Here is a 44,943-nt window from a genome sequence, read left to right as displayed (position 1 = left end):
TGGATGTAAGTCATTAGAATAACGCAGGAGCAGTTATCGAGCCCACTAGGTTACAAACCTCGCGCCGCGATTTAATCGCCCCTAGATTGAACAAATTTCAATCCGCAAAGATCAACACGCCCTAATACTTTTATAAAACTAAGCGAGCCACATGTTTTCACTATTTAAATCAGACCCGACAAAAAAACTACGCAAAGAGTACGACGCAAAACTTGAGCAAGGCATGCAAGCACAGCGTAAAGGCGACATTAAAAGCTACGCCATGTTAAGCGCAGAAGCCGAAAAAATCTGGAGTGAAATAGAAGCGCTTGAAGCAAAAAAGCCAGATAATACCAATCGTGTTAAGTAATTAGACATTTATAGCGACGGATAAATAGAGTGATAACAAGGCATAAATTTCGACATGTAGTTGTTCTACATGAGAAATTTATAACGCAGTTAACGCTTTATTTAGCACGCGAGAGAGGCTAAATATTTAAGTCGATTGGTATAAATATCGTGTCTGTACTGTTTAAAAGCAGAAAGACGCGTTTAGTAAATAACTCATCACCTCGTTTTATAGCCCCCACCAGCCAAAAACCACCTTTTATAATAAGCTTGCATAAACAAATGTACTTAAAGGGTTACTTACGTTACCGCCACCGTGTTTTTAGTGAATAGTAAATGATTTAAAAAAGGAGTTTAGTTTTCATTTTAAATCTTTAGCTGCTGTATTTGCTTACTGCGCTGGCGTTTTTCCCCCTAAGCCAGAAAATGAGGACTCTTTCCTCTTTTCTGCATATTATTAAAAGAACAGCCTAACTTAAAGTTTAATACTCGCAATGTGTTACAGTATTTGTTATTAATATTAAAAATAATAAAGAGGACATACTTTGCTCATAAAAAGAGGAAAGTGTCCTCTGATAAAGTTGTTAGCTGTACAAGGAGTTGAATTTGAGTACGTCGGATGAAATCAAAAAAGAACTTCAGGATTTAGTTGATTCTAAAAGTGATCTAATAAATCTTGCAACGGACACTAGCAAAACAATGAACTTTGCTGAAAAGTATCAAGATTGGTACTCAAGAGCAATTAAACTTGTTGAGGCTCTGGCACCTGAAAGACTTAAAGAATTTTGTGATTACTACCTCATTGATCCTAAAAGAAAAATGAGTAACGCAAGCAATTACGTTATTCAAGATTATATTAAGGGCATTGGCGCAAGATCCGACTATCACAAAGGGGCTTTATGGGATGTGAATAACGTAATTCAAATTAGAGTTATGAACCAAATACATATAATTTCATCCTTAGCTAGTAGAATAGACTCTGTATTACAAGACGTCACAGGGCACTTATTTGCTGATCTCCAAGATAAAGAATTAACTGCCGCAGGGCAGTTAATCAAGATTAGCCCGAGAGCAGCAGGAGCATTATCAGGTGTTGTACTCGAACGGCATTTACAGCGAACAGCTGAAAATCATGGAATAACTATCCGCAAAAAATTTCCAACTATTTCTGATTTAAATGATCCTTTAAAACAAGCCAATGTATACGGCGTACCAACATGGAGAAAAATTCAATTACTCGGCGATCTTAGAAATTTATGTAGTCATCAAAAAAATGAAGAGCCAACAATAGATCAAGTTAAAGAGTTAATTGACGGTGTAAATAGCATTATTAAGTCTGTATTCTAAATAAAAAGTACAGCTAACAAGTCGTTTAAAAGGACAAAAAACAGTTGGCTTTTGCTCCTTCGTCGCTAATTTTAGCCAACAATTTTTTGCCTCTTAACGAGGCGTTAAGTTTTAAGGATGTAAATTTGAGTTTTTTCGTTAAATACAAAGACCATATAAGTTCTATTGGTGTGATAGTCGCCATTTTTTTTTCATCACTCGCGCTTTTGAGTAACCCTAAAGAACCTGATTTAGTTGTATCTTCAGAGAAAATTCAAAATAAAACTAGAGTTGTAATATACAACGGTGGGGACGGACCATGTGCAGGTTTTAAAATAAAATATCCAAACCATTTTGATTCTGTCGAGCAAATTGTTCAATATCAAGAGTCTGCATTGCCGAATAAAAAACTTTCTACTAATGATAAAGGCGAAACGGTTATTGTTTATCCTGCAAAGGTTCCAGATACACTTGAAAAATGTAAAAGTGATAGTTGTATTATAAATGGTGAATTTTTAAAACCGAATCAAGCTATCGCACTCGATTTTTATAAAAAGAAAGCTCATAAATCTAAAAGCAAAATAGCATTCGTTTGTTACGAGGATAGCGAAAAAATACGCATTTAAAACTTAACAAACGCTTTAAACGGAACAAAAACAGTTGGCTACGTTCCGCTTCGCTACACATTATAACCAACAATTTTTGTCCGCTTAAGCGGGCGTTAGCTGTATAAATATAGGTTTGTAAATGGAAATTTGTGAAGCAAAAATTGAAGATGCGGCTATTATTCTTCAGATTCAAAAGGAAGCGTATGTTTCAGAAGCTGAATTGCACAATGATTTTAATATCCCTCCGTTAACCCAAAGCTTAGCTGAACTTGAGTGTGAGTTTAATAATAAGTGTATTTTAAAAGTTGTTTTGAACGGTAAAATTGTTGGTAGTGGGCAAGTAAAATTAAATGGCTCAACTTCTCATATAGGTCGTATGGCTATAAAAGGTAACTATAAAGGTTTGGGTATAGGCTCTAAGCTACTTAGCGCTTTAGAGTTGGCATACCCTGAAGCAGACAGAGTTGAATTATTTACGGGTATTAATAGTAAAGCTAACCTAAACATGTATGAGCGCCGTGGATATAGGCGTATCAAAGAAGAAACTTTGGGCAAAACAACGGTTGTCTTCTTAGATAAGGTGCTAAATACAGCTAACAAGCAAATTAATCAGGACAAATAACAGTTGGTTTTTGCTCCTGCGTCACTTATTTTAACCAACTGATATTTGCCCATTATTTGGGCGTTATACACTTTGATGAAACCTAAACATTGGAAGTTAATGAGAAAGCTATCAATTGCTTATGTCGCAGCAGTTGCAGCTTTACTTTTAATTGAAATATTCGTATTCACCTTCGTGGACTACGGTCATAAACCGTCTAATTTTGTAGGTTGTTACGCCTATGACGCAATGCTTGTAGGGTTTAAATGTGTTGGGATACCAGCGTCTGAGTTCTTTTCTTTCGCTTTAAACTTTCCGCTTTATCACGTGTACATGCCGTTCTTCGTTTTATGGAATCCGCTTTTAGCTTTTGCGGCTATTGCAATGTATTCGCCAGTGGTTATGCTGCTTGTATCCAGTAACAAGGTTTAATCGGCACGTGTATAACAAAAAAATCAAGTTCGCCCGCTGCGCGGGCTGGGACGCAAACATGTGGGCTGCTCACTTCGTTCGAATTTTAGCCCACATGTCTGCGCCCCTTATTTAAAAGTTATGTTTTCAGGAGAGTTCAGAGTGAGCAATCAAGCAATAAACCTGCTGATAGAATATGAATTGCTTAGATCAAATGGCAGTCCTATCGATTTGAGTTCATTGCCAAGAGATGAGCTTTCGAGAAGATATTCATGTTACGTGGAAGCAAGAAAGACTCTTCTCTTTTCTGAAATAGATAGCTATGAATCATCACCTTGTTTGAATGCTCAATTCAGCACATGGTCGAGTAAAGTAACGAAGGAAAAAATACTATCATCACTTCTTGTATACAATAAAGTGGTTTTAAATGATCCATTGATTTCGTCAGATGATCATATTTCCTTAGAGAGACTTGTTGAGGGTGTTAGCTTTTATAGCTGGCTTCATCCATTAATTAGAGCGGGCTTTGTTTCATTATTTCCTATCAACTTCTACAACAAACCAAGTAAAGAAATTCCATTCTTTCAGTCTGATGACTCTTTTAGGTCAAGCATTCCTAAAGAGCTGCATGACTATGCGCACAACAATGCGATATTAAAATCTGTAATTCCTAATGATAAAGGTGAAATGCTTATTTTAAGCGAGGATGCTGCTATAAATCGCAGATCTGCTATTCATGTAGGATTTAAGAATGATTCATTATATTCAGGTGTAAGCCTATATTTATACCAGACAATTAATGGGTATCATGAAAATGATGATGGGTCGCTAAGTGTTAAGCCACGCTGGGATAAAGATCAAATACTATCAGAAAAAAAGTTTAATCAATGGTCATATCAAGCTATCAATCAAGCAATGCTCGCAAGATTGAAAGCTATTTACGATCAATCTTTTCTAGCTGAAAAACTGGGTAATACCTACATCACAGAATCAGATTTTGAATCGAAGATACTTTCTTATTCTGAATCAGATAATGCAAAAAATATATCCCCAGCAGTAAAATTTTTATCTATTAATGACTCATTCGTAGAGATTGAATCTACTAACACAATACTTGAACTAAGGAGTAAATATGGAATTGCATTTGAGCGGTTCAATGCTTCATTGTTAGCTGCATCTGATGAGCTGCAAAACATTAGCTCCAATGAATTCCAAGTAAAGTCACAAAGACTATTACATAGTGAAATCCTCCCTCAAGTAGATGAATATCGTGATTCTATTCGCCAAGTCCAGTCTGGTGCTGTAAAAGGTGCATTAGTCTCTATCGGTGGGGTTGCACTTGGAATTGCTTCAGGGTCAGTAGTACCATTAATTCCTGCTTTAATGTATTCGTCAGCTAGTGCTTTATCAGAATCTCTGCCAGCAATTAGCTCGCTCCAAAGTAACAAGAAGAAGCCTTCATATATTTGGCACAGAATCACAAAGAAAACATAACAAGAAAATCCAGGTGACGCCTACGGCGCACCTGATTTGGGCGTTATATTTTACGGAGAGTCTGGAGTCAAATGGATAGAGTTTTTACCGATAATCAAGAAGAAATTGTTGAGTACGGCCTTGAAAAAATAGATGCCAATGAAACCGTTGAAGTTAATTTAAAAGACTTAACTTACGTTTATCGTACACTGCAAGAATACATGCGCTTCTTTCATCAGCCTGCCCATTATCAAAACTTAAGTGATATTCATAATTTTCTTGGTACCGCGGATAAGCCTGCTGGTTTTCATATTCTTAATGAATCAGTTTATGAAAAAATGCGTGATATGTTTCCTGAGCACATTGACAATATGTTTGGTGAAGGCGACTTTGATTGTCCCAAATTACCAAGTTATTACAATGAGAATAGGTAAAATATAACAAGTCATTAAAGCAGGACAAAAAACAGTTGGCTTTTGTTCGTGCCTCACTATTTTAGCCAACAATTTTATTGCCTCTTGATGAGGCGTTAGCCGTTTCGTAACTTTGGAGTTTGATTATCTTAAATTTGTTAAAGGACCGTAGGGAAAGACCTTTATTAATCTTAACTTTTTTTTCATTTATATTATTATGTTTAGTTGAAATTAGATTTCCAGTATTTTCAATTTTTATCAATAGCCCAATGGAAAGCGTATTAACCGCTGATGGGACTCAAAGTATCTTCTCTGGTTTGTTGATTGGCCTTATTTCTGCTTATATATTTTATGTGTTTATAGATTTCTTACCTCGCACACGTAAAGAAAGAGAAACTATGGAGGTTCTCAATTCCTTAATTGCAGCCACACTTGATTCTTATAGTCGGTGTCGTATTTATGGACACGAAACAGCTTTACCTCATGTAGATAAATCTGTTCTTCAAAAAGATTGGCTTGAGGATGCTAGAGCTATATTTAAAAAAAACAATTCAAAGTACTTACCACTCTTATTTGCAATGCAAACTTCTTATACTCGACTAGAAGATTTTAGGCATGTGTTACCGCTAGCTGTCTCTTTGTCTCCTATGCATACGATGCAGTGGCTAGTCGTAATTGATAAAATTAGGCTGTTGGCTGAGAATTATGGCGAAAATCCTAAAGTAGAAATTGATAAGCAGCATTTAGTAGATAAAAACACTGAAGATAATCCAATCCTTGAATATAAGAGTACACTTAATCTTAGGATGCTCGAAGTTGTTGAAGAATCAATTAAGTGGCTATACCCGAATAAAAACGGCTAACAAGTTACTCAAAAGGACAAAAAACAGTTGGCTTTTTGCTCCTTCGTCGCTTATTTTAGCCAACAATTTTTCGCCTCTTAGTAAGGCGTTCGTAAAGGGTTGTCGTGTTACCGATCGAATATAAAGCACAAAATTATCACGAATGGAATCAGGAAAGATGGGATGAGTACTTTCTTCGTTTAGGTTTGCCTGATGATGAAGCTAAGCGGCAATTTTTCCGGCAAGTAGTCTATGACCACTTTGAGCACCATAATAATCATTATCCAGATTTCGAAATCGAAGATTATGAATATTCGTTAATTCAACTAAGCGTTTCCGAAGTTAGAGAAAAGGTTCGGTTTTTTCCCAGCCCTGATTTGTCTGAGATGTGGGGCCTTCAATACGATGATTTCGAGAAAAGGGACTATCCATATCCTATCTATCAGGAAATGTCTAAAAATAAGACGCCACCATTTCCTCCAATCATTCTCGATTCTTCTAACTTAAAGGTTAATGGTTGGCGAGTTTATGGAAGGCCTATTCATCTTATAGAAGGCACACATAGAACCTCCTATTTGCTGAGAATGGCGGAGAGAAATGTTATTGGCTGGGAGAGTAAGCATGATTTTGTGCTTCTTACACCAAAAAGCACCTAACAAGCCAGTGCAAAATGGAGTTGGCATTGAGTCTTAATATCCAATCCAAATTATTAATTAGTGCAGGTGTTATAGCTTCCGCTTCTGCGATCTGGCACCTACTCTGTATTTTGGGCGGTCCTAGTTGGTTTGCATTTGCTCGGGCACCTCAACAAATAATCGACTCTTCGATTCAAGGAACTTTACTTGCTCCAATTGGCACAATAATCGTTGCAAGCTTAATGTTTGCTTGTACTATTTTTGCTTTTTCAGCAGTTGGTTTAATTCGCAAAGTTCCTCTGCTCAAATCAGCTTTAATTACCATTGCAATGATCTGCTTATTGCGGGGATTAATTGCTGTTCCTACATTTGTAACGCCTTCAGGTTTAGATACTTGGCAAATTGTAGCGAGTACTGTTTGGCTTTATGTTGGTATTTGTTTTTCCGCTGGTAGTATAGAACAATATAGTCTTGGTAAATTAGGCACACAGAAAACTTCTTAAACTCTCCACCCCATTTATTAGATCTCACTATTATTTTTACTATACACATTTTCAGTATTAATTTGCATTAGCAGTGCTGGATTATCTATCGGTTTAAACCCATATTGCGCATACAGGCCATGGGCATCATAAGTGGCTAATAAAAAGCGCCTGAGCCCTTGCAGCTCAGGGTGCTCTACTATCGTTTTAACAAGTAACTTGCTCAGACCATTACCTTGCAAATTTGGAATAATAAATACATCAGCCAAATAGGCAAAAGTGGCGTTGTCGGTTACTACACGGGCAAAACCAACTTGCTCGTTATGTGCGCTGTAAACACCAAAACACATTGAGTTATCAATCGCTTTTTGCATCACGCTTTTGGGTATTCCTTTAGCCCAATAGCTATTAGCAATAAAGTTATAAATAACGCTCATGTTAAGCTTGCTTTTATCTGTGCTTATTGTGAAATTGCGGGTATTTACAGTCATAGCTTATTGTCTTTTTATCATAAAATTTGAATCAGTAATCTTTAACATTTTTTAACTGTTTATCGTGTACTTTTGAAAGCACTAACAGCGAGCAAATAGTCCCAAGTAACGCAATTCCCATATCAGATTGAGTATCCCATACGTACCCTTGCGTACCTAAAAATGCTTATGCGTTTTCACCGCTTAATACTGCAACCCACCACTCTATTAGTTCGTAAAAAGCACTAAACGCTAAACATATCGATACAACGAACACATTTAGCCAGCCTTTACCATTTACTACGTTTTTGCGTAGTAATATTTCACGCGCTAATAATGCAGGCACAAACCCTTGAAAAAAGTGCCCTACTTTGTCGTAGTTGTTACGCTCACTGCCAAATAAGTTATCAAACCAAGGGACTTCGGCGTAGGTGTAATGCCCGCCAACCATTAGCACAATGCAATGCGCTAATATAAAGCCATATAAAATGGGGGTGAGTTTAAAATGCTTATAGCTGCTTGCCATAAGTACTAAACCAATGATTGCGGGGATAACTTCAAGCAGCCAAGTAAACTGATCTTTTGGGTTAATTCCGGACCAAATTAATACAATAAAAAACAGGCCAAGCCATAAATACTTCATTTAGAATCCTTGTCTAAATTGATTGAATTTACAGCATTTTATATATCTAAATCGCCCGATGCTACCTATAGTTTGTTTTAGCGGTTAATCGATTAAATAAGCGAGGGAAAAACCGTTTAATGGTCGGGGCCCAGCCACTTAAGCCTTTACCAACAATTACTTCGTCTTTTTTATTACCAATTGCGAGGATCATTTTTTTAGCGGCTACGCTTACATCCATGCCATTTTCTATTGAGTGCTCTGGCTTGTTTTGCGCTATGCCTTGCTCGTTTAACGAATTATGTGCAATGGCGGTTTTAATAGAGCCAGGGCAAATAGTTAAGCAATGAATGTTATGCTCTGCAAGCTCTGCACGCAGGCAATCCATAAAGCCTACTACCGCGTATTTAGAGCCTGAATAGCCCGTTCTAAATTTAGAGCCTACTTTACCCGCAACGCTACTAATAGAAACAATAGAGCCGCTGCGCCTTGCTACCATACTAGGCGCTACCGCTTTGGTAAGTGCTATTAGGCCAAAGTAGTTAACCTCCATTAATTGGCGGTAAACATTAAAGTCGTTTTCTAAAAATAGGCTGCGCTGTGACACCCCGCCGTTATTAATTAAAATATCGATTGCAGGTAATATCTCGAGTAAATTAGTAACCTGATCCAAAACAGCCTCCGGTGCTGACAAATCAAGTGGCAGTACAATGTGGCCATCGCCGTGTAAGCTTTGCTTTAGTTTGTTAAGTTTATCAACGCTTCTGGCGGATAAAATAACATTAGCCCCAAGCTGGGCAAACTGAGTTGCGAGCTCTTTACCAATACCTGATGATGCACCTGTGATCCATACGGTTTTATTTATATAATCCATGCGTTATTTACCTTTATGTTCTCTGGTGCTAATACTTATCGTATTAGGTCGCTTATTATTATGCTTTAGTTGGGCCTGCTATGGCGTTAACTTCATCTTCTAAGGTTTTATAAAAACCCATTAAGAATAAAAGTTCAACGGTTACATATAAAGGGCCAATAATTAAACCGATTAAATCATCCACAAACGCGGGCTTTTTACCTTCATAATAATGGCCAATAAACTGTAATACCCAACCAAATACAAATACGCCAGCGCCAATACTTAACCAAGGCCAAAAAGTCATTGCCGCGATTGGCTGCGCCGCTAAAAGTAATAATGTAAACAGTACGCCCATTATTAAACCAAGCGACACGCTCAGCATTAAGTAATACACCACGCTTGCAAAAACAAAAAGCTGCGCGCCATCAATAAGTAAGCTGCCAATGGGTATTTGAATACGTGCTAACAAGCACAGCACGGCAAATACAATAAGCGGAATGCCAAAAAAATGAGTTAAGACGTTGCGTTTAGAGCGATGGTACAAACCATATGTACCAAGTTGTTGCTGTAGGGTTTTCATATGTGTGCCTTTTATTGTGTTTTTTTACACTATATCAGGCTTTTAAAATATGACTCTGTCGGGTTGCCGACATTTACTGGCTACAAAGTTGCTCTAAAGCTGATTGGTTTAAAATGGTTACTTTGTTATAGCCAAGTTCGATGAGTTGCTGCTTTGCTAATTTTTTGAGGATTTGATTGGCGGTTTGCCGTGTAAGGTATGTCATATCAGCCAATTGTTGCTGCGACAGAGTAAACGTATGGCCATTACTTTGCGCTAAGTGTGCACACAATATGAGTAAGCGTTTTGCTACACGTTGCTCGGCGCTTAATAGTGCGTGATCTTCCATGCTAGTAAACATAACCCGCAATTTTTGGGCAAGGAGTAACCCAAAGTCTTGCCAATAATGCGGATATTGTTTTAACAGTTGCTCAAGTGCACGATGAGGAACAAAACACAGTGTTACATCGGTTTGCGCATAAACATCGTGGGTGCGCATTCCGCGGTCAAATAAAGTGACTTCGCCAAACCACAGCGAGGCGTCAACAAAGCTTAAAACAGCTTCTTTACCATTATTACTTACCCCACTAATACGCACCACACCACTTAATACAGCATAAATACCGTCGTGTTTATCACCTCGTAAAAAAAGGGATTGGTGCGCGCTAAGGCTCAAACATTTTGCGTGGCTTAGTAAAAACTGCTTTAAGTGTGTATCTCGGCCAGAAAACCACTGCCCTTGTTCAATAATGTGACACTGTGCTTTGCTAATTTCTTTCATTGCATTGTGTTTATATGTGGTTTTAGCTCTTTAGCTAACGACTTTGGTAGGTCTAAATTGCTGGCAATAACAAAATCGTTATAGGCTTCATTACCGGAGAAAAACTCCCCTATAAGCGTTTTATTTTTATATACATTCACTGTAACACCACTGCCCATACCACCAGCATTAATAATGTAGTAATAGTAATTGCCTTTGTTAAAAAACAAAATGCTTTCGCCTATTTTTCCTATTTGGCGATAGTAGCTACCAAATGGCTGCGCTGCTGTGGCAGTGTACTCTAGGCCAATTTTTTGCTCCGTGCCATAACGATAAGTAATAGCCGAGTTATCATTAGCCACACACACAGACAAAATATTGTCAGTGGGTTTTAGTGTATAAGTCACTTTTGCGGTTGGGTTTCGTATCACCTTTTGCATTTTAGCATTTATATAGGCTGTTTCCCCGCGTTTACAATGACTTGGTACAACTCCCTCTATTAGGCCTTCTACAGCAAGTCGCTGTTTTTCTACAGCAGCCACCGGTAAATTAGCGTTTTCTTTTTTAGCCACTAACGGTGTTTTACTGCTACTAAATAAACCCACTTCCTCATCGCAACCATTTAAAAAGAGTACGGGAATACAATAGCAAAAAGAGATCAATTTGAAACTCATACTAATTCCATCTAATACAACTTAACCTTAAAATAGCGGCAAAATTAAGCACTAGCAACCATTAAAATTGGTAAGTTTTATAAAACATTTTTTTAGTCATGTTATGCAAATATTGCTTTACTATTTAGTGACTTATTTAATATTCATTTACACATAAACTGGTTTATTTACGTTCAATTCATAAACAAGCCGATATACGTATATCTATTTTTAATATTAGGATAATGCGCTTTTTTTATGCGCTAACGCAATTTAGTAGCGGCTAAGAGCTGAGCTTTTATTTATAGCCACAGGCTGTGGTAGGTAATTTATTTGAGATAGAAGGCGCTGCAGTGATCTTTCTTAATCAGAACACTTTAACGTAGCAAGGTTTATTTTGGGCTCCAGTCGTATTAGCGAGTAAGTTAGCGCATGCCTTTTAAAGGCATGCGCAGTAAATAATAACAACACGTAATCTTAAAGCTTAAGATAACCTAATCAGACGACGAGTCGTTTTCTTCACGCTTGTAGATGTAAGTTTGCTGTGTTTTGAAGCCAAAACCCAGTGTATCGCTGTCATTTACAAGTTTCACTTTACCATCAACAACAGTTAGCCCTGGGCCGTTAATTTCAGGCGGTTTGATTGGGTTTACGGCGCCTTCACCAGTTAGGCTTGGGCCAATTAAATAAAACTGGCTCACTTGGCTAACAGGTACTGTTTCTTCGTACTCGTAGCCATCACCTGGGATACCATCATCAGGTGTTGGCACATCACATAATCCATTATTGTTAGCATCTATACATGAGTCGCCTTCACCAAAATACAACTGAGCGGTATCGGGTACATCGTAGCTGGTAGTAAATTTAAGTTGGTCGTACACTTTTGTGCCATAGTGTAAATGAAAAGCGTACATTGCACCTCCGCCCCCCGTTAAAGAGCACTGATTTTTATCAGACTCCAGAGCAGGTGTAAACGATGTATAATAAGCTACGCCTCCTACCACGGTGGCTGCAGCCAATGATTTTTCGCCATTACTTAGCTCATATCGCCACCCTTTAAAGCCAGCTAAATCGGCTTCAAGTTCTACAAACTCATCAACATTATCTAGTGCATTACCAAATGGGTCGTCATTCATAAGCATTAAATCACCTGGCAGTATGGGCTCTGGTGTATTTTGTGAATCGAAGGTTTGAGTCACGGTATGCTCATCACGAATCATGTAAAGGTGATCTTGCTCATTGGTTGCAAGCGGGTTTGATCGATTACCACTGCCTATCACAATTGCATCGTAAGGTGTGTCTAACCGTGTGGTTATTTCCTCACCACCATAGCTCGTTTTACTTACTTTACTAAACATAGTTCGTGCGACTAATGGCTTGTAAAAAAAGCGTCGGTCTTGCGTTGCTAATGAACTGCCAAGCTCTGCTAATTTGTAATGAGAAAAACTATTTTTGTCAGCACCTGGCATATCAACACGCCAAATGTTCCCCCCAGTATCAGTGGCATATAAACGGTCAATATAGCCATCGTAATCGGAGTCAAGCGTTGCTATATCGGCAGCTATACTGTGCTTACCTTGAAAATTGTTATCATCGGGTGTTAGTGCCCATACTCTTTCACCGGTTTTAGCTTTAACAATGTAAATGGCTGTACCAGAGTTATCCTCACTTCGAATTGCGTTGTCTTTGTTTGTATCGTATCCGCCACCAAATACCAGTAAAGGCTCATCGCCAAACGCCTTAATATAGGCTATTTGCGGTTTAGACCAGGTTTGAGCTAAGTATTCAAACCCTTGCGAGCCACCAACAATAGGTTTATTCCATAACTGTTTTGGTTTATCTGGTGAGCTAATATCAAGTGCGTAATAGTTTTTACCCCCGCGGCGCATGCCAGCAAACGCCCATACTTCATCACCTTTAGTGGCATCTATTACGCCGTCATTTAAGCCGTCACTGTTTAAACTTTTATTGTTAAAAAACACACTAATGGGCCCATCCATACCATACACTTTGGTATTGGCTTGATTGGTACGAAGTGCAGGTATATTTTTTAAAAGCTCAGCAGGTATAAACGCCCACTCCTCTTCAATGCTGTCACCTTTATCGTTAAACATGTGTAAAAAGCCAGCATTAGTACCCACTAAAATACGTATGTTGCCATCACCATAATCAATAGATACCGGCTTAGAGTGCAAAGGATCACCAAAAATATTAGCACGCTGATCTACTGATGAGGCATCACCATCTTCGTTATCTACATCCATGCCTCTTGCCCAGCTAATATCAGTGCTCGAGATAGCAATATCAGTACCTGGTATGATGCCCCCGATGGCATCTGACACTATATTTAAAATTTCTTTTACTCTATCAAAGGTAAAATCAACAATTTTGCCGCCTGAATCTATATACAGCTTACGGCTTTGTGAATCTAAACTTGAAAGTAAGTAGTTTACGCCCCCTTGTGCGACTAAATTACCATCGGCCGGTTTATTTGAGGGTAGCCAAAACGTGCGAGCGTCTTCTTTAATTAAGCCATCGTCACCTATTGCCTCATTACCTGTTGAGTCAACAATGGTAGAGCCCGACATAGCTAGTTTTTTTAAATTCCCGCCCCAACGAGCGCCTGTTTCAGGATAAAACATTGCAAAATAAATTGCGTCTCGGCTGCGGGTTTGGTCAACGTTATTACTGGCAACCGTAGGCGATGAAAAGCTATCGTTTACTTCACGTATTCTAGAAATGGTATTATTTAATGCTTCGGAGAGCTCTGCTGAGGTATCTGCGTGAAGATACTCGCCTCCACCAAGTTCAGCGGTTTTTTCAAGTAGCGTTTTACCTTTACTGCTCATGCCACTACCAAAGCCTATAGTAAATACGCGTCCTGTGTCTGCCACCTCGGGTGTGTTTTCGTAAAGATCTATTTCAACATCTTTTGTACCATGAATAATTTGGGCTAGAGCCGCTAAATAACTACTACTTGTTTTACTGGGGTTGTAACCAAATTTTTGTTTGTATAAATCTTTAATATCTTTATTACGGTTATTATCCTGAGTCGGGTCGCCGTCGGTCATTAAAATTAAATTTATAGAGTTATCACAGCGCTCCGCTGCTCCATACTTTTGTTTAAAAGGTGATATATAGTCCGGTGGCGTTAAGGGGTTATCATTGGTCTCTACGCTAAAGTCTCGTTGATTAGTATTTTGTCCATACCAAACGGTTTGCCCTGTCATGTATAGGTAGGCTTCCCAGAGGGTTTCTGTAACTGGGGTATTACCACTGGCAGGAAGCTTATTTATCTGCCATAAAATAGTGTCATGTGATGAACCCAAGCCAGCCATAACATAGCCCCCGTGGTCACCATTAAAGCGCATTAATCCAAAGTCGATGGTGTTATTATCGTTGACTAGTTGGGTCATGGCATCTTTAGCCGCATCTATTTTTTTAGGCCCGTTGTTAGGAAGTTTACTTCCCATACTTCCTGAGGTATCAAAAATAATCACTACGCGGGGGTTTTCATCGGTTTCTACGTTATGGTTAACGTACAGCTCTATATCTTCAGCAGTTACAGAGAGGCTAACAGTTGCTGCAACAAAAGAGGCAACAATGCGATTGAAGTTGAGTTTCATTTTAAATCCTTTTATCTGCGCTAAAATCACGCAGTTCCATTCAAAGTGCAATTACTTATTTATCTTTAGTTTTAATTAGAAAAATGCACAAAACAGCTAAATGTCATTAAACATAAGCTTGTTTACAAAAATTAATATTAACTGAATTTGTTATTTTAGGTACTTTAATGAAAATAGCCGCAAATATAAAGAAATTTAATACTCTTAGCATATTTATATATGCACAGCCTTTAGTAAAACCTCTCGTTTTTTAAAAAATTAATCTTATAAAAGCGATAATAAACTCAATAATTTACACAATAGTTACCTGTTGCCATAAAAGCATTAGTGTTGTAGCTTTGTTAATTAACCCAAAACTTACAAGGATTGTCATGATTAAAAAAACAAAAAATATAATTTTATCTAGCTCAATTTTATTACTCTGTGCATGTGGGGGTTCCTCAGAAAACGAAGGCAATGCTATAAGTTCCGACCCTGCAGTATGCGCTAGTCAAACCGCACAAAACGAAGCCCTTTGGGACTACCTTCAAACAGATTACCTTTGGAGTGAGCAGCTAAATACCTCAACAAACCCATCTACATTTGATTCATTAAGCGATTTAATGACCGAAGTTAAATCGCAAGTAGAATTAGATAAATACAGTTATGTAGTCACCGCGCAAGAATATGAAGACCGATACCTTAACGCGAGTTATTTTGGTTATGGTTTAGCAAACAAAATAGAATCTAACGGTCTTCTTGTAAAGTATGTATTTGACAATGGTAACGCAGCAGCTATGGGGTTAACCAGAGGCTCATTAATTACCATAATGAATGGTATAAATATTGAAGAAGCAATAACCAACAATACGTTTGACTACGATGCCTTATTGGGGCCTGAAGAAGAAGGCTATACAGTAGACGTAACATGGATAGATTTAAACGGCGAAGAACAAACCGGCAGTATGGCACGCGCCACAGTTACCACAAACACTGTACTAGATGCCCGCATTTTAGAATCTAACACAGGTAAGGTTGGCTACTTGGCCTTTAATAGCTTTATTGAACGCAGTGCACAAGACTTAGATGACGCATTTTCGTTATTCGAACAAGAGGACGTTTCAGAGCTAGTACTTGATTTACGCTACAACGGCGGCGGTTACCTTAATGTAGCTAAACAGCTAGCAAGCCAAATTGCTGCTGAGAACGTGCTTGGCAAGCCTATGTTTAATTACGAATATAATAAAAACCGTGAAACTAACAGCGTAGATTTTGAGTTGAATAATAACCAACCACGCCTTAATTTACCTCGTGTAGTAATACTTACCACTGAACAAACATTGTCTGCTAGCGAAGTGGTAATAAATGCGCTAGAACCTTACATTGATGTTCAGGTAGTTGGCACAAGCACAGGAGGAAAGCCTGTTGGCATGGATATTAATCAACTTTGTGACCACGTTGTGTTTGCAATAAACTTTAAAATGACTAACTCAGCTGGTTATGGTGATTACTTTGATGGTTTACCTGCAGATTGTTACGCCGAAGATACAATTAATTCTGATTGGGGCGATACCAAAGACCCTCTTCTAAGCGAGGCGCTATACCTATTAACTAATAATAGTTGCTCAACAACTCAAACAAGCCAATTTCCCAAACAAAAATCGATTTATAACAGTTTTGGCCTATTCGATAAAAACACGCTATAACACTTTTAATTGAATACAAAAAAGCCGATGCAGGGTTATCCTTTCATCGGCTTTTTTATCGCGCTATAACGGTTTTTATAAAGATAAATCTTCTTTAGCACGCGTTAAATTATGAGATACCAGTGAGTTTTTAGAGATTTGGTACGCTTCGTATAAATCTGAAAGGCCTGCGGTATCTTTTTTGGCCATCATGCGAGCTACTCCACGGTTACTTAATGCAAACGATGTTAGTTCGCGTACTTTTAAACGTGGGCCGCGGCTTTCTTTTAATAAGGCTATTGCTTGTGTACAAATGGCTTCCGCTTCTGTGTAGTTTTTAGACTCTACATTAAGTGCACAGCTATTAAATGGCTGTTCAAACTCCGGCGCTGCGGCTACAGAATCTTCAATAACCATTAATTTGTAGTCACTTTGATCAGCCATTGCAGCAGCTGAGCAAGTTAAGAATGAGCCAAGAGCGATGGTTTTTAAAAGTGTACGTTTCATGATTATCTTCCTGTTTGGTTAGTCGTACTTGTTGCCGACAACTTAACTTTAGATAATTTTGGTTACAGCGACAAACGATAAAAACAAACCTAATAAGTGAGAAAATCTAACTTATAGACTTTAGTCTAATACCTACTGTAAATAGCGTTTCTTTCACTTTTAAAAAATACTGTAAAAACAAACGATTTAGCTACTATGGCAGTTAATTAGTAAAAGCCATCTATGCATAAAACTGGGTTAGTGAGCAGTCAATTTTTTATGCGGGTTTAAAAAAAACATTTGTCTCCACCCTTGGCTTTGTGTTGTATAAAGCCACGGTATAGGCACAAGCGATAGTATAGAATAATGCACATGAGGTTGTTTTCCTGCAGCATTACCTGTATCACCTAGTAAGCCAATTTGGCTGTTTATGCTAACTACATCCCCTGCATTTACATTGTAGTCATTTAAATGTGCAAAATAATGCACTCGCCATTTTGCACCTAATACCGCAACCACTTTGCCACCTCGGTTTAGTTCACCTGAAAAAATAACAATACCGCTTGTTGCAGCAACCACAGGCGTATTTTTAGCGCCAAAAATATCAATGCCTTTATGCACACCTGAGCGCCCCCATGGCGCATACCAAAATGTATTGTGATTCCAATCCTTACTTGTAGCGCCTTGCACAGGAATTACTAGCTTCTCAGGAATGAGTAAACCCGCTATTAATAAAATTAAAACTGCGCCCAAAGTCCACTTTAAGACTCTCATTACATTCCCTTCGTTGCAAATAGTCATTAAATTATTAATGACAATACCTTAACGCCTAGTGAGTATTATTAGAATGAAACACTTTTTTAACGTGCACTAAACTCATTAATTTTAATACAGGCTTTATAATTAATTGCGCACTGCCCGCTATAAAAAGCCAGGTACCGCTTTCAATTAATGACTCATTTAAAAAGAAAAAACTACCAATTAAAAACCACACCGCAATTAAAAAATCGTTAACTGCGCCCAATGCTTCATAACGGCGTTGGATAGTAATATGCTCTTGTCCTAAGTCTAAGTTAAGCTGATTTTTGCTAGAGCCCATAAATACTACTCACTCTTTAATTTTGAAATTAAACTAACCTGCTTTTACAAGCTAAGCTTATCAGAATAATACAATAGCAAAATACACTTAATCAAAACGTTGGTTTATATCAGTCAGCATTTTTATAAATTTTTCACACTTAATACTAATAATTTAAAAATAAAGGCCATTTAAGGGCGTAATAACACACACAAAAAAGCCCCTACCTAATATAAATAGGTAGAGGCTTTTTTGTGACTCTCGCTAATTAAATTGCTTTATAAGGCAAGCTCTTCTTTAGCACGAGTTAAGTTATGAGACACCAATGTGTTTTCAGAAATTTGTACTGCTTCATATAAATCAGCTAATGCTGCGGTATCGTTATGTGCTTTTAAGCGTGCAACACCACGATTACTTAACGCATACGATGTAAGCTGGCGCACCTTAAATTTAGGGCCTTGTGCATCTTTTAACAGTGCAATGGCTTTAGTACAAATTTCTTCAGCTTGAGCGTAGTTTTTTGATTTAACATTAAGTGCACAGCTATTGAATGACTGTTCAAGAGGCTGCGGAGCAGTTTCGGTTTTAATAACCATTAGTTTGTAGTCACTTGAATCAGCCATTACAGCTGCTGAGCAAGTTAGTAATGAGCCAAGAGCGATGGTTTTTAAAAGTGTACGTTTCATGGTTTATCTTTCCTAATTAAGTTAGTCGCGCTTGTTGCCGACAACTGAACTTTAGAGTAATAGCTCAGCGCCGACAAACGAGAAAAACAAACTCAATAAGTGAAGAAATTTAACCTATAGACTTTAGTCTAATATACGTACAAACTTAAATGTTTAACAGCATGTAAACTAGTGTAGTTACTGCTTGTTTTGAAAAAAGTTTTAAAACAAGTGGTATGCAGTGGCTATGCACACACGCCACTAAACTGTACAAAAATAAAGCGTTAAAATTATTTAGCTTTTATGCTTGTTGCGACTTTTCCTACGCTTAAGCCTTGCACTAAAATTGAAAAAACCACTACTGCATATGTTAAAGCAAGTAATATATTACGCTGCGCTCCATCAGGTAACTGCAATACTAGCGCCACTGAAATCCCGCCACGTAAACCTCCCCAGGTTAACACTTTCCATGCACCGCAGGGCAGTTCAAGCTGTTTATTAAAAACACTTGTTGTTAAGCCAACCACAATTAAGCGTGCGCCTAGCGCAATAAAAATAGTTAAAACGCCCGCCACCAGCAGATTAGCGGAGTACATAATCATCACCACCTCAAGGCCAATTAGCACAAATAAAATGGCATTTAAAATTTCATCAATAAGTTCCCAAAACAAATCAACATAGTGACGGGTTTTATCACTCATTGCTAAATTACGGCCGTGATTACCCACCATTAACCCCACCATAACCATTGCAAGTGGCCCCGATAAGTGCCAGTGGCTCGCCAATGCATAACCGCCTATAACACCCGCGAGCGTAAGTAATACTTCTTCTTGATAGCTATCTATCGCCTTTAATAAATAATTTAAAGCGCCCCCTAATACTAAACCAAATGCAATACCGCCGCCTGCCTCAACAGCGAGCGTATGAGCAACAGAATAAGTAGTAGGTATTTCACCACTGGTTAAAATGCCTAATAAAAGCGCAAACACGACCACGCCTATACCATCATTAAATAACGACTCCCCCGCTATAACAGTTTCAATACTTTTAGGGGCGCCCGCAGAGCGTAAAATTCCCATTACTGCGATGGGATCAGTTGGCGAAATCAACGCACCAAATAATAAACACCATATAAACGATAGGTTAAACCCTAATAAAGGCACCACAAGGTATAACGCAGCAGCAATAATAACTGTCGAAATTAGCGTACCGGCACACGCTAAAATACCTATGGGTAATTTATAACGCCTTAAGTCACTTACATTTACGTGCAGCGCCCCTGCAAAAAGCAGCATGGAGAGCATGCCATCGAGCAAAACGTGAGTAAAATTGAGTTGATCAAGTAGGCTTACTTCGTAATCAATAAGTTTATCAAACCCTAAAAAGCCCAAAAATATCGCAGCAATAGATACCAAAAGCGAGATAACCATCACTCCAATGGTGGTTGGCAAGCCAATAAACCGGTTATTAATATAAGCAAGTAATGCGGTTATTGTTAAAAAAATCGCGCTGATTTCAAATATACTCAACGTACTCGTGACATCCATAGTCTTACTCTCTTATATGTATAAACCAACTAGTGTTCACTTTTTACATTGCCCTTTTAAGCCCCGTAACGTAAAAAGCCCATGTTAAGTACAAACTTAACATGGGCTTTTTATACACTGGCTTAATTAAAGCATGTTTAGCACTTTTTTATAGTGCAAGCTCTTCTTTAGCAAGTGTTAAATTATGAGATACCATTGTACTGTTAGACATTTGCGCTGCCTCGTACAAATCAGCAATAGCTGCTGTGTCATTATTTGATTTTAAGCGCGCAACCCCTCGGTTACTTAACGCGAATGACGTAAGTTGGCGTACTTTAAATTTAGGGCCATCTGCATCTTTTAATAGTGCAATTGCTTTTGTACAAATTGCTTCAGCCTCAGCATAATTCTTAGATTTAACATTAAGAGCACAGCTGTTAAATGACTGCTCAAGTGGCTGTGGTGCAGTGGCTTGTTCGATAACCATTAATTTGTAGTCACTTGTATCAGCCATTACAGCAGCTGAGCAAGTTAATAAAGAGCCAAGAGCGATGGTTTTGATAAGTGAGCTTTTCATGATTATATTCCTGTTGAGTTAGTCGTGCTTGTTGCCGACAACTGAACTTTAGAGAATTACAATAAAAACGACAAACGATTAAAACAAAACCAATAAGTGAAGAAAATTAACTTATAGACTTTAGTCTAATGCCAAACTAGTAAGCAATTCATAGCAAGTGCATTAACTATAATTAGTAAACACCACCTAATTTAACTCCCTTATCAAGCGCAAACCTATAAACTCCCTCGCCCATATGCCATAATCTAAATAATTCATTATTTTAGTAACTTGGCGCGTATTTAGACGCATTTAAGTTAACTACTCAGGGTTTTTAGCATGGCATATCAAGAACAAAATCAAGCAACAATCTACTGGCACGATTATGAGACATGGGGGGCGAGCCCTCAAAAGGATAAGCCGAGCCAGTTTGCGGGTATTCGTACCGATCTTGATTTAAATATAATTGGCGAGCCGCTTATTGAATATTGTAAGCCGCAAGCGGATTACTTGCCCCACCCTGAGGCGTGTTTAATTACGGGTATCACACCACAAGTGGCGATGAAAAAAGGCTTAGTTGAGGCTGAGTTTATTGCAAAAATTCATGCCGAATTTAGTGTGCCAAACACCTGTGTGGCTGGTTATAACAGTATTCGCTTTGACGACGAAGTTAGCCGTTATAGCTTTTATCGCAACTTTTACGACCCGTACGAGCGTGAATATAAAAACAATAATAGCCGCTGGGATATTATTGATTTAGTACGTGCTTGCTATGCGCTTCGCCCTGAGGGTATTGAATGGCCACTAAAAGAAGACGGTAGCCCAAGCTTTAAGCTTGAGCATTTAACGGTAGCGAATGGTATTGAACACGCTGCTGCGCACGATGCGCTAAGCGATGTAACCGCCACTATTGCACTGGCTAAACTAATAAAAGAAAAACAGCCAAAGCTTTATAACTTCTTTTTTGGGCTGCGTAATAAAAAAGCGCTCGGTGAGTTAGTAGATGTATTTAATATGACGCCGCTGGTACATACCTCGTCACGCATTCCAGCCACACAAGGCTGTACCACATGGGTTGCGCCTATGAGCTTTCACCCGGTAAATAAAAACGCGGTTATTTGTTTTGATTTAACCCAAAGCCCGCAAGTACTCATTGATTTAAATGTAGAAGAGTTACGCACCCGTTTATATACAAAACGTATTGATTTAGCCGAGGGTGATTTACCTGTTGGTTTAAAACTGGTGCATTTAAACAAGTGCCCTATTTTAGCGCCTGCTAAAACATTATTGCCTGAAAACGCCGCCCGTTTAGGCATTGACCGCGAGCAATGCCTCGCTAATTTAGCTATTTTAAAAGCCAATACTGAACTTCGCGATAAAGTAACTGAAGTGTTTAACGAAAAAGGCGATTACAGTGCCACCACTAACGTTGATTACCTACTTTACGATGGCTTTACCAGCCATGCCGACAAAGCTAAATTTGCGATTATACGTGATGCTAAACCAGAGGAACTCGCTGGCTTAAATTTAGATTTTGAAGATAAAAAGTTCAATACATTACTATTTAGATACCGTGCACGAAACTGGCCAGAAACACTAAACCAACAAGAACTTGACCAATGGCGTCAGTATTGTCAAAACAAGCTAATGCACGGAGAAGATCAACCTTCTATCAGTGCACAAGATTTTATGATCACCCTTGAAAACTTGGCCCATGAGCACGACGACAGCGAAAAGAACCTGACCATTTTAAAGGCTTTATATAATTACGCACAAAGCATGTAATTTAAATTTGTGTAGAGCACTTTTAAAACGCGATGCTTTAGCAATAAAGTATCGCGTTTTTTGTTTTATATAACTTCATTACTATAGAAAAGCCAAAAATTCTGCACAAAGAGAGGCGAATGAGAAGACATAAAAGCAATAATCTTTTTAGCTTTAACAATTCCTCTGAAAGCGCAGCGTCTCTTACCCTCTTTGTGAATAAATCACTTTACGGGCTTTGCCCGTCACGCAAGCAAGCTTGGCGTCTAAAAGTAAAACCCATACCTACACCTTGGTGGTAGGCGTAGAGCTTGCTCACGTGAAAAGCGCAGCTTTTTAAATTAAAAAATAATCCACAAAGAGAAACAAATGAGGAGCAAATGAGAAGACATAAGCCATTAATCGTGTTTAATTAATCTCTTTCTCAAAAAGCGCAGCGCCTCATATCCTCTTTGTGAATTAATCATTTTACGGGCTTTGCCCGTCACGCAAGCAAGCTTGGCGTCTACAAGTAAAACCCATACCTACACCTTGGTGGTAGGCGAAGAGCTTGCTCACGTGAAAAGCGCAGCTTTTAATCTTTAAAATGTGAAACGTTATTTTTTATGCAGCGCTTCTATTCGTGCAAGTAAGCTTGATGTATCGTATCGGCCGCCACCAAGTGCTTGTACATCAGCGTAGTACTGATCAACCGTTGCGGTCATCGGTAACGTCGCACCGTTGTTTTTAGCTTCATCAAGCGCGATGCCTAAATCTTTACGCATCCAATCTACCGCAAAACCAAACTCGTACTCTCCTGCCCACATTGTTTTGTAGCGGTTTTCCATTTGCCACGACCCCGCAGCCCCTTTTGAAATGGTTTCAATTACTTTTTCACCATCAAGGCCTGCTTGCTTGGCAAAATGTAGGCCTTCTGATAGGCCTTGCACTACGCCGGCAATACAAATTTGATTAACCATTTTACATAACTGCCCTGCGCCCACATCGCCTAATAACTGGCTAAAACGGCTATAGGCTGCCATTACGGGTTGCACTTTAGTAAAAACAGCTTCGTTTCCGCCTGCCATAACTGTAAGCACGCCGTTTTCAGCACCAGCTTGCCCGCCTGATACGGGTGCGTCTATAAAGTCGATATTTTGCAAAGCTGCTTTTGCTGCTACTTCACGCGCTACTTCAGCTGAGGTTGTTGTATGATCAACTAATACCGTGTGTGGTAACATGCCGGCTAAAACACCGTCGTCGCCATATACTACAGAGCGTAAATCGTTATCGTTCCCAACACACATAAACACTATATCGGCTTCACTTACCGCTTCACGTGGAGTGGGCGCAAAGCAACCTGTGTATTGTTCTGTCCACGTTTGAGCCTTAGCTGTAGTACGGTTATATACACACACATTAAAACCAGATTTTGCTAAATGCCCTGCCATTGGGTAACCCATTACCCCTAAACCTATAAATGCAACATTGATTGACATAAAAGTGCCTTATTTTCCTGATAACTTAGAAACTAGGCTCCGATTATGTCAATCGGATGGTGAAAAAGCGAATGAAAGTCTTTATAAAATTTCCATAAACTGGAAATTAAGTAGGTAACCTATGGATAGCATTTATCAATTTAACGCACCACTTTATAACAGTGAAAGTTTCCCCCTTAGCCAATTAAAAGGTAAAACCATACTTATTGTAAATACAGCCAGTAAGTGTAACTTTTCTATGCAGTTAAGTGCTCTTGAAAAACTTTATCAAGAATACAAAAAAAGCGGATTTACAATATTGGCGTTTCCGTGCAATCAATTTGGTCAAAATGAACCGCTTGATAATTTAGCCATTAAAGACTTTTACCAAGCGCAATTTAACGTCTCGTTTGAGGTGTTTGGAAAAGTGATGGTCAACGGTCCTGAAGCGCACCCGCTTTTTAATTATTTAAAGTCGCACACACGTGGTATTTCACAAAACCGCGCCGTAAAGTGGAACTTTACTAAATTTTTAATTAATTGTGATGGGCAGCTGGTTGCACGTTACGCTCCACGTACCAAGCCCGAAACACTAAAACAGGTCATTGAGGCAAACTTACCTAGCGCGGTGAGCGCTAATAATTTAAATAACGCTAAAATAATACCCAACTTTAATGCACTAAAAGGTGCTTAATTATTCTAAATCAATAAACCGGTGGTTACTCAAGCATGCTTTATTAAACTAGTTTAAGGTTATGTATAGTACCAACCACAATAATACTTAATTATTTTTGGGGCTAAACGTGTTGCTATCTGCGTTATAAAACTCTCATTTACGACTGCTTGAATGCAGAAGGTAGAGCAATGCAGGAGCAATTGCCGAGAACAACTAAATAGCGAATTTTTTGCCTTGCTATCAACACGTTCTTCCATCCTCAAAATAGCTCACTTGATTATGCGGATTGCTATAACAGCTCGGCTTTGGAGTAAATAACATGAACATTGCTTTTTTTAGTACGCAAAAATACGAGCAGCCATTTTTTGAGCGCAGTTTTAGTAAACACCCTCAAATAGAGGTTTGTTACTTTGAGCAAGCGCTTAACGAGCAAACAGCACTGCTTGCTAAAGGGTTTGATGCGGTGTGTGTATTTGTAAACGACACGGTTAATGCAGTCGTAATAGAGCAATTGGCAGAGCTTGGTGTGGGCACTATTTTACTTCGCTGTGCGGGGTTTAATAATGTTGATTTAGTTGCCGCTAAAGCACATAACATTAAGGTATTACGAGTACCCGCGTACAGCCCAGAAGCCGTAGCTGAGCACTGTGTGGCACTTATGCTTACCCTTAGTCGTAAAACACATAAAGCCTATAACCGCGTACGCGAAGACAACTTTGATTTAAACGGTTTATTAGGTTTTAACTTACATGGCAAAACAGTTGGAATTATAGGCTGTGGTAAAATTGGCCTTGCACTTTGTAAAATATTAAATGGCTTTGGCGCGCATATTTTAGTGTGCGACCCTTATGCAACACCTGACGATTACACTATTACCGATTTAGATTCGCTGCTTACGCAAAGCGATATAATTTCACTGCACTGCCCATTGAACGAGCACACACACCACTTAATAAACGATGACGCGTTTAATAAAATGAAACCCGGCGTTATGCTTATTAATACCTCGCGTGGCGCGCTACTTAATAGCAAAGCCTGTATAAACGCGCTTAAAACTAAAAAGCTTGGGTATTTAGGGCTTGACGTATACGAGCAGGAGTCTGAGCTGTTTTTTAAAAACCATAGCGATGAAATAAACCAAGACGATATATTCTCGCGCTTAGTGAGCTTTAAAAATGTATTAGTTACTGGCCATCAAGGCTTTTTTACACAAGAAGCACTTACCGAAATTGCTAATACCACCTTACAAAATGCGCAGGAAATAAACCAAGGTAAGCAGCTCACTAATGAGGTTTTATAAATTATTTACCTTTAATTAGTAGGCACAAAAAAGCGAAGTAAGCTTTAAACTTACTTCGCTTTTTTATTTTATTTATCAGTTACTTTATGGCCTGATGATAATTAACCAAACGCAACGTTTGCAAAAACAAGGGTCATTAATATTGGGCACACAAAGCGAATATACTGTGCAAACCAATAATGCGCCCCTGTGGTTGCTTGGCGCAATTTATTACCACGCTGCCACATCCATCCTGCGGTAACAAAGTAAAACAAGCCCATAAGCGGTAATTGGTATTGGGTAAACAACATAATAACTAAACCAAATAACCACTCAAAATTTAATATAATGGCACTTGCGCATACAAGCACAATTAAACTGACAGCCCACGTGGCTTTAGTACGATCTACGCGGTGGTTTTCGACTAAAAAGGCAACGGGTATTTCGGTGGTTGAAATAGTTGATGTAACCGAGGCAATCGACATTAGTACAAAAAACAACAAGCCTATTAGTAAACCTATTTCACCCATCGTGCTAAATAGCTCTGGCAAAATAGCAAATATAAGCTGCCCTTCGCCAATTAGTTTACCGCCACTAAACACCTCAACCCCATTGTGTTGTGCAACGTAAATTGCTGGCACAATAAGTAAGCCTGCTAAAAATGCCACGCTGGTATCAAGCAGTGCAACGCTTGCGGTTAGTTTTGGCAGGTTAGCATTGGGCTGTAAGTACGAGCCGTAAATCATCATACAACCTACACCTAATGAGAGCGAGAAAAACGCCTGCCCCATAGCTGCAATAATTAAATTAGGGTCGAGCACTTGGCTAAAGTCAGGTATTAAATACGCGGCAAAGCCTTCGCTTGCCCCCTCAAGGCTGGCTATATAAACAATTAAACCAACCAATAAAACTAATAGTAACGGCATTAAGCGGCGCGACCAGGTTTCAATACCCGATTTAACCCCTTTTAAAATAATGCTGGCGGTTAAAATAAGCATAAGCGGGGTAAATATAAAATTGCGCAGTACCGAGTCGCTATGTAAAAACTCGCTTACGCCATCAAAGCCTAAAAATGACGTTATGGGTTCAATAGCGTATGAAAGCATCCACCCGGCTACAATAGAATAAAAGCTAAGCATAACCACAGCGCCTGCAAGGCCTATATACCCCGCCGCAGCCCCAACTTTTTTGTTGGTATTTTGCCACGCATTCCCTAATGCTTTTACTGGGTTTGCTTGTGCTTGGTGCCCTAAATAAAGCTCGGTATAAAGCGCAGGTAGCGCAAGTAAAAATATAACAACAAAGTAAACCAATAAAAATGCACCGCCACCATGGTTGGCCGCTTGCGTAGGAAAACCCCATATATTACCTAAACCCACTGCTGCGCCTGCAGCGGCTAAAACAAAACCAAAACGGCTTTGAAATCCATCACGCACTTGTGCCATACATCTACAAATTCTGTTATTCTTTGATTATTGTGAATTAAACCATATTTAATGCCAACTGAGTAATAAAATTGCTGTTGGCATAAATAAGCGCTGTTAACCGCTCATTATTACAGCACTCTCTTAATTTAAGCGTGTATGACTAACCATTTTTTTAAAAACACCCTAAGTATTGCTCCCTCTTTTTATAGCTATTTACCCCGTAGCAACAATACTATTTTAGTGTTTAATGCCAACATACTTAATGTAGAACACCTTGATTTAAGCCAGTACCTAAGCCCATTTGAACTAAGCGTTATAAATCGCCGTAAACGTATGCAAGCAAAGCAAGAGTACCTTGCATCGCGCTTATTACTAAAGCAACTCGCAAAGCATACTCAGCCCCAATACGCGCACGTACCGCTTAATAAAATGAGCACCCACTTTAATGAAAAATGCTCAAAACTTCAGCTCCATGTAAACCGCAGCGTTATTAATACGTGTATTTCGCACTCACATGGCTTAGTGGGTGTAGCTCTTAATGTTACTAATACAGAGTTTGGGTTTGATATTGAAAAAATAAGCTTAAAACGCCCATTCGAAAAGCTCGCTAAACATTTTTACAATAAAGCTGAAATTGACTTAATTACCGCACCTACTGCTATTGTGGATCAAGCGTACACATTCTTTAGAATTTGGACTTTAAAAGAGGCGCTCGCTAAAGCAACTAACCGCCCTATAGCGCAATTGCTTAGCCCAAATGTATTTAGTGAGTTCTCACAGCAAAACCTTGTAGCAGCGAGCAACAATATAGCGTGTGGCAATGCGCTATTTGATGTAAGCGTGGCATATAAAAAAAGCACCGACTGGCGGTGCTATGTGCTTAATAACTTAGATACTTAATGACTTGGCTTTATAAGCTTAGGCAGCGCTTTCTAATAAGCGGCTATGTATTGCTTGTACTACAGTATCAGATTCGCCCTGCTCTACTAAAAAGCAAAGGTTGTGCTTACTTGCACCGTGGCAAATTAAACGAATATTAAACTCTTTTAGAACATTCATTAAATTCATTTCGTGCTGGCGTAGCTGTATTTCAGAGCCTATAAGCGCTACTAACGTTAAGTTATTTTCAACCGATACATGGCAAAATTCAGCAAGCTTATCTAAACACGCTTGCTCAAGCTCGGGGCGCGAGGCATTGGGCGCGTTATCAAGGGTAATCGCTACGCTTATTTCTGACGTTGTCACTAAATCGACCGATATATTAAACTCACTTAAAATGGTAAATACACGGGCTAAAAAGCCACTTGCTAATAGCATTTCTGGGCTTTTAAGAGTAAGCAATATTTGGTTTTTACGTTGCGTTACAGCGCGTATACCCGGCTGCTGAGATTTTTCGCGCTCAATCCACGTGCCACCGCGCTCTGGCTCGCGGCTTGAGCCGACAAATACATTAATGTGGCTACGGCTGGCTGGTAAAATAGTGGCTGGGTGCAACACTTTTGCGCCAAATGTAGCCATTTCTGCGGCTTCGTCAAAGCTTAAACGGGCAATTGGTGTTGCTTTTGCACACAAACGAGGGTCGGTGCTAAATATACCCACTACATCGGTCCAAATATGTACGCTTTTAGCGTTAATTGCCTCTGCAAGTAATGCTGCGCTGTAATCTGAGCCACCACGTCCAAGCGTGGTTGTTTGGCCAAACTCATCGCTGCCCACAAAACCTTGAGTCACAATTACTTGCTCATCTAGTAGCGGAATTAATACTTCTTTAGCCGCTTGCGCTGTGGCTTTAACATTAGGTGTTGCTTTACCAAATTGGCTGTCGGTTTTCAGTACTTTTCGTACATCAAAACGGTCAGCATTTAAGCCTTTTAAACGCAGCACTTGCGCAAATAAGTAAGACGACAAGCGCTCACCAAAGCTAAGTAATTCATCGTGTTGTTGATCTGTAGTAAGTGTTTCAAGGGCTAGTGTTTGGAATGCTTTTAATGTTTCGTTAAAGCCTACGGCTAAATCGGCATCAAGCGACAACTCATCTAAAATAGCCTGCTGAATAGCCAATACGCCATCAATGTGCTCTTGGCGTTGTTCTTTACTAAGGTCGGGTTTACACAATGCAACTAAGTGGTTAGTTACGCCAGCACTGGCGCTCACAACAACAATACGTACGCTTTTATCTTCAACAATAATTTCGCTGCAACGATTCATCGCTTCAAAGTTTGCAACACTGGTTCCGCCAAATTTGGCAACGATGTAATCTGATTTTGCGCCTGATACTGTTTGTGGCACTGATTGGGTAGTCATTTCGTCTCCTTTCGCGGTATCCAGACCGCTGAAAAACAAGAAGAACTTGGCAAAGGAATATATTTGATGTGTCCGCTGCCAGAAGCTCTCCACCTAAGTTGGTGACAGTTTTGGGGATTCAGCCCCATAAACCGAAAAACATTGTCGACGTAACTTTGTTTTCCTCGGCGAGTACTTCCCTCTTTAATGGTTATGGGCGTTCGTCACCTACCATTAAATACCTAAGTATCGCACCTCTTCTGAATGCTTTATTAACCATTGGCTAAATAAAACAAAGCCCCGCTAATTAGCGGGGCTTTGAAAGTTATCGTTTAGACGTCTAGGTGTCAAGCATTTATAGTAAAATTAAACAAAGCTACCCATAAAATAAGCGCCTGTATAACCTACGGTATAACAAATTAATAATTGCAGTGATAATTTAAAATAACTAGTAAAAGTAAGTGCTTTAAGTTTGCTCATTGCAATTATACCCGCTGCTGAACCAATTATTAGCATTGACCCACCTACCCCTGTTGCATAGGTAAACGACAACCAATGCTGTTGGCTCATTACTATATCTGCTTTTAATAGCGCAGCGGTAAGCGGTACATTATCAACCCCAGCTGATAATATGCCCATTAAGTAGTTAGCGTACTCAGGTGACATTATTGCGTATAAATCGGTAAATTTACTTAAAATGCCAATCTCTTTTAATGCCCCTACCAATAATAAAACCCCAACGAAAAACAGTAGCGTGTCGTATTCTATGTCGCGCACAAAGTCTATTATGTCTTTGTTTATATCTTTTTTGCGCATTAAAAATTGCGCCACTAAAAACATAACCGACAAACCAAATAAAAATGTAAGTAGCGGCGGTACGCTGTAAATTACGCTAAGTGTTAACGTACTTACCACGGTTGATAAAAATATAATGGCAATAGTAATGTCGGTTTTTTCTATGCGTTTTTTTTGCGAGCCTTGGAACTCTATTTTCCCTTTCATACCAATAGAAAGCAAAAGCGCGAGTAACATCACACTTATAAACGCAGGCGCTATAAGCAGTAATAAGTTGGCAATAGACACTTTGCCATCTAAAAATATCATTAAGGTGGTTACATCACCGGTTATTAACGATACACCGCCAGAGTTAACCCCAAACACAATAAGTGTGGCGTATTTAATCAGCTTTTTAGCTTCAAGCTGTAACGACATAACCACAGCAAGTGATATAAGGGTAGCGGTTACGTTGTCAGAAATAGACGAAAACAAAAAAGCAAACCCGCCCACTAAAAACATAAGTTGTCGCTCGCTAATGCTTTTAGGCATTACCCGATGCACTATGTTTTCTATAAACCCTTTAGAATTTAAATACGCAACAAAGGTCATGGCGGCCATTAAAAACAACCAGAGTGAGGCTATTTCTAGTATGTTTTCGTTTAAAAGGTGCTGAATTTCGGTGGGGCTTTGCCCATGAAGAGGGTTAACAAAAAGTATAATCCAACAAAGCGTGCCAAAAAATAGCGTTGTTTTAGCTTTATTTACGTGAATTATATCTTCTATAACGATCAGTAAGAAGGCAATCGCTATTAGGGTTAAAATTATCGAGGGGACCATGGTAGTTAAATAACCTTTGATATAGTTTTAAAGAACACACAAAAATCACTCCTTTGTGCGTGCCCAATTTCGGTGCGAATTTTAGCACCGCCCTCATGCAAAAACTATTATTAAATGGTCTTAAAAACGAATACTATTTACTGGTAGAATACGTAATAATGAGTCAACTTTAAGAACTCAATAATAAAATACTAGGATGTTGTAACCTCTTATGATCCCAGCTAAAAAGCTGCTAAATACCCTTAGCGAACATTGGGGTGTTTTAGAGCTATTATTTAAACGTTTTAAAATGGCCGACTTTAGCCTAAAAGACGTACAAAACGCTATTAAACAAAAACAGCCTACGTGGACAAACGAGCGCATATACAAAGAAACAAATCGTTTGCTCAATCAAGATATACTTATTCCATTGGCTAAGTCTTCGCAGCTTGAAATTAACCGTGCCATTGCCGATTTTGCGACCTTTTTATTACAAGAAGAACACCTAGGTTTAGCACAAGAAATTAGCGTTTTGGTTGATGATTTAGCCCGTCTAGGAAACCGACTAGATAACGCAGGCGAAATGGAAGACTTTGACGATTTACGCCGTTTTAGCCGCATTATGGATGATCGGGTGCGTAAAATAATGAAGCTTTACGCACACAACGAAAACGCCATATTAAATATAGTTGAGCAGGCTAAATCTGATCACGCTGTGCAATCTTTGCAAAAGCGATACAAAGCCGTAATAGAGGCCTTTGACGAATACATAGAGCCCATGCTTGAAATGGTCGATATTAGAGGCGACTTTCATGCTTGCTTTACCCGTATTGAGCAGCAAATAAGTAAGCAAATAGAGCACATTGAACGCTCAGGTAAAGCGTACAGTGACAAACGCATGCTTGAGCAATTACGCACCCGTATACTCGAAATGCATTTGATTGGCCGAGAAAGCTTACGTAAAAGTGCCGATATGCTTATGCCACTGCGCGAAGAGCTGCGCCGTAATAACTTAATTACCCGCCAAGCGGCAAAAGTGCTTGGCCTGGTACGTAAAAATGGCGTAGACAACATGCTAAGCGCGGTGCAACCAAACTTTGTCAGTGATGCCCAACGTTACTCGCTTGGGCAACAGCGCCATATAGTAGCCTACATGGCAAGCTTGGTAGAATTTGAACACGAAGAATACCAGCTTCCAGAGCAACAAGACGTACCGGCATTTGTAACGCCTAACATTCCTGATTACCACGATGTTAAAAAAACCTTTGCAAAACGCTTTAATAAAAAACGCAAAAAGCCTCAGCCATTGCTGCAATTTTTAGACGAAAGCTACCCCGAGTTAGAGGCCGACGAAATGCTATTTTTATATCAAAAATTAGTCAGCGACAGTGAAATTCACATTAGCCAAAGCGATGAAAAAGCGCGCATAAAAATTGCCGGCCAGCATTTTTCGTTATACCCATTTAATTCAGCGCCTCAGCCAGATACACAGGCAGACGAGTAACACATGACACATATAAACCTAGACGAGCTAACACACCTGCAAGCCATTAATAAAAAATTAGGCGCGGGTTATCATATTTGCGAACAAGACAACGTAATGTGGCAAGAGCTTGACCAACACATAGAATCTTACAGTGCCTTATTTAGCGCCCTGGGCCACGATTTAAAACACGACAGCCGTGGCTTTTACTATTTTGCCAGCGACGAAAGTACACCGAATATGGGTAAAATCTCCCGTGCTATTGCGCTAACTATTTACATTTTAATTGAGCACTTTGCCAATACAGGTAAAGACCCAATGCGCGCCCTATTTGATGAAGTAAACGATTTAGAACTGATGCAAACCTTAGTGCAAATTAACAAACATTTGTTTGATCAGCTTGAGATCTTTTCGGGCTCAGATTTACGAAAAGACGTTTACCTGCGCATGGTACGTTTAGGCCTTGCCCGCGAAGTAGAAGGCGGCTTTATGCTACAAGCGCCTATTCACCGTTACATTGATGCACTTATGGAAGTAAACGAAGAAACCTACATTACGGAGGACGAGCAATGAAAAACTTATACGGACTAAGTAAACTCGCCCTACTTAATACCGCAGGTTATGCAAAGTGTGTGATCCCACTTGATAAAAGCAGCTCTATTTGTGCGCCAAACAATACCGGTAAAAGCTCGGTTATTAACGCCCTGCAGTTTCCGCTAATAAATGATTTGCGCCTAACCGAGTGGGACGGCCATGATTTAGATGAAACCCGTAAATTTTATTTTTCATCGGATCAATCGTACATTTTACTCGAAGCTAACCTCCCTCATGGCTCGGTCGTAATTGGGGTTGCAGGCCTTGGTAAAATAGCCGGTTACGCGCATCAGTACTTTTGTTATCAAGGCACACTTGATTTAGCGCAGTACACGCAAGGTAATACCATAATTAAGTTTACCAAGCTGTTTAATCATTTAAAAACGCAAGGTTACAACCCAATAGAGCTAAAAGCACAAGAGCTAAACGCCCTGCTTACCGGTGGCGCAACGCCCTTTGACGGCGACATTAATTTAAAAATGATCCCGCTTAATAACGTGCAAGACTCCGCCATTTATAAAGAAATATTTAGGCGTATTCTTAACTTACACAAATTAGGCGCAAGCGATGTTAAACGCTTTATGTTACGTGTGTTTGAGCGCCATATGTCAAACTCTAAAGTGGACTTTTATGAAGTATGGCGTCGCTCGTTTGATAAAGTAAACCGCGCTAAACGCGAATTAAAAGCCCTTGAATCAATGCAAGAGCCAATAAGTGCGCTTGAATCAATGCTTGAAAACCAAACCGTGCTTAAAGGTAAGTTAGCAGCTTACGCACCTAAAATTGACCAAGCACTAATAGACTTTGACACCTACCAAGAAGAGCAACTAAGCGAACTCGCCATTGCCCTTGAAGATATAGAGCACGAAAAACACGAGTTTGAACAAAAGCAAAGCTTATACGTGCAGCAATCGCGCGATATAGAGCGCAAACAAACCCAAATTGAGCAATGGTTTTTAGATTACAGCGCTCTAAAAAGCGAGTTTGAACTGGTAAATAAAGCCACCCTTAAAGCAAACCTTGCGCAACTAAAGCAAGATTACGAGTCGCTTTCGCACTCTATTACCAGCGCACAAGGGCAAAGCCTACATACGCTTGATTACCGCATTAGCGAAACCCAAAAACAAATAAAAAGTTTAAAACTACAGCTTAAAAACCTTGAGTTTAATTTGTTTACTCGTATGCGCGAAGACCTATCACTCAAAGAAGTAGAAGAAATATCGCGCATTTTAAATCCCGACCTACTCTCGTTCGCAACCACCAGCCAGGGCGATATAACCATTGATGACGAAGACGCCTTTGGGGAATTTTTATCGCTATTAAGTGAAAACGTTAAAGGCGGTGTGCTAACCCTTCCAGGGGCAAGCATTAAGCTTAAAAAACTCTCGCCTGTACAAATGCAAAGCGGCGAAAACAAAGCCCAGCTTAGCGCTCAATTAGACGCGCTTGAACGCTCCTTAAAAGAGTTTAAACAACAGCGCGAAGTAGCCGCTAACGTGGCAGAGAAACAAAAAGAAAAAGATGCACTTTATGATGAGCTATTGAGCGCAGAGAGCGCACTTAAACGCTTAGAGCAATTTGAGGTAATGCAGCAGTCGGTAGAAGCGCAAGCCATGCTAAAAGAGCAATTATTAGCAGAGCGCGAACAAGTTGACGACTACCTGCAAGATATTCAAAAAAATAGTGGCTCAATTGCAGACAGACGTTCGTTAATTAAATCTAAGCAAGAGCAAATTAATCGCCAAACCGAGCGCCTTCGCCAAGTTAAAAGCGAGCGAATTGACCACACGCTTGATTTATACAGCGGGAAAGTAACCCCATATATGATTGATATAACAGTCGATTTTGATAACTTAAGCGACCTAGTACATCACTTTAATAAAGACTGCCAAGAGCTGCGCAACTTTGACATAAACGTACGTAATACCTATTTGCATGTATATAACGCGGGTATTACTAAGTTCGATAACGAAAACGACGAATTTACTAAATACCAAAAGTTGATTAGTGCATTTCATAACCTTGATAACGAACGCGATGCCGTTGAGCGCCAAGGTCGCGTAGCCCTAACCGAAGTAGCCGCAACCATTAAAGGCTTGCGTGAAGATTTAGATCGCCTTCGTCGCGAAATGAACAGCTTTAATAAAGGCATAAGCCAGCACCGTATTTCTAACCTGCAAGCGTTTAAAATTAACGTAATACCGCGCAAGATGCTGGTTGATAGTATTGATACCATTATCAGCACGTCGCATCAGTTTGAGCAAGGCGACACCCTTGATTTATTAAGCCAAGAACCTTACAGCGAAAGCGCAGTAAACGAAGCAAAAGATCACCTAATAAAACTTGCCTCAGACAAAGCTGGCCTTACATTAACTGATTTGTTCGACATTCGTTTTGAAGTGGTAAACCGCGCAGGTGAAACCGAACACTTTGAAAAAATCGATTCAGCCGGTTCAAACGGCACACGTATCACCATTAAGTTATTATGTGGCATGTTGTTTATTCGTTACTTATTAAGCGATCAAGAACAAAACCTTTACCGTATACCTATTTATATAGATGAAGCGGCCGATATCGACCCGCAAAACCAAAAAGCAATCATAGAAACCGCATTGAGCTTTGGCTTTGTGCCTATATTTGCCTCAGTTAAGCCACAGGTAAGCTGTGATTACATTGTACCTATTCGTTCAGTAAAGGATGGCGCCCAAAACTGGGTAGACGAAAAAGACTGGATAGAAGTTGAACACAGTTAATTGGCCGTTAAGGCAAACCAACTAAACTAAAATATAGGACGTTAAACTAATACACATTTAAACGATGTGTGTTATTTTAAATTAACGCATTTTATTGGAGCAAAGGTAATGAAAAATATACTTATTGTTGCAGCGCTGGCATTACTTACAGCCTGTACGCAAACCCCAGACTGGGATTACGACAAATCAGCCAACTTTAGTAATTTTAAAACATTTGCTTGGGTAGAAAACGCGAGCCTAACCAAAGACACCACAAACTACCAAATTAACGGTTTAATGGAAAAACGCGTACGTACCGCTGTTAATAAAGAACTTAGCCAAACATTAGGTATGACCCTAGTTGACGCCGCACAAGCTGACGTATTAGTTAACTACCATGCATCGGTAGATAAAGAGCTCGAAGTAGACAGCTTTAACGTAGGCTACGGCGCACGTTGGGGGTACTGGGGTACGGGCTTTCAACGCGATATTAGCGCCCGCGAGTACGAAGTAGGTACGTTAGTAATTGATATTATTGACCGCGAATCAAACCAGCTGATATGGCGCGGTGCTAAAGAGGGCCGTTTAAAGAAAAAACAATCGCCTGAGCAGCGCGAAGCATCAATTAAAGAAACCGTCGCTAATATTTTAAGTAACTTCCCGCCGCAAAAGCAGCAGTAAGTTAAAATTGGCGTTAAGTAACTTTTAAAAGCTCACAATATGTGAGCTTTTTTATGGCTGTTTGTTTTGGGACTTTAGATTGAAGTAATTACGAGCTTCGCTCGCCACGTCAGCAAGCTGCACGTCTACATAGACACTGCGTTAAATTTACGATTTATACTTATACAATAACTCAAGGGGTATATGGCAATAGTCATCAGGGTGGTTAGTTAATCGGTCTTGGTGCTCTGCATCGCTTGGTACGTAATTAGTAAGCTTCTCAACGCCTACTACAACTTTTTCGGCATCACTGCGCTTATTTATATAATTGCTTGCTGCGTCTAAATGGTTTTGGTGTTTACTGTAAATAGCAGTGCGGTATTTAGGGCCTACGTCATCTCCTTGTTTATTAATGCTGTATGGGTCAATAATTTCAAAAAAGTAGTCAAACAGCTTATTTAGGGTAACGGCGTTTGGGTCAAAAATGACCTTTACGCATTCTGCATAACCATCGTATTCGCCACCTGTCGTTTTATTTGTACCATTAGCGCGCCCTGCTTCAGTACTTATTACACCTGGTAAGTGTTTCATAAACTCTTGTACACCCCACAGGCAGCCACCAGCAAAGTAAATAGTATTATGTTCTTTAGTATCCATTATAAATGTTACCTAATGAGAAAAGTGTGAATGGTTATCAAATGCAGTTATTAACAAATTAATGTACAATCGCGCACAAAATGTCTGCTGTTACATTTAGTTATTTTATCATGCTCAAATATATGCTTTGAAATTAATTGTAACCGCCGCTACAAATAAAAAACGACGAGAAACACATGAGCCGCACACCACACATTATATTACCTGCACTATTATGCAGCGTTACCCCATTTGTTGATGCTAATACGCTACCTGATGAGTCTTCAATAGAGCAAATAACGGTTGAAGCTTCGCCTACTGCGAATAAACTGCCTGTCGGTACATTTGACTCGCCTATTTCTAATTTAGAGTATGACCCGCGTGTTGATTTACAGTCGCGTAATATGGCTGAGGCGCAAGCTGATGTAACTATTCGTGGTGGAATTTTTGAAAATACCGGTTTTAGAGTCGGCAGTGCTACCCTACTTGACCCGCAATCTGGTCATTATTTTGCTGAAATACCTATTGCACCGCAAATGCTAAGCGGCCCCGCAGTTTTAACCGGTGCCGATAACGCACTGTACGGTATGAACAGCTCTGTAGGTACAGTTTCGTTTGGTTGGAAACCAATTATTACTGGCGGTAGTGTATCGCTTGGCACTGGTACGAACGACTTTAACCTGCAAAGTATTCACGCTGCTAAAAACACACAACTTGATAGCTTAGCTAACTATACCCTGGGCTTTGAAGGTGAGTACTCTCACTCGCAAAGTGATGGCACTATTGATAATGGCGATCATGACTTTTCGCGCGCCTCAGCTCGCCTGCAATTAGTAAGCGAGCATAGCCAAACCGATTTATTTTATGGCTCGCAAGATAAGTTTTTTGGCTGGCCTAACTTATATACCCCTTTTGGCGTTAACGAAACAGAAGATTTAGAAACCCGCCTTTGGATGCTTAATCACAAACAAAATTACGCTGAAAACAGCAATTTTGAAGTATCGGCATATTACCGTACCCATGACGATCACTATATTTATTCGCGCGAAAACCCAAGTGCATTTGAAGCTTTTCATAAAAGTGAAATTAAATCACTTGCTCTTTCGGGCCGCCATGCACAAAGCGATGCACTGGCAATCAATTACTCGGCACAATTTATTGATGACTCGATTGAATCAACCACACTTGAAAACAACTTTACCTCACGAAAGTATTACAAGCTGAGTATATTGCCTGAATACACAATAGCGCTAAAAAACGAACAACTTACCTTTCGCTTAGGGGCTGCGTATGATGATACCAATCGTGATGATGCTAAAGTTTCTGCCATTGGTGATATAACCTTAAATACGCAAAATAGTGACGGCACAGCACACACTCTTTATTTATCGTACGCGCAAGCGAGCCAAGTCGCAGGCTACACAGCCATTGGCGGCAGCGATTCTGGCGGGTTATTTAGAAGTAACTACAACCTTGAGCGCGAAACAACGTCAAACTTAGAGCTAGGCTTATTACTTGAAGAGCAAAGCTGGCAGTTAAACTCGGCTATTTTTTATCGAAAAGATAATAACTTAACCGACTGGACCTTTAATTTTGACTCCACCTCTGCGCGCTTTGCTAACCCAGTTGATATTGATACTGCAGGGGTTGAATTTTTAGCGACTAAACACTTTGATTCTGCAAAACTTATTGCTAGCTACACCTATTTGCATAAATCAGAAAACTACGGCGCAGCCGATATTGATGCTAGCTTTTACGCGTTAAACTTTCCTGATCACCGTTTAACACTCGGCGCTGTGTACAACCCAACAGATATTTTAGAATTTAGAATAGATAACGAATGGCGTACACAACACAAAAACGCGCTTAGAAACGGCCACGACAACGCGTTATTTACCCAGCTAACGCTTAAAATAACCCCGCCTCAGTTAAGCAATTTATTTATTACTTTAGCGGCTGATAACTTATGGGATGAGTCGTTTGAAGAAATACCAGGTACACCAGGACGCGGTGAGCAATATACGTTAAGCGCAACGTATAGTTGGTAAAAATTAAAGTGGCGTTTACAAACTCAATTTATACTTTGATTTGTAAACGCTGTGTTTTTTATAACAGCGCTATTTTAGACAAAAAATATTGCACAAAGAGAAGCTAATGAGAAGTAAATGAGAAAACACAAACCAACTATTACTTAAAGTTAATCTCTTCCTCTAAAAGCGCAGCGCCTCTTCCCCTCTTTGTGAATAAATCACTTTTACAGGCTTTGCCTGTCACCTAAGCAAGCTTTACGTCTACAAAGTAAGCGTATATCTACACATTTGCGGTAGACGCTGAGCTTGCTCGCGTTAAAAGCGCAGCTTTTAATTACTTAAAAAATTACTCGATAATAGATAAATGTAAATATATGTGTATTAGCATCGTGAGCTAGGTTAATTGCTCAAGCTCGGTTATAAGTGCTAGAGCCTCTGCATTAGTTGACCCACACACATCAAATGTGGCGCTAAAATCACTACATACTTTAGGACGGCTTTCATCGCCAAATAATTTACATAAATTACGTTCATCTAGCTGAATACAACGCTCTCCGGCTTTTTTACCGTTTGGCATTCCCGGGATTGGCGAGCTAATACTGGGGGCAATGCAGCAAGCACCGCAGCCTAAACGACATGCCATAGGCTCTGTTTTCATAAACACCTCTGTTAGTAAAAGCCAGGCCTTTGTATTTAAATTAACACCCTACCTAGCTCATTATTTATCTGTAATACACATATGTAATGCTTTGTTACATCTTCAAACGCCTTGTAAACACTTTATTGCGTATTATTGCCTTGTCACCAAATATATGAAGGAATGCCTTGTGGCTACTAAAAAACAAATTTTATTACCTGTCGCAGTTTTAGCTGCCGGAATTGCACTGGCAATTGGCCTTTCAGCAATGAAAGCGCCACCAGAAGAAAAACCAGAGCAAGACACTCGCCCACTTGTTGCTGCGCAAAACGTAAACATTGATGCGATAACGCTTGATGTTAAATCGTACGGCGTTGTAAAACCTAAAGACCGTACTGAACTTGTTGCGCAAGTAAGCGGGCAAGTTATTTCAGTAGCCGAACAATTTGTTGAAGGCGCGTTTGTTAAGCAAGGCGATATTTTAGCACGAATTGATCCAAATGATTACGAAGCCGACTTAATTGAAGCCCAAGCAGGCCTTGCACAAGCAAGTTCAGCACTTGAAATTGAACGCGCACAAGCCCATGTTGCTAAAGCCGAATGGGAACGTATTAAATCAGACTCAAGCGATGCAATTGCATCTGAACTTTATTTACGTAAACCACAACTTGCCGAAAAAATGGCAAATTTTAAATCTGCTCAAGCGCGTGTAAAACGCACTAAACGTAACTTAGAACGCACCTACATTAGAGCCCCCTATGATGCCATTATTAACGAGCGCACAATTAGCTTAGGCTCTGTAGTGAGTGCTGGCAGTAAATTTGGTGAGCTAAGCGCGACCTCGGTTGCAGAGGTACGTTTACCGGTTGCAGATAAAGAGCTGCAATACTTAAATAACGGCGGTATTGGCGCACAGGTTGCACTTAATGCCGAATTTGCCGGTAAGCAAACTACCTGGCAAGCCAAGGTTGTACGTAGCGAAGGTGTTGTTGATCAAACCAGCCGTATGAGCTACTTAGTTGCGCAGTTACCTACCCCGTACGCTGATAACACTAAGCCACTGCGTTTTGGCTCTTACATTAACGCTACTATTGAAGGGCGAGCGCTTGATAACGCCATTATAGTGCCGCACCATTTAGTTAAAAATAACAAAATTGCTATCTTAAACGACAATCACACCCTTAGCTTTAAAACGCTTAATATTGTACGTGAACAAAACGGCATGGTCATAGCCGACCAAGGGTTAAGCAGTGGCGAACAACTTATTACCTCTGCCCTGGAATACCCAACAGAAGGCATGGCGGTTAAGCTTGAGGGCATTGAACCTAAAAGCGATGTTACTCAATTAGCACTTAAAGAGGATACACCATGAGTACCTCAGAAAAAGGCTTAATTGCATGGTTTGCACGTAACCCAGTGGCGGCAAACCTCATCATGATTTTTATTCTCATTGGTGGGCTTTTAACAGCGCTGACCATTCGCAAACAGGCATTTCCGCAGTTTGAAAGTAACTGGGTGAGTATTCAAGCGATATACCCAGGCGCCGCCCCGCAAGAGGTTGAAGAAGGCATAACCATAAAAATTGAAGAAAACCTTGAAGGTACCGAGGGTATAAAACGTTTAATAACCTACTCTAACCGAGGTTATGCGCAAGCGTGGGTAGAAATAGAAGAAAAATACGACCTACAAGAAGCCCTAGACGAAATAAAAGCGCAAGTAGACTCTATTAATACCTTTCCTGCGGGGATGGAACGCCCCGTTATTCAACGTGAAAAATTTCAGCAAGAGGTCATGATCCTCGCGCTTTACGGCGACATGAGTTACTACCAGCTTAAAGAGTTAGGTAACGACATAAAAGATGAACTGCTTGCCCTGCCTGGCGTTAACTTAGTCGATTTTTACAGTGGCCTAGATTACGAAATAGGCATAGAAATAAGCCCCGATAAACTACGTGAATATGGCCTTACATTTAGAGATGTTTCAAGCGCGGTGCAAAGCTTTTCTACTAATATGTCGGCAGGACAAATTCGCTCCGACACAGGCTATATCTCTATGCGTGTTGAAAAGCAGGCCTACCGTGGCGGAGAATTTGCAAAGCTTCCGCTTATAACGCTTGCCGATGGTGCACAAATTAATTTAGGCGATGTAGCGACGATTAACGACGGCTTTGAAGAAGGCCTGCTTTACTCTAAATATAACGGTAAAAACTCACTTTCGTTTGAAGTAGATGCCTCAAAAGATCAAGACATAACCGATGTAGCTAAAGTTCTTAAAGGCTACATGGCAGAAAAACAGTCAAAACTTCCACAAGGTGTAAAGCTCTCACCTATTGTTGATTTAACCTACTACCTTGAAGGTCGACTCGATATGATGATCGACAACATGGTATGGGGCGGTATTTTAGTAATGATTGTATTGGCACTATTTTTACCGCTGCGTTTAGCGTTTTGGGTAATGATGGGCTTACCAGTGTCTTTTTTAGGTGCCTTTTTATTTATGCCTGTGGGCTTTTTAGACATCACCATAAACATGGTGTCGTTATTTGCCTTCATTATAGTACTCGGGATTGTGGTCGACGACGCCATAGTTGTGGGCGAATCTGCCAGTGCCGAAATAGAAAAACATGGTCATAGCCTTGATAATGTTATTCGCGGTGTTAAGCGCGTTGCTATGCCCGCTACATTTGGCGTGCTAACCACTATTGCAGCGTTTTTACCCCAAGCTATGGCATCAGGCCCAGGTGCTGCGTTTTCTAAGGCCATTGGTGTGGTTATTATACTGTGTTTGATTTTCTCGTTAATTGAATCAAAGCTAATATTACCTGCGCATATTGCAGCCATGAACCCACGTAAACCTAACCCTAAAAATCCATTACACAAACTGCGTAATGTAGTTGATAACGGTTTAAAACACTTTGTACAAAACTACTACACGCCTTTTATAGGCCATTGTATACATTATCGTTATACCGTAATTATTGGCTTTTTATGTATTTTAATAGTCAGTGCAGGTATGTTTGCAGGCGGGTTGGTTAAGTTTGTGCCTAATCCTAAAATACCGCATGACTTTCCGCGTATTACGTTAGAAATGAACCTAGCCTCTTCGGAGCAGGCAACCCTTGAAACTGCCCGTAAAATTGAAGATGTATTACTCAAAGTAGATAAAGAACTTGAAGAGCAATACGGACAAAGCATGATCCGCGATTTATCGGTAAGCCTACGCGGGCGTACAGAGGCAAACATTATGGCTATTTTAGTAGAGCCACACTTGCGCCCTATCGATACCTTTGAATTAAGCACCCTTTGGCGCGAACAAATGCCACCGCTACCAGGTGTTAAAACGCTTAATATTCAAGATAATATTTTTAGTGGCGGGCGTGATGACGGCGACGTAAGTTTTAGACTACAAGGCAAAAATGCCGATGAGTTAAAAGAAGTAGCCGGTAAATTAAAAGCTAAATTACAAAGCATGGAAGGTGTAGGCGATGTAAACGACTCATTGCAAAGTGCCACAGACGAAGTACAGCTTGATTTAAAACCACTGGCCTACAGCATGGGACTTACACTTGCCGATGTTGCATCGCAAGTAAGCTTTAGTTACTACGGATTAGAAGCACAGCGTATTTTACGCGAAGGCGAAGAAATTAAAGTAATGATCCGCTACCCAGAAAGCGAGCGTAACTCAATTAGCAACATTCAAAATGCGCGCATTATTACGCCAACTGGTGCAGAAGTGCCGTTAAGCGAAGTAGCCGAAGTTAAGCTTGTTGATGGCGTAAACCGTATTCGCCGTGAAAACTCAAACCGTACAGTTAATGTGTGGGCAGCGGTCAATACTGATCAAGTTGAGCCGTTTGCCATTGCACAAGAAATTCGCGATGCCTATTTACCTTCGCTGCTTAAAAGCTACCCAGGCGTTAAAAGTAATGTGGCTGGACGCGTACAAGAAGAGATGGACAGCGCCGATGAGCAGTTACGCGACTTTGCTATATCGCTGATGATTATATTTGCGTTATTAGCTATACCGCTTCGCTCTTACTCGCAGCCGCTTATTATCATGTCGGTTATTCCATTTGGTGTAGTAGGTGCAATGTTTGGTCACGTAATATTAGGTATGACCATGAGCGGACTGTCTATGTTTGGCATTATTGCGGTAGCGGGTATTGTAGTAAACGACTCCCTCGTTATGGTTGATTTTGTAAATAAAGCACGCGCGGAAGGTATGGCTATTAAACAAGCTGTTATGCAAGCCGGTGCAAAGCGCTTTAGAGCTATATTGCTTACCTCAATCACTACATTTATTGGGGTAATGCCAATTATTATGGAAACAAGCTTACAAGCTAAAATAGTTATTCCTATGGCGGTATCGCTGGCCTTTGGTGTGCTTTTTGCCACGGTAATTACCTTGATACTTATACCTTGCCAGTACGTAGCACTAGAAGACGCCAAGCGCCTTACCCGTAAACTATTTGGTAAATCGCAACCTATAAGTATTCAACCAACACCCACTACCAAATAATTAAAGTTTCTCTCCCAACCATTAAAGCTCGGCCTAATACGCCGAGCTTTTTATTAGCCCTGCATTATTAATAGTTTTTATAAAGTGTTTCAAATAAATTATAGGTAATTATTTTAATAATATCAGCGTATTATGCGCCCTCATTTAAAGCACAGCTAACGCATTAAAATGTTATTGCTTAGCATTACGCTCACACCGCAATGGCTTTGAGCAGCTTGTCAGTTAAGTGCCCTCCACTTAGCTCTAATAACGAGGGCGTGTTGACCTTTGGCGTTTGAATTTACAGCAGTATGTTTGGTTTTTAGGCAAGGCAGAGCCTATGAAGTGCGGTTACTCCCCATAAATAGGCGATAACGTAGCATAAATGCCAAACATACGCTGCCCTTTGGGTTCTGCCTAGGGGCGATAAACTCTTTGTTGCCTACATGGATGTTGGTAAGGGCCGGGAGCAGGACGCGGAAGCTTTGCTCGGTTTTTACTTATTCTTACATGGATGTAAGTCATTAGAATAACGCAGGAGCAGTTATCGAGCCCA

Annotated in this window: 40 protein-coding genes, 1 pseudogene and 1 riboswitch; of the genes and pseudogenes, 22 read left to right on the top strand and 19 right to left on the bottom strand. The window is 39.9% G+C overall.

The window, feature by feature from the left end; translation table 11 throughout:
• Positions 1-151 precede the first annotated feature (151 nt).
• The 10 genes from AN393_RS16250 (at position 152) to AN393_RS16205 (ending at position 7,139) form a co-directional block, all read left to right on the top strand.
• Positions 152-349, top strand: a complete 198-nt coding sequence (locus AN393_RS16250; protein ID WP_024033426.1) for a DUF6435 family protein — start codon at positions 152-154, stop codon at positions 347-349.
• Positions 350-933: 584 nt separating this feature from the next.
• Positions 934-1,674, top strand: a complete 741-nt coding sequence (locus tag AN393_RS16245) for a hypothetical protein (RefSeq protein WP_055018624.1) — start codon at positions 934-936, stop codon at positions 1,672-1,674.
• Positions 1,675-1,799: 125 nt separating this feature from the next.
• A complete protein-coding gene (locus AN393_RS16240) occupies positions 1,800-2,279 on the top strand; it encodes a hypothetical protein (protein WP_152968290.1) in 480 nt (159 codons plus the stop codon).
• A 121-nt stretch (positions 2,280-2,400) separates the two neighbouring features.
• Positions 2,401-2,883 carry a GNAT family N-acetyltransferase gene (locus AN393_RS16235; RefSeq protein WP_055018622.1) on the top strand — a complete coding sequence of 161 codons (483 nt, stop codon included), beginning with the start codon at positions 2,401-2,403 and terminating at the stop codon, positions 2,881-2,883.
• Positions 2,884-2,982: 99 nt separating this feature from the next.
• Positions 2,983-3,294, top strand: a complete 312-nt coding sequence (locus AN393_RS16230; protein ID WP_055018621.1) for a hypothetical protein — start codon at positions 2,983-2,985, stop codon at positions 3,292-3,294.
• A gap of 141 nt (positions 3,295-3,435) precedes the next feature.
• Positions 3,436-4,767 (top strand): hypothetical protein, encoded by a 1,332-nt coding sequence (locus tag AN393_RS16225; protein WP_055018620.1) that lies wholly within the window; start codon positions 3,436-3,438, stop codon positions 4,765-4,767.
• Positions 4,768-4,838: 71 nt separating this feature from the next.
• Positions 4,839-5,180, top strand: a complete 342-nt coding sequence (locus AN393_RS16220) for a hypothetical protein (protein WP_055018619.1) — start codon at positions 4,839-4,841, stop codon at positions 5,178-5,180.
• Between the two features lie 248 nt (positions 5,181-5,428).
• Complete coding sequence (locus tag AN393_RS16215) at positions 5,429-6,022, top strand: hypothetical protein (protein WP_235576211.1); 594 nt, start codon at positions 5,429-5,431, stop codon at positions 6,020-6,022.
• Positions 6,023-6,126: 104 nt separating this feature from the next.
• Positions 6,127-6,657, top strand: a complete 531-nt coding sequence (locus AN393_RS16210; protein ID WP_055018617.1) for a hypothetical protein — start codon at positions 6,127-6,129, stop codon at positions 6,655-6,657.
• A 26-nt stretch (positions 6,658-6,683) separates the two neighbouring features.
• The gene (locus AN393_RS16205) at positions 6,684-7,139 is read left to right on the top strand and encodes a hypothetical protein (protein WP_055018626.1); all 456 of its coding nucleotides are present in this window, start codon (positions 6,684-6,686) and stop codon (positions 7,137-7,139) included.
• A 17-nt stretch (positions 7,140-7,156) separates the two neighbouring features.
• Here AN393_RS16205 and AN393_RS16200 read toward each other — a convergent pair whose 3' ends face one another.
• The 7 genes and pseudogenes from AN393_RS16200 to AN393_RS16170 all read right to left on the bottom strand — a co-directional run bounded on the left by AN393_RS16200 (position 7,157) and on the right by AN393_RS16170 (position 14,664).
• On the bottom strand, positions 7,157-7,609 hold the full coding sequence (locus AN393_RS16200; RefSeq protein ID WP_055018616.1) for a GNAT family N-acetyltransferase: 453 nt from the start codon (positions 7,607-7,609) through the stop codon (positions 7,157-7,159).
• 31 nt (positions 7,610-7,640) lie between these two features.
• Positions 7,641-8,231: pseudogene (locus AN393_RS16195) on the bottom strand (DUF2238 domain-containing protein).
• A gap of 61 nt (positions 8,232-8,292) precedes the next feature.
• On the bottom strand, positions 8,293-9,084 hold the full coding sequence (locus tag AN393_RS16190) for an SDR family oxidoreductase (RefSeq protein WP_055018615.1): 792 nt from the start codon (positions 9,082-9,084) through the stop codon (positions 8,293-8,295).
• Positions 9,085-9,142: 58 nt separating this feature from the next.
• Entirely contained in the window at positions 9,143-9,646 is a 504-nt protein-coding gene (locus AN393_RS16185) for a DUF962 domain-containing protein (protein ID WP_055018614.1), read from the bottom strand.
• 73 nt (positions 9,647-9,719) lie between these two features.
• Positions 9,720-10,397, bottom strand: coding sequence for a Crp/Fnr family transcriptional regulator (locus AN393_RS16180; RefSeq protein ID WP_055018625.1), 678 nt, complete (start codon positions 10,395-10,397; stop codon positions 9,720-9,722).
• 5 nt (positions 10,398-10,402) lie between these two features.
• A complete protein-coding gene (locus AN393_RS16175; protein ID WP_055018613.1) occupies positions 10,403-11,059 on the bottom strand; it encodes a hypothetical protein in 657 nt (218 codons plus the stop codon).
• 473 nt (positions 11,060-11,532) lie between these two features.
• The gene (locus tag AN393_RS16170) at positions 11,533-14,664 is read right to left on the bottom strand and encodes a pilus assembly protein (RefSeq protein ID WP_055018612.1); all 3,132 of its coding nucleotides are present in this window, start codon (positions 14,662-14,664) and stop codon (positions 11,533-11,535) included.
• Positions 14,665-15,035: 371 nt separating this feature from the next.
• Between AN393_RS16170 and AN393_RS16165 the strand changes: the two genes are divergently transcribed.
• A complete protein-coding gene (locus AN393_RS16165; protein ID WP_055018611.1) occupies positions 15,036-16,349 on the top strand; it encodes a S41 family peptidase in 1,314 nt (437 codons plus the stop codon).
• Between the two features lie 75 nt (positions 16,350-16,424).
• On the opposite strand, the gene AN393_RS16160 is transcribed toward AN393_RS16165, so the two are convergent.
• From AN393_RS16160 to AN393_RS16135, 6 genes are all read right to left on the bottom strand, one after another.
• Positions 16,425-16,835, bottom strand: a complete 411-nt coding sequence (locus tag AN393_RS16160) for a hypothetical protein (protein ID WP_055018610.1) — start codon at positions 16,833-16,835, stop codon at positions 16,425-16,427.
• Positions 16,836-17,072: 237 nt separating this feature from the next.
• Positions 17,073-17,588, bottom strand: a complete 516-nt coding sequence (locus AN393_RS16155) for a M23 family metallopeptidase (protein ID WP_055018609.1) — start codon at positions 17,586-17,588, stop codon at positions 17,073-17,075.
• Positions 17,589-17,643: 55 nt separating this feature from the next.
• Positions 17,644-17,913, bottom strand: coding sequence for a YrhK family protein (locus tag AN393_RS16150; RefSeq protein WP_055015174.1), 270 nt, complete (start codon positions 17,911-17,913; stop codon positions 17,644-17,646).
• A 257-nt stretch (positions 17,914-18,170) separates the two neighbouring features.
• On the bottom strand, positions 18,171-18,578 hold the full coding sequence (locus AN393_RS16145; RefSeq protein ID WP_055015175.1) for a hypothetical protein: 408 nt from the start codon (positions 18,576-18,578) through the stop codon (positions 18,171-18,173).
• 269 nt (positions 18,579-18,847) lie between these two features.
• Positions 18,848-20,104, bottom strand: a complete 1,257-nt coding sequence (locus AN393_RS16140) for a sodium:proton antiporter (protein WP_055018608.1) — start codon at positions 20,102-20,104, stop codon at positions 18,848-18,850.
• Between the two features lie 148 nt (positions 20,105-20,252).
• Complete coding sequence (locus tag AN393_RS16135) at positions 20,253-20,660, bottom strand: hypothetical protein (protein ID WP_055015177.1); 408 nt, start codon at positions 20,658-20,660, stop codon at positions 20,253-20,255.
• 318 nt (positions 20,661-20,978) lie between these two features.
• Between AN393_RS16135 and sbcB the strand changes: the two genes are divergently transcribed.
• On the top strand, positions 20,979-22,424 hold the full coding sequence (gene sbcB / locus AN393_RS16130) for an exodeoxyribonuclease I (RefSeq protein WP_055018607.1): 1,446 nt from the start codon (positions 20,979-20,981) through the stop codon (positions 22,422-22,424).
• 575 nt (positions 22,425-22,999) lie between these two features.
• Here sbcB and AN393_RS16125 read toward each other — a convergent pair.
• The gene (locus AN393_RS16125; protein WP_055015181.1) at positions 23,000-23,881 is read right to left on the bottom strand and encodes an NAD(P)-dependent oxidoreductase; all 882 of its coding nucleotides are present in this window, start codon (positions 23,879-23,881) and stop codon (positions 23,000-23,002) included.
• Positions 23,882-24,002: 121 nt separating this feature from the next.
• On the opposite strand from AN393_RS16125, the gene AN393_RS16120 reads away from it, so the two are divergent.
• Together AN393_RS16120 and AN393_RS16115 are read left to right on the top strand one after the other, a co-directional pair.
• Entirely contained in the window at positions 24,003-24,554 is a 552-nt protein-coding gene (locus AN393_RS16120) for a glutathione peroxidase (protein ID WP_055015182.1), read from the top strand.
• Positions 24,555-24,855: 301 nt separating this feature from the next.
• Positions 24,856-25,836: a 2-hydroxyacid dehydrogenase gene (locus AN393_RS16115; protein WP_055015183.1), complete on the top strand. Its 981-nt coding sequence runs from the start codon at positions 24,856-24,858 to the stop codon at positions 25,834-25,836.
• Positions 25,837-25,937: 101 nt separating this feature from the next.
• Here AN393_RS16115 and AN393_RS16110 read toward each other — a convergent pair whose 3' ends face one another.
• Positions 25,938-27,260 carry a sodium-dependent transporter gene (locus AN393_RS16110; protein ID WP_055018606.1) on the bottom strand — a complete coding sequence of 441 codons (1,323 nt, stop codon included), beginning with the start codon at positions 27,258-27,260 and terminating at the stop codon, positions 25,938-25,940.
• Positions 27,261-27,398: 138 nt separating this feature from the next.
• Between AN393_RS16110 and AN393_RS16105 the strand changes: the two genes are divergently transcribed.
• Positions 27,399-28,142: a 4'-phosphopantetheinyl transferase superfamily protein gene (locus AN393_RS16105; protein ID WP_055018605.1), complete on the top strand. Its 744-nt coding sequence runs from the start codon at positions 27,399-27,401 to the stop codon at positions 28,140-28,142.
• Between the two features lie 18 nt (positions 28,143-28,160).
• On the opposite strand, the gene lysC is transcribed toward AN393_RS16105, so the two are convergent.
• Together lysC and nhaD are read right to left on the bottom strand one after the other, a co-directional pair.
• On the bottom strand, positions 28,161-29,546 hold the full coding sequence (gene lysC, locus AN393_RS16100) for a lysine-sensitive aspartokinase 3 (protein ID WP_055018604.1): 1,386 nt from the start codon (positions 29,544-29,546) through the stop codon (positions 28,161-28,163).
• A 74-nt stretch (positions 29,547-29,620) separates the two neighbouring features.
• A riboswitch (Lysine riboswitch) is annotated at positions 29,621-29,793 on the bottom strand.
• Positions 29,794-29,891: 98 nt separating this feature from the next.
• Positions 29,892-31,139, bottom strand: a complete 1,248-nt coding sequence (gene nhaD / locus AN393_RS16095) for a sodium:proton antiporter NhaD (protein WP_055015187.1) — start codon at positions 31,137-31,139, stop codon at positions 29,892-29,894.
• A gap of 211 nt (positions 31,140-31,350) precedes the next feature.
• Here nhaD and AN393_RS16090 point away from each other — a divergent pair, with 211 nt between their 5' ends.
• From AN393_RS16090 to AN393_RS16075, 4 genes are all read left to right on the top strand, one after another.
• Positions 31,351-32,622, top strand: coding sequence for a hypothetical protein (locus AN393_RS16090; RefSeq protein WP_055015188.1), 1,272 nt, complete (start codon positions 31,351-31,353; stop codon positions 32,620-32,622).
• 3 nt (positions 32,623-32,625) lie between these two features.
• Positions 32,626-33,174, top strand: coding sequence for a condensin complex protein MksE (locus AN393_RS16085; protein ID WP_024033404.1), 549 nt, complete (start codon positions 32,626-32,628; stop codon positions 33,172-33,174).
• Positions 33,171-35,948, top strand: a complete 2,778-nt coding sequence (locus AN393_RS16080; RefSeq protein WP_055015190.1) for a hypothetical protein — start codon at positions 33,171-33,173, stop codon at positions 35,946-35,948. Before AN393_RS16085 ends, AN393_RS16080 begins: the two co-directional genes overlap by 4 nt.
• Positions 35,949-36,056: 108 nt before the next feature.
• Positions 36,057-36,608, top strand: a complete 552-nt coding sequence (locus tag AN393_RS16075; RefSeq protein ID WP_055018603.1) for a DUF4136 domain-containing protein — start codon at positions 36,057-36,059, stop codon at positions 36,606-36,608.
• A gap of 147 nt (positions 36,609-36,755) precedes the next feature.
• Here AN393_RS16075 and AN393_RS16070 read toward each other — a convergent pair whose 3' ends face one another.
• On the bottom strand, positions 36,756-37,244 hold the full coding sequence (locus tag AN393_RS16070; protein WP_055018602.1) for a peptide-methionine (S)-S-oxide reductase: 489 nt from the start codon (positions 37,242-37,244) through the stop codon (positions 36,756-36,758).
• A 176-nt stretch (positions 37,245-37,420) separates the two neighbouring features.
• Here AN393_RS16070 and AN393_RS16065 point away from each other — a divergent pair, with 176 nt between their 5' ends.
• Entirely contained in the window at positions 37,421-39,271 is a 1,851-nt protein-coding gene (locus tag AN393_RS16065) for a TonB-dependent siderophore receptor (protein ID WP_055018601.1), read from the top strand.
• Positions 39,272-39,647: 376 nt separating this feature from the next.
• Here the strand turns inward: AN393_RS16065 and AN393_RS16060 are convergent, their stop codons facing one another.
• Positions 39,648-39,911 carry a YkgJ family cysteine cluster protein gene (locus tag AN393_RS16060; RefSeq protein ID WP_055015194.1) on the bottom strand — a complete coding sequence of 88 codons (264 nt, stop codon included), beginning with the start codon at positions 39,909-39,911 and terminating at the stop codon, positions 39,648-39,650.
• 169 nt (positions 39,912-40,080) lie between these two features.
• Between AN393_RS16060 and AN393_RS16055 the strand changes: the two genes are divergently transcribed.
• Together AN393_RS16055 and AN393_RS16050 are read left to right on the top strand one after the other, a co-directional pair.
• Positions 40,081-41,262, top strand: coding sequence for an efflux RND transporter periplasmic adaptor subunit (locus AN393_RS16055; RefSeq protein ID WP_055018600.1), 1,182 nt, complete (start codon positions 40,081-40,083; stop codon positions 41,260-41,262).
• Positions 41,259-44,408, top strand: a complete 3,150-nt coding sequence (locus tag AN393_RS16050; protein WP_055015196.1) for an efflux RND transporter permease subunit — start codon at positions 41,259-41,261, stop codon at positions 44,406-44,408. The genes AN393_RS16055 and AN393_RS16050 overlap by 4 nt, the downstream gene beginning before the upstream one ends.
• Positions 44,409-44,943: the final 535 nt, after the last annotated feature.

This window comes from Pseudoalteromonas sp. P1-25 (genome assembly GCF_001401805.1).
Classification (GTDB): domain Bacteria; phylum Pseudomonadota; class Gammaproteobacteria; order Enterobacterales; family Alteromonadaceae; genus Pseudoalteromonas.
Note: the sequence above shows the minus strand (reverse complement) of the source record. Positions and strands in the feature narration are given on the sequence as shown.

Excerpts from the sequence above, each read along its gene's own strand:
- AN393_RS16135 (WP_055015177.1), bottom strand. The coding sequence starts at position 20,660 with ATGAAAAGCTCACTTATCAAAACCATCGCTCTTGGCTCTTTATTAACT.
- AN393_RS16075 (WP_055018603.1), top strand. The coding sequence starts at position 36,057 with ATGAAAAATATACTTATTGTTGCAGCGCTGGCATTACTTACAGCCTGT.
- nhaD (WP_055015187.1), bottom strand. The coding sequence starts at position 31,139 with ATGGTCCCCTCGATAATTTTAACCCTAATAGCGATTGCCTTCTTACTG.
- AN393_RS16150 (WP_055015174.1), bottom strand. The coding sequence starts at position 17,913 with ATGGGCTCTAGCAAAAATCAGCTTAACTTAGACTTAGGACAAGAGCAT.
- AN393_RS16060 (WP_055015194.1), bottom strand. The coding sequence starts at position 39,911 with ATGAAAACAGAGCCTATGGCATGTCGTTTAGGCTGCGGTGCTTGCTGC.
- AN393_RS16175 (WP_055018613.1), bottom strand. The coding sequence starts at position 11,059 with ATGAGTTTCAAATTGATCTCTTTTTGCTATTGTATTCCCGTACTCTTT.
- sbcB (WP_055018607.1), top strand. The coding sequence starts at position 20,979 with ATGGCATATCAAGAACAAAATCAAGCAACAATCTACTGGCACGATTAT.
- AN393_RS16110 (WP_055018606.1), bottom strand. The coding sequence starts at position 27,260 with ATGGCACAAGTGCGTGATGGATTTCAAAGCCGTTTTGGTTTTGTTTTA.
- AN393_RS16120 (WP_055015182.1), top strand. The coding sequence starts at position 24,003 with ATGGATAGCATTTATCAATTTAACGCACCACTTTATAACAGTGAAAGT.
- AN393_RS16140 (WP_055018608.1), bottom strand. The coding sequence starts at position 20,104 with ATGGATGTCACGAGTACGTTGAGTATATTTGAAATCAGCGCGATTTTT.
- AN393_RS16090 (WP_055015188.1), top strand. The coding sequence starts at position 31,351 with ATGATCCCAGCTAAAAAGCTGCTAAATACCCTTAGCGAACATTGGGGT.
- AN393_RS16085 (WP_024033404.1), top strand. The coding sequence starts at position 32,626 with ATGACACATATAAACCTAGACGAGCTAACACACCTGCAAGCCATTAAT.
- AN393_RS16160 (WP_055018610.1), bottom strand. The coding sequence starts at position 16,835 with ATGAAACGTACACTTTTAAAAACCATCGCTCTTGGCTCATTCTTAACT.
- AN393_RS16105 (WP_055018605.1), top strand. The coding sequence starts at position 27,399 with ATGACTAACCATTTTTTTAAAAACACCCTAAGTATTGCTCCCTCTTTT.
- lysC (WP_055018604.1), bottom strand. The coding sequence starts at position 29,546 with ATGACTACCCAATCAGTGCCACAAACAGTATCAGGCGCAAAATCAGAT.
- AN393_RS16125 (WP_055015181.1), bottom strand. The coding sequence starts at position 23,881 with ATGTCAATCAATGTTGCATTTATAGGTTTAGGGGTAATGGGTTACCCA.
- AN393_RS16250 (WP_024033426.1), top strand. The coding sequence starts at position 152 with ATGTTTTCACTATTTAAATCAGACCCGACAAAAAAACTACGCAAAGAG.
- AN393_RS16080 (WP_055015190.1), top strand. The coding sequence starts at position 33,171 with ATGAAAAACTTATACGGACTAAGTAAACTCGCCCTACTTAATACCGCA.
- AN393_RS16155 (WP_055018609.1), bottom strand. The coding sequence starts at position 17,588 with ATGAGAGTCTTAAAGTGGACTTTGGGCGCAGTTTTAATTTTATTAATA.
- AN393_RS16220 (WP_055018619.1), top strand. The coding sequence starts at position 4,839 with ATGGATAGAGTTTTTACCGATAATCAAGAAGAAATTGTTGAGTACGGC.
- AN393_RS16165 (WP_055018611.1), top strand. The coding sequence starts at position 15,036 with ATGATTAAAAAAACAAAAAATATAATTTTATCTAGCTCAATTTTATTA.
- AN393_RS16050 (WP_055015196.1), top strand. The coding sequence starts at position 41,259 with ATGAGTACCTCAGAAAAAGGCTTAATTGCATGGTTTGCACGTAACCCA.
- AN393_RS16230 (WP_055018621.1), top strand. The coding sequence starts at position 2,983 with ATGAGAAAGCTATCAATTGCTTATGTCGCAGCAGTTGCAGCTTTACTT.
- AN393_RS16190 (WP_055018615.1), bottom strand. The coding sequence starts at position 9,084 with ATGGATTATATAAATAAAACCGTATGGATCACAGGTGCATCATCAGGT.
- AN393_RS16215 (WP_235576211.1), top strand. The coding sequence starts at position 5,429 with ATGGAAAGCGTATTAACCGCTGATGGGACTCAAAGTATCTTCTCTGGT.
- AN393_RS16200 (WP_055018616.1), bottom strand. The coding sequence starts at position 7,609 with ATGACTGTAAATACCCGCAATTTCACAATAAGCACAGATAAAAGCAAG.
- AN393_RS16115 (WP_055015183.1), top strand. The coding sequence starts at position 24,856 with ATGAACATTGCTTTTTTTAGTACGCAAAAATACGAGCAGCCATTTTTT.
- AN393_RS16235 (WP_055018622.1), top strand. The coding sequence starts at position 2,401 with ATGGAAATTTGTGAAGCAAAAATTGAAGATGCGGCTATTATTCTTCAG.
- AN393_RS16065 (WP_055018601.1), top strand. The coding sequence starts at position 37,421 with ATGAGCCGCACACCACACATTATATTACCTGCACTATTATGCAGCGTT.
- AN393_RS16185 (WP_055018614.1), bottom strand. The coding sequence starts at position 9,646 with ATGAAAACCCTACAGCAACAACTTGGTACATATGGTTTGTACCATCGC.
- AN393_RS16170 (WP_055018612.1), bottom strand. The coding sequence starts at position 14,664 with ATGAAACTCAACTTCAATCGCATTGTTGCCTCTTTTGTTGCAGCAACT.
- AN393_RS16070 (WP_055018602.1), bottom strand. The coding sequence starts at position 37,244 with ATGGATACTAAAGAACATAATACTATTTACTTTGCTGGTGGCTGCCTG.
- AN393_RS16145 (WP_055015175.1), bottom strand. The coding sequence starts at position 18,578 with ATGAAACGTACACTTTTAAAAACCATCGCTCTTGGCTCATTACTAACT.